The organism is Pseudomonas sp. 13B_3.2_Bac1, from assembly GCF_025466205.1.
In the GTDB taxonomy this organism is placed as follows: Bacteria; Pseudomonadota; Gammaproteobacteria; order Pseudomonadales; family Pseudomonadaceae; genus Aquipseudomonas; species Aquipseudomonas fluorescens_H.
The window spans coordinates 1-57205 of record NZ_JANLOG010000113.1; the positions used below are offsets into that span (position 1 = coordinate 1).

General features: G+C 60.7%; 53 protein-coding genes (1 of these 53 cut by a window edge). 26 read left to right on the forward strand and 27 right to left on the reverse strand.

Going from position 1 to position 57205, the window contains the following annotated elements:
* Positions 1-21: 21 nt before the first annotated feature.
* Positions 22-579: an NADPH-dependent FMN reductase gene (locus tag NTD85_RS18345; RefSeq protein WP_003224170.1), complete on the reverse strand. Its 558-nt coding sequence runs from the start codon at positions 577-579 to the stop codon at positions 22-24.
* A 183-nt stretch (positions 580-762) separates the two neighbouring features.
* On the opposite strand from NTD85_RS18345, the gene NTD85_RS18350 reads away from it, so the two are divergent.
* Entirely contained in the window at positions 763-999 is a 237-nt protein-coding gene (locus tag NTD85_RS18350) for a hypothetical protein (protein ID WP_003224168.1), read from the forward strand.
* Between the two features lie 85 nt (positions 1000-1084).
* Complete coding sequence (locus tag NTD85_RS18355) at positions 1085-1978, forward strand: LysR substrate-binding domain-containing protein (RefSeq protein ID WP_262142851.1); 894 nt, start codon at positions 1085-1087, stop codon at positions 1976-1978.
* Here the strand turns inward: NTD85_RS18355 and NTD85_RS18360 are convergent.
* The 5 genes from NTD85_RS18360 to NTD85_RS18380 form a co-directional block, all read right to left on the reverse strand.
* Positions 1944-2558: a GNAT family N-acetyltransferase gene (locus tag NTD85_RS18360; protein ID WP_003224167.1), complete on the reverse strand. Its 615-nt coding sequence runs from the start codon at positions 2556-2558 to the stop codon at positions 1944-1946. The genes NTD85_RS18355 and NTD85_RS18360 overlap by 35 nt on opposite strands.
* Before the next feature lie 14 nt (positions 2559-2572).
* Positions 2573-4828: an Orn/Lys/Arg decarboxylase N-terminal domain-containing protein gene (locus NTD85_RS18365; RefSeq protein ID WP_003224166.1), complete on the reverse strand. Its 2256-nt coding sequence runs from the start codon at positions 4826-4828 to the stop codon at positions 2573-2575.
* Between the two features lie 244 nt (positions 4829-5072).
* Positions 5073-5831 (reverse strand): DNA polymerase III subunit epsilon, encoded by a 759-nt coding sequence (gene dnaQ / locus NTD85_RS18370; RefSeq protein ID WP_003224164.1) that lies wholly within the window; start codon positions 5829-5831, stop codon positions 5073-5075.
* Between the two features lie 211 nt (positions 5832-6042).
* Positions 6043-6504 carry a ribonuclease HI gene (rnhA, locus tag NTD85_RS18375; protein WP_003224162.1) on the reverse strand — a complete coding sequence of 154 codons (462 nt, stop codon included), beginning with the start codon at positions 6502-6504 and terminating at the stop codon, positions 6043-6045.
* A gap of 91 nt (positions 6505-6595) precedes the next feature.
* Positions 6596-7354 carry a class I SAM-dependent methyltransferase gene (locus NTD85_RS18380; protein ID WP_262142852.1) on the reverse strand — a complete coding sequence of 253 codons (759 nt, stop codon included), beginning with the start codon at positions 7352-7354 and terminating at the stop codon, positions 6596-6598.
* Between the two features lie 66 nt (positions 7355-7420).
* On the opposite strand from NTD85_RS18380, the gene gloB reads away from it, so the two are divergent.
* The 8 genes from gloB (at position 7421) to fabI (ending at position 18191) form a co-directional block, all read left to right on the forward strand.
* Positions 7421-8188 carry a hydroxyacylglutathione hydrolase gene (gloB, locus tag NTD85_RS18385; RefSeq protein WP_201137904.1) on the forward strand — a complete coding sequence of 256 codons (768 nt, stop codon included), beginning with the start codon at positions 7421-7423 and terminating at the stop codon, positions 8186-8188.
* A 99-nt stretch (positions 8189-8287) separates the two neighbouring features.
* A complete protein-coding gene (locus tag NTD85_RS18390) occupies positions 8288-9754 on the forward strand; it encodes a LysM peptidoglycan-binding domain-containing protein (protein ID WP_262142853.1) in 1467 nt (488 codons plus the stop codon).
* Positions 9755-9995: 241 nt separating this feature from the next.
* Positions 9996-11828, forward strand: coding sequence for an extracellular solute-binding protein (locus tag NTD85_RS18395; RefSeq protein WP_262142854.1), 1833 nt, complete (start codon positions 9996-9998; stop codon positions 11826-11828).
* Complete coding sequence (locus NTD85_RS18400; RefSeq protein WP_262142855.1) at positions 11825-13666, forward strand: extracellular solute-binding protein; 1842 nt, start codon at positions 11825-11827, stop codon at positions 13664-13666. Before NTD85_RS18395 ends, NTD85_RS18400 begins: the two co-directional genes overlap by 4 nt.
* 4 nt (positions 13667-13670) lie before the next feature.
* Positions 13671-14744 carry a microcin C ABC transporter permease YejB gene (locus NTD85_RS18405; RefSeq protein ID WP_262142856.1) on the forward strand — a complete coding sequence of 358 codons (1074 nt, stop codon included), beginning with the start codon at positions 13671-13673 and terminating at the stop codon, positions 14742-14744.
* Position 14745: 1 nt separating this feature from the next.
* On the forward strand, positions 14746-15765 hold the full coding sequence (locus tag NTD85_RS18410) for an ABC transporter permease (protein ID WP_003224146.1): 1020 nt from the start codon (positions 14746-14748) through the stop codon (positions 15763-15765).
* Between the two features lies 1 nt (position 15766).
* Positions 15767-17377, forward strand: coding sequence for an ABC transporter ATP-binding protein (locus NTD85_RS18415; protein ID WP_262142857.1), 1611 nt, complete (start codon positions 15767-15769; stop codon positions 17375-17377).
* Positions 17378-17396: 19 nt separating this feature from the next.
* Complete coding sequence (fabI, locus tag NTD85_RS18420; protein ID WP_003202751.1) at positions 17397-18191, forward strand: enoyl-ACP reductase FabI; 795 nt, start codon at positions 17397-17399, stop codon at positions 18189-18191.
* Between the two features lie 166 nt (positions 18192-18357).
* Here the strand turns inward: fabI and NTD85_RS18425 are convergent, their stop codons facing one another.
* Complete coding sequence (locus NTD85_RS18425) at positions 18358-19212, reverse strand: LysR family transcriptional regulator (RefSeq protein WP_262142858.1); 855 nt, start codon at positions 19210-19212, stop codon at positions 18358-18360.
* A 109-nt stretch (positions 19213-19321) separates the two neighbouring features.
* On the opposite strand from NTD85_RS18425, the gene NTD85_RS18430 reads away from it, so the two are divergent.
* A complete protein-coding gene (locus tag NTD85_RS18430) occupies positions 19322-19747 on the forward strand; it encodes a VOC family protein (protein WP_103522343.1) in 426 nt (141 codons plus the stop codon).
* 503 nt (positions 19748-20250) lie between these two features.
* Here the strand turns inward: NTD85_RS18430 and NTD85_RS18435 are convergent.
* The 4 genes from NTD85_RS18435 to NTD85_RS18450 form a co-directional block, all read right to left on the reverse strand.
* The gene (locus NTD85_RS18435; protein ID WP_201137907.1) at positions 20251-21216 is read right to left on the reverse strand and encodes a sensor domain-containing diguanylate cyclase; all 966 of its coding nucleotides are present in this window, start codon (positions 21214-21216) and stop codon (positions 20251-20253) included.
* Between the two features lie 61 nt (positions 21217-21277).
* Positions 21278-21856 carry a hypothetical protein gene (locus NTD85_RS18440; RefSeq protein WP_103485719.1) on the reverse strand — a complete coding sequence of 193 codons (579 nt, stop codon included), beginning with the start codon at positions 21854-21856 and terminating at the stop codon, positions 21278-21280.
* 1 nt (position 21857) lies between these two features.
* On the reverse strand, positions 21858-24020 hold the full coding sequence (locus NTD85_RS18445) for a xanthine dehydrogenase family protein molybdopterin-binding subunit (protein ID WP_262142859.1): 2163 nt from the start codon (positions 24018-24020) through the stop codon (positions 21858-21860).
* A gap of 20 nt (positions 24021-24040) precedes the next feature.
* Entirely contained in the window at positions 24041-24496 is a 456-nt protein-coding gene (locus NTD85_RS18450) for a (2Fe-2S)-binding protein (RefSeq protein ID WP_003224136.1), read from the reverse strand.
* 251 nt (positions 24497-24747) lie between these two features.
* Here NTD85_RS18450 and NTD85_RS18455 point away from each other — a divergent pair, with 251 nt between their 5' ends.
* Positions 24748-25578 (forward strand): alpha/beta fold hydrolase, encoded by an 831-nt coding sequence (locus tag NTD85_RS18455; RefSeq protein ID WP_103485717.1) that lies wholly within the window; start codon positions 24748-24750, stop codon positions 25576-25578.
* 308 nt (positions 25579-25886) lie between these two features.
* Here the strand turns inward: NTD85_RS18455 and NTD85_RS18460 are convergent, their stop codons facing one another.
* Complete coding sequence (locus NTD85_RS18460) at positions 25887-26279, reverse strand: GFA family protein (RefSeq protein ID WP_262142860.1); 393 nt, start codon at positions 26277-26279, stop codon at positions 25887-25889.
* 93 nt (positions 26280-26372) lie between these two features.
* On the opposite strand from NTD85_RS18460, the gene NTD85_RS18465 reads away from it, so the two are divergent.
* The 4 genes from NTD85_RS18465 (at position 26373) to NTD85_RS18480 (ending at position 29430) form a co-directional block, all read left to right on the forward strand.
* Complete coding sequence (locus NTD85_RS18465; protein WP_262142861.1) at positions 26373-27047, forward strand: class I SAM-dependent methyltransferase; 675 nt, start codon at positions 26373-26375, stop codon at positions 27045-27047.
* Between the two features lie 191 nt (positions 27048-27238).
* Positions 27239-27742, forward strand: a complete 504-nt coding sequence (locus NTD85_RS18470) for a VOC family protein (RefSeq protein WP_262142862.1) — start codon at positions 27239-27241, stop codon at positions 27740-27742.
* A 35-nt stretch (positions 27743-27777) separates the two neighbouring features.
* Positions 27778-28611 (forward strand): AraC family transcriptional regulator, encoded by an 834-nt coding sequence (locus tag NTD85_RS18475; protein ID WP_262142863.1) that lies wholly within the window; start codon positions 27778-27780, stop codon positions 28609-28611.
* A 60-nt stretch (positions 28612-28671) separates the two neighbouring features.
* Entirely contained in the window at positions 28672-29430 is a 759-nt protein-coding gene (locus NTD85_RS18480) for a type 1 glutamine amidotransferase domain-containing protein (RefSeq protein ID WP_226501713.1), read from the forward strand.
* A 12-nt stretch (positions 29431-29442) separates the two neighbouring features.
* On the opposite strand, the gene NTD85_RS18485 is transcribed toward NTD85_RS18480, so the two are convergent.
* Positions 29443-30030 carry a LysE family translocator gene (locus tag NTD85_RS18485; RefSeq protein ID WP_262142864.1) on the reverse strand — a complete coding sequence of 196 codons (588 nt, stop codon included), beginning with the start codon at positions 30028-30030 and terminating at the stop codon, positions 29443-29445.
* A gap of 306 nt (positions 30031-30336) precedes the next feature.
* On the opposite strand from NTD85_RS18485, the gene NTD85_RS18490 reads away from it, so the two are divergent.
* A complete protein-coding gene (locus NTD85_RS18490; protein WP_262142865.1) occupies positions 30337-34038 on the forward strand; it encodes a hypothetical protein in 3702 nt (1233 codons plus the stop codon).
* A 50-nt stretch (positions 34039-34088) separates the two neighbouring features.
* On the opposite strand, the gene NTD85_RS18495 is transcribed toward NTD85_RS18490, so the two are convergent.
* Together NTD85_RS18495 and NTD85_RS18500 are read right to left on the reverse strand one after the other, a co-directional pair.
* Positions 34089-36335, reverse strand: a complete 2247-nt coding sequence (locus tag NTD85_RS18495; protein ID WP_262142866.1) for an ATP-binding protein — start codon at positions 36333-36335, stop codon at positions 34089-34091.
* Positions 36332-36946, reverse strand: coding sequence for a biliverdin-producing heme oxygenase (locus NTD85_RS18500; RefSeq protein ID WP_262142867.1), 615 nt, complete (start codon positions 36944-36946; stop codon positions 36332-36334). Before NTD85_RS18500 ends, NTD85_RS18495 begins: the two co-directional genes overlap by 4 nt.
* Positions 36947-37221: 275 nt before the next feature.
* Between NTD85_RS18500 and NTD85_RS18505 the strand changes: the two genes are divergently transcribed.
* Positions 37222-37842, forward strand: coding sequence for a LysE family translocator (locus tag NTD85_RS18505; protein WP_103519744.1), 621 nt, complete (start codon positions 37222-37224; stop codon positions 37840-37842).
* A gap of 3 nt (positions 37843-37845) precedes the next feature.
* Here the strand turns inward: NTD85_RS18505 and NTD85_RS18510 are convergent, their stop codons facing one another.
* Positions 37846-38259, reverse strand: coding sequence for a VOC family protein (locus tag NTD85_RS18510; protein WP_262142868.1), 414 nt, complete (start codon positions 38257-38259; stop codon positions 37846-37848).
* A 108-nt stretch (positions 38260-38367) separates the two neighbouring features.
* Here NTD85_RS18510 and NTD85_RS18515 point away from each other — a divergent pair, with 108 nt between their 5' ends.
* The 3 genes from NTD85_RS18515 to NTD85_RS18525 are packed head-to-tail and all read left to right on the forward strand — an operon-like array spanning position 38368 to position 40910.
* The gene (locus tag NTD85_RS18515) at positions 38368-39450 is read left to right on the forward strand and encodes a bifunctional transcriptional activator/DNA repair enzyme AdaA (protein ID WP_103485705.1); all 1083 of its coding nucleotides are present in this window, start codon (positions 38368-38370) and stop codon (positions 39448-39450) included.
* Between the two features lie 31 nt (positions 39451-39481).
* A complete protein-coding gene (locus NTD85_RS18520; protein ID WP_262142869.1) occupies positions 39482-40279 on the forward strand; it encodes an isocitrate lyase/phosphoenolpyruvate mutase family protein in 798 nt (265 codons plus the stop codon).
* Between the two features lies 1 nt (position 40280).
* Entirely contained in the window at positions 40281-40910 is a 630-nt protein-coding gene (locus tag NTD85_RS18525) for a DNA-3-methyladenine glycosylase family protein (RefSeq protein WP_262142870.1), read from the forward strand.
* Positions 40911-41082: 172 nt separating this feature from the next.
* On the opposite strand, the gene NTD85_RS18530 is transcribed toward NTD85_RS18525, so the two are convergent.
* From NTD85_RS18530 to NTD85_RS18540, 3 genes are all read right to left on the reverse strand, one after another.
* On the reverse strand, positions 41083-42180 hold the full coding sequence (locus NTD85_RS18530; protein ID WP_262142871.1) for an extracellular solute-binding protein: 1098 nt from the start codon (positions 42178-42180) through the stop codon (positions 41083-41085).
* Between the two features lie 2 nt (positions 42181-42182).
* Positions 42183-43304, reverse strand: a complete 1122-nt coding sequence (gene aguA, locus NTD85_RS18535) for an agmatine deiminase (RefSeq protein WP_262142872.1) — start codon at positions 43302-43304, stop codon at positions 42183-42185.
* A gap of 99 nt (positions 43305-43403) precedes the next feature.
* Complete coding sequence (locus NTD85_RS18540) at positions 43404-44288, reverse strand: LysR substrate-binding domain-containing protein (RefSeq protein ID WP_262142873.1); 885 nt, start codon at positions 44286-44288, stop codon at positions 43404-43406.
* A gap of 209 nt (positions 44289-44497) precedes the next feature.
* Here NTD85_RS18540 and NTD85_RS18545 point away from each other — a divergent pair, with 209 nt between their 5' ends.
* Positions 44498-44986, forward strand: a complete 489-nt coding sequence (locus tag NTD85_RS18545) for a GFA family protein (protein WP_103486528.1) — start codon at positions 44498-44500, stop codon at positions 44984-44986.
* Between the two features lie 118 nt (positions 44987-45104).
* Here NTD85_RS18545 and NTD85_RS18550 read toward each other — a convergent pair whose 3' ends face one another.
* The 3 genes from NTD85_RS18550 to NTD85_RS18560 all read right to left on the reverse strand — a co-directional run bounded on the left by NTD85_RS18550 (position 45105) and on the right by NTD85_RS18560 (position 47855).
* Complete coding sequence (locus NTD85_RS18550) at positions 45105-46391, reverse strand: ATP-binding protein (RefSeq protein ID WP_003224101.1); 1287 nt, start codon at positions 46389-46391, stop codon at positions 45105-45107.
* A complete protein-coding gene (locus tag NTD85_RS18555) occupies positions 46392-47099 on the reverse strand; it encodes a response regulator (RefSeq protein WP_045122404.1) in 708 nt (235 codons plus the stop codon).
* Between the two features lie 147 nt (positions 47100-47246).
* Positions 47247-47855 carry a tRNA-(ms[2]io[6]A)-hydroxylase gene (locus NTD85_RS18560; RefSeq protein ID WP_003224098.1) on the reverse strand — a complete coding sequence of 203 codons (609 nt, stop codon included), beginning with the start codon at positions 47853-47855 and terminating at the stop codon, positions 47247-47249.
* A gap of 159 nt (positions 47856-48014) precedes the next feature.
* Between NTD85_RS18560 and NTD85_RS18565 the strand changes: the two genes are divergently transcribed.
* On the forward strand, positions 48015-48878 hold the full coding sequence (locus NTD85_RS18565) for a universal stress protein (RefSeq protein ID WP_103486529.1): 864 nt from the start codon (positions 48015-48017) through the stop codon (positions 48876-48878).
* A gap of 111 nt (positions 48879-48989) precedes the next feature.
* Here NTD85_RS18565 and NTD85_RS18570 read toward each other — a convergent pair whose 3' ends face one another.
* On the reverse strand, positions 48990-49460 hold the full coding sequence (locus NTD85_RS18570; RefSeq protein WP_262142874.1) for a DUF1289 domain-containing protein: 471 nt from the start codon (positions 49458-49460) through the stop codon (positions 48990-48992).
* Positions 49461-49927: 467 nt separating this feature from the next.
* On the opposite strand from NTD85_RS18570, the gene acnB reads away from it, so the two are divergent.
* Positions 49928-52537 carry a bifunctional aconitate hydratase 2/2-methylisocitrate dehydratase gene (gene acnB / locus NTD85_RS18575; protein ID WP_045122402.1) on the forward strand — a complete coding sequence of 870 codons (2610 nt, stop codon included), beginning with the start codon at positions 49928-49930 and terminating at the stop codon, positions 52535-52537.
* 73 nt (positions 52538-52610) lie between these two features.
* On the opposite strand, the gene NTD85_RS18580 is transcribed toward acnB, so the two are convergent.
* From NTD85_RS18580 to NTD85_RS18595, 4 genes are all read right to left on the reverse strand, one after another.
* Positions 52611-54257: a SulP family inorganic anion transporter gene (locus NTD85_RS18580; RefSeq protein WP_112997795.1), complete on the reverse strand. Its 1647-nt coding sequence runs from the start codon at positions 54255-54257 to the stop codon at positions 52611-52613.
* 80 nt (positions 54258-54337) lie between these two features.
* The gene (locus tag NTD85_RS18585) at positions 54338-55618 is read right to left on the reverse strand and encodes an HAAAP family serine/threonine permease (protein ID WP_262142886.1); all 1281 of its coding nucleotides are present in this window, start codon (positions 55616-55618) and stop codon (positions 54338-54340) included.
* A 253-nt stretch (positions 55619-55871) separates the two neighbouring features.
* Positions 55872-56042 (reverse strand): hypothetical protein, encoded by a 171-nt coding sequence (locus NTD85_RS18590; protein WP_003224087.1) that lies wholly within the window; start codon positions 56040-56042, stop codon positions 55872-55874.
* A gap of 49 nt (positions 56043-56091) precedes the next feature.
* Positions 56092-56286 (reverse strand): hypothetical protein, encoded by a 195-nt coding sequence (locus tag NTD85_RS18595; protein ID WP_003224085.1) that lies wholly within the window; start codon positions 56284-56286, stop codon positions 56092-56094.
* A gap of 232 nt (positions 56287-56518) precedes the next feature.
* On the opposite strand from NTD85_RS18595, the gene NTD85_RS18600 reads away from it, so the two are divergent.
* Positions 56519-56902, forward strand: a complete 384-nt coding sequence (locus NTD85_RS18600; protein WP_262142875.1) for a tautomerase family protein — start codon at positions 56519-56521, stop codon at positions 56900-56902.
* A gap of 223 nt (positions 56903-57125) precedes the next feature.
* On the forward strand, positions 57126-57205 hold the 5' end (the start) of the coding sequence (locus NTD85_RS18605; protein ID WP_262142876.1) for a cysteine hydrolase family protein. It continues 445 nt past the right edge of the window; the window shows 80 of its 525 coding nt (coding positions 1-80); it begins with the start codon at positions 57126-57128; its stop codon lies off the right edge, out of view.

Genomic DNA, 57205 nt, shown 5'->3' on the forward strand with positions numbered 1-57205 from the left:
TTTGTCGCAGCGCTGACCAGATTATTTTTTGTGTTGTTCCACAAATTCCCCATACGCATTGATGAAATTCTGCAGGAACGGCTTGACTGACTCGCTCAACTTGCCCGCCTCGTCAAACGCCGAACCCGCCCCACCCAGATACGCCTCGGGCTGCTGCATGCATGGCACATTGAGAAACACGAAGGACTGGCGCAAATGCTGGTTGGCGCCAAACCCGCCAATCGCTCCCGGCGACACGCTGATCACCGCACCCGGCTTGCCGCCCCAGACGCTTTTGCCATAAGGCCGTGAGCCCACGTCAATCGCATTCTTCAAAGGTGCCGGCACGGAGCGGTTATATTCCGGGGTGACAAACAGCACCGCGTCGGAAGAGCCGACTTCCTGGCGAAAAGTGCTGTAGGCTGCGGGCGGTGAATCGCCGTCGATGTCTTCGTTATAAAGTGGCAGATCGCCTATTTCGACAATCTTCAGCTTGAGGTTCGCCGGTGCCAGCTCGGCCAGCGCCAGTGCGACTTTGCGGTTGATCGATGCTTTGCGCAGGCTGCCGACGACTACAGCGACGTTGTAGACATTGCTCATGGAAGACTCTCGACTGTCGGAGGGAAGAGCCAGTAGTTATAGATGATCCGAAGCCGATTCCACCAGTGAGCGAAGGAAATTCCTCCGCGCTGATTATTTTTTTCCTGTAGGAAAACTTACAGGGCTTGATGACGGTCTACCAAGCCGCAAATCAAGTGTTTTATCTCCAGAGGTTCTAAGCAGATGGCAGCAGTACTCGTCGGTCAGTTCCATGCAAGAGATGCGGAAGGCCGCGTTTATTCCGTGCATGAGTTCCAGGAATCCACCCCGTCGGCAGACGGTCTCACCGGCATGGAGCCTGTCACCACCTACAAGCTGGCCATTGGCGATCGCGTCAAAAAGCTCAGTGACAGCGAGTTTTTGCTGGTTCAGTCGGACATCACGCTGATCCGCGAACCTGAGACAACCGCCGCTCAATAACCGCGCGTTATGAGCAGAAGTCATATGCGCAGACTTGGGGTAGGATTCAGCCACTGACCCCACCTGCTGAACATGGACTTCACGCATGCGTTTACGTCATATCGAAGTGATTCAGGCGCTCTTGCAGACCGGTCACCTGGGCACCGCCGCCGAATGGCTGCAACTGCCGGTGGCCGACGTCGAGGAGCGATTGCGCGAAGCCGAGAGTCAGTTGGGGTTCATGCTGTTCGCCAGCGTCCGTGGCCGCCTGCAGTCGACGCCTGAAGCGCGGGCGTTGCAGGTGGAAATCGCTCACGTCTATCAAGCGCTGGAGCCGGTGCAACGCCTGGCCAGCAGCCTCAAGCAATACCTCGCCCCACCCCTGCGCATCATCGGCACCCCGCCGCTGGCGCACCACCTGTTGCCGCAAAGCATCGCGCTGCTGCGCCGGCGCTTGCCCGATGCCCCCTGCCGTTTGCTCAGTTCGCCCACGTGCGACATCGTCCGCAGTCTGCTGCTGCGCGAAAGCGATCTGGGCCTGAGCCTGCACGACCCGGAACATCCCGACATCCATGCGCAGCCGCTGGCCCACTGCAAGCTGCAACTGCTCGCGCCGCATGGCTGGCTGCAACCGAAGCAGAAATACATTTCCCTGCAGGATCTCGCCGGCCAGGCGATGGTCGGCCTCGAAGGCCACGACCCGTTGAGCCCGGCGCTGGAGAACAAACTCCAGGCCCTGCGCCCGGCGCCGAGCATCCAGACCCGGGTGCAAACCCATCAGATGATGCGCAGCATGGTCGAGGCCGGCGAAGGCCTGGCCATCGTCGACCCGTTCACCGCCCTCGGCGCACGGGCCGGCGGACTGGATGTCTGCCCGTTGTCACCGGCGGTGCCGATCAGCCTGTATGCCCTGACCTACCGACACAGCGCCACGCCGGCAGCCATTCAGACGCTGCTGGCGATCATCACGGAACAAGCCGAGGCGATGCTGGCGAGCTGAGCGGGTTTTCCAGCGGGTTATCGAACAGTCGATACCAGAACAGCGCGATTTCCGCAGTGTTCGGGTCTATCCCGCGATAACGCAAATGGTCGATACCGCCAATTTCGTAGCCACAACGCTCATACAAACGACAGGCACCGAGGTTGTTGTTCTGCGTCTCGAGCATGATCCCCGGCAGTTTCTTCTTGCGACTCCAGAACTGCGCGACATCCAGCAACGCCTTGGCCACACCATGCCGGCGCGCCGGGGCGTGCACCGCCAGCTCATCGATGTGGGCAAAGCCGTTCCAGTTGGTGCTGATCACCAGATGGCCGACCGGCTCGTCATCCAGATAAGCCATGAAGATCGCGCTGTCGGCGCCATCGCGATAGCTGCTGAACTCTTCAGGATCGATGCCGTAGCACTTGCGGTATGGCACGATCGGCGTCACCGCCCAGCGCTCGACCGGTTGGCCAATGACTGCCGCGCCGTACGCGGCGACCTCGAAACTGAAGTCGCTACCCCAGATGTACGCCGCGAAACCATCGTCGGCGACGCGCACCGACAGCCCTGGGTATTTCGGATTCATGACCGGTTGCATACTCGGAAAAGTCCTCATTCCTTGACGCAATCGACGGTGTACTGCCGCCCATTGCCCTCGTCTTCATGTTGCAGTCCATGCACATCAGCGACAAAACCGGGGAAGCTGCTATCGAACGTGCGGGCAAACTTCAGGTAGTCAATGATCGAGCGGGTCGCCTCGGTAAAGCGTTCGCCCGGCATGATCAACGGAATCCCCGGCGGATACGGCACCAGCATCACCGCTGCAATCCGCCCTTCCAGCTCATCGATCGGCACCGCCTCGACTTCGCCGCGCACCAGATGATCGTAGGCATGGGCCGGCTTCATGGCGATTTCCGGCAGCACCGTGTACATGCGTTTCAGATGCTTGGCGGTGGCATTGCTGCGGTAACAGGCGTGCAGTTGATCGCACAGGTCACGCAGGCCCATGCCGCGATAGCGCGCGGTGTCTTGCTGCGCCACGCAAGGCAGGCAAGTGGCCAGACTGACGTTGGCGTCGTAACTGCGCTTGAACTCCAGCAACTCGGTGAGCAGCGTGCTCCATTTGCCCTTGGTGATGCCCATGGAGAACAGCACCAGGAACGAATACAGCCCGGTCTTCTCCACCACCAGTCCGCGCTCCCATAGGAATTTGCTGACCACCGCCGCCGGAATGCCCTTCTCGCTCAGCGCGCCGCCGGCATTCAAACCGGGCATCACCAGGGTCACTTTGATCGGGTCGAGCAGCACATAGTCGTCGCTGACTTCACCAAAGCCATGCCAGTCGGCGTCCGGCTGCAATAGCCAGTCTTCGGTCTGCACCCGGTCGATACCTTCGACGCCCGGCGGCTGCCAGATCGAGAACCACCAGTCATCCGCCGCAATGTGCTGGCGCAGATTGGCCAGCGCCCGCCGAAAACTCAGGGCTTCATCAAAGGTTTCCTGCAACAGCGAACGTCCGGCCGGGCCCTCCATCATCGCCGAAGCGACATCCAGCGAAGCGATGATGCTGTACTGCGGCGAGGTCGAGATGTGCATCATGAACGCTTCGTTGAAACGGTCACGGTCCAGTTGCCGCGCACCGCCGTCCTGCACATGAATCATCGAGGCCTGGCTGAACGCAGCAAGCAGCTTATGGGTGGAATGAGTGGTGAACACCAGCGGGCTGTCTTCTGTGCGCGAGGTGGCCATGCCATAACGCCCGGCGAAGAACTCGTGAAACGCCGCGTAGGCGTACCACGCCTCGTCGAAATGCAGGACTTCCACGCTGTTGCCCAGGCTCTGTTTGATCAGCTCGGCGTTGTAGCACAAGCCGTCGTAGGTCGAGTTGGTCACCACCGCCAGTTTGACTTTCGGCGCACGGCCCTTGGTCAACGGGCTGGCGTCGATTTTGGCCTGGATCGATTCGCGGCTGAATTCGCTCAGCGGAATCGGGCCGATGATCCCCAGCTCATTGCGCTCCGGGCACAGGTACAGCGGGATCGCGCCGGTCATGATGATCGCGTGCAGCACTGACTTGTGGCAGTTGCGATCCACCAGCACCAGATCATCGCGACCGACCATCGAATGCCAGACGATCTTGTTGGCGGTCGAGGTGCCATTGATCACGAAAAACGTGTGATCGGCACCGAAGTTGCGCGCCGCACGCTCTTCCGCTTCAGCGAGCGGGCCGGTGTGATCGAGCAGCGAACCCAGCTCCGGCACCGATACCGACAAGTCCGAACGCAGGGTGTTTTCACCAAAGAACTGATGAAAAGCCTGCCCCACCGGGCTCTTGTGATAGGCCACGCCACCGCCATGACCGGGGGTGTGCCAGGAATAGTTGGAATCGGCAGTGTGCTGCACCAGTGCCTTGAAGAACGGCGGCAGCAGACCATCCAGATATTTGCGCGCCGCCCGCGCCACTTGCCGGGCGAGAAACGGCACGGTGTCTTCGAACAGATAGAGAATGCCGCGCAGTTGATTGAGCTCGGCCATGGCATCGGCCGGGGCGTTTTCCAGAGTCACCTGTTCGCCCAAAGCAAAGATCGGCAGATCCGGCGCGCGCACCCGGGCCAACCCGATCAGTTCGGCCATGTTTTGTAAGAGATGGGAATGGGTGCTGGCGTCTTCGGCAGCGATCAGCATGCATGCCAGTCCATGATGGGTCGAGGCCACCAACCGACCTTCGGTATAGTCGATGGCCGAAACGATATTAAAACCTTCCTGCTCCAACTCCCGGGCGATGCCACGGATACGGTCACCGGCGACCGTGTCGGCCTTGATGTCGCGGTGGACGATCAACACCGGAAACTTCAAATCTTTGTACATGAGGCTCAGTGTCCCGAGGCGGCAGATCAAAGTCTGCCAATGCACTCAGGGTAGAGGGTTGCAGCGAAAGTGGCGAGGGTGGCCAGTTGGCTTCACTCAGCCTGACTCGGCTTTTGTGGCGAGGGAGCTTGCTCCCGCTGGGGCGCGAAGCGGCCCCTGGTATTCGTTCAGCAGCAATGTGCATTCAGGTTTTATGACTGCTTCGCAGCCAAGCGGGAGCAAGCTCCCTCGCCACAAAATGTGTTCAGGCCTGAGCATCAGCCTCGGCAATCTGCGTCCACAACGCCGGGCCACCCGCAGATTTGGCGATGATTTCGAGTCGAGCCATATGCGCCGCCAGTTCCTCTTCCGTCGCCCGGATGATCCGCGCAGGCTGACGATCCGCCGGCAGACGACGGATTTCGGTGGCGGAGTTGTCCGCGCCCTCGCCCGTGCCATTGCCGTCGGAAGCGTTGCCGGCCAGCGACAGGCTGGTCTGGCCACCGGTCATGGTCAGGTAGACGTCGGCGAGAATCTCCGAGTCGAGCAAGGCGCCGTGCAATTCACGGCCGGAGTTGTCGACGCCATAACGTTTGCACAACGCGTCGAGGCTGTTGCGCTGCCCCGGGTGACGTTCCCGGGCCATCATCAGGGTGTCGAGGATGGTGCAATGCCGGGTGATGTCAGCGCGATCGTGCTGCCCCATCAAGGCGAATTCGTTGTTGATGAAGCCAACGTCGAACGCCGCGTTATGGATGATCAGCTGCGCGCCGTTGATGAACTCGAAGAACTCGTCGGCGACTTCGGCGAAACGTGGCTTGCCGACGAGGAATTCGTTGGTGATGCCGTGGACGCCGATCGCGCCCTCGTCACTCTCGCGATCCGGTTGCAGATAGACGTGAAAGTGCCGGCCCGTCAGGCGCCGACCGATCAGTTCGACACAGCCGATTTCAATGATCCGGTGACCATCGGTCACCGGCATGCCGGTGGTTTCGGTATCGAGTACAACGGATCTGGTGGCCATCAGTGTTCAATTCTCAACGGGGTCAATCGTGCAAAAGCGGCGATGTTAACACGCTCGGTGGGGGTGTTTCAGTCAGACCGTGTCGCGCCCATTCGCGAGCAAGCCCGCTCCCACTCAGGATCTGCGGTGGTCACAATGTTGATGTACACAGGAGATCCAGTGTGGGAGCGGGCTTACTCGCGAAGGCCACGACTCGGTGCAACGGAGGGAATCAGCTCTGCTTGTACCCGCGAACCTCATCCACCCCACGGTTGGCCAACTGGTCAGCCCGTTCGTTACCGTGGTGACCAATGTGCCCGCGCACCCACTTCCAGGTGACCTTGTGCCGGTTGACCTGCTCGTCCAGCTCTTTCCACAGGTCAGCGTTTTTCACCGGCTCTTTCGCCGCTGTCTTCCAGCCGCGTTTTTTCCAGTTGGCCATCCACTCGTTGATGCCCTTCATCACGTATTGCGAGTCGGTGACCAGCAGCACTTCGCACGGCCGCTTCAAGGCTTCGAGGCCACGGATGGCGCCGAGCAGTTCCATGCGGTTGTTGGTGGTGTTGGCTTCGCCGCCCCACAGTTCCTTTTCGACGCCCTTGCACACCAGCAAGGCGCCCCAGCCGCCCGGGCCGGGGTTGCCCTTGCAGGCACCGTCGGTGAACAGTTCTACGCTATCGACGCTTTCGCTCATGCCACTCTATCCAGAAAAATGCCTGGCCCCGTCAATCGCGGATCGACGATGGCCGCGGCCGGAGCACGTCCGGCCACTATAAAAAGAAGGTTTACGGTTCGATACGACGGCGGTTGACCTTGGCCATCGGCAGCGGAATCAGCTTGCCCATCGGCTCGCGGCGCTCCTGACGCACCGGACGCAGGCCAACCACGATCTTGCGCGCGACCAATAAATAGAAGCCACCGCCCGACAGTTGCCAGTCGCCGGCCTTGCGTTCCCAGCCGGCCAGTCGGGCCTGCCACTTGGGCGACGCGAGCGGCGGACGATAGCACCCGAAGCGGCGTTTCTCCAGCGCAAAGCCCAGCAGATTGAGCCAGTCGGCCACCCGCGATGGCGAGATGCAGCGTGCCTGACGCAACGCATCGTGGGCGAATACATGGCGCAAGCCCCAGGTGCTCCAGGGGTTGACGCCGATGATCAGCAGATGCCCGCCGGGGCGCACGCTGCTTGCGGCTTCGCGCAGCAAACCGTGGGGCGACAGACAGAAATCCAGACCGTGCTGCAACACCACCACGTCGGCAGCGTGCTCACTCAATGGCCAGGCCTGTTCCTCGCAGACGATCTCGACCCCCGGCAATGGCGCGCCGAGCCGCACGTTGCGCTGCACCTGCGGCGCTGATGGCGGGGTCTGGGCCGACGGCCCGTAATGCACCAGATAGCCGCCGAAGAACCGCCCCAACTCGTCTTCGAGCATGCGCCGTTCTTCATCCAGCAGAAATTGCCCGAGCGGGCCGGCCAGCCATTCTCGGGCCGCGCCGATCAACGCCAGCCAGTCGGGATCGGCCTGAGCGAACGCTTTATCGGTCATGTCATTCTCCAACGCCGCTAGAAGCTCTAAGATGCGCCAATGTTTTCCGCTTGGCGAATTCCGACGATGATACAGATCAGTGCCCTGCCCGCGTTCACCGACAACTACATCTGGTTGTTACAGGATCACCGCACCCAGCGCTGCGCCGTGGTCGACCCGGGCGATGCCGCGCCGGTGCAGGCCTGGCTGGCCGCGCACCCGGGCTGGGTGTTGAGCGACATTCTGATCACCCATCACCATCACGATCACGTCGGCGGCGTCGAACGCCTGAAAGCGGCGAGCGGCGCCAAAGTCTACGGCCCGGCCAGCGAAAACATCCCGGGGCGCGACGTGGCGCTCAAGGACAACGACAAGGTCAGCGTCCTCGGCTGGGACTTCGATGTCTATGCGGTGCCCGGTCACACCCTCGGCCACATCGCCTATTACCACCACGGCCTGCTGTTTTGCGGCGACACCCTGTTCGCCGCCGGTTGCGGACGCCTGTTCGAAGGTACGCCAGAACAGATGCACCACTCGCTCAGCCGCCTCGCCAGCTTGCCCGAGGATACGCTGGTGTATTGCACCCATGAATACACCCTGAGCAATCTGAAATTTGCCGCGGCCGTCGAACCGACTAACCCGGACATTGCCGCCCGTCTGGAAAAAGTCACCCAACAACGGGAAAAAGGCGTGATGACCCTGCCCTCGACCCTGGCCCTGGAAAAGCTCACCAATCCGTTTTTGCGTACCACTGAAACATTAGTTACACAAAAAGTGGACGAACGGGCAGGCGCTCAAAACCGGGCGCCGAGTGAGGTTTTTGCGGCTCTGCGGGCGTGGAAAGATACGTTCTAAGTGACTCACCATCTGGTACAAAAATTCTGAATGGTTGACCGCAGGGGGTGCGCTTTCTAGAATCGCCCGACATTTTTGCCCGGAACTTACTTCCAGCCAATGTCGTCATCCATACGTAAGTCCGTCAATTCAGACACGTTGACCCGCCTGGCTCAAGCCATCGCGGTCGCTGTGTCCGCCACGTTGGCGGGCTGCTCCAGCCATGCTCCGCAGTCCGAGGCGAGCCATACGCCGAACATTGCTGCGCGAGCCAAGCAGAAGCCGATCTGGCTGAGCGAAAAGCCAAGTCCGCAGGTGCCTCAGGACATCTGGGAGCGCATGCGCGGTGGTTTCCAGCTGCAGGACGGCCTGGGCGTCAACCCGCGCATCGAGCAGCAGCGCCTGTGGTTTGCCAGTAACCCGTCCTTTCTGGAAAACGCCGGTGAACGCGGCAGTCTCTACATTCATTACATCGTCGAGCGTCTCGAAGAGCGCAACATGCCGCTGGAACTGGCCCTGCTGCCAGTGATCGAGAGCGCCTACAACCCGATGGCCTATTCACGGGCCGACGCTTCGGGCCTGTGGCAATTCATTCCGTCCACCGGTCGTTACTACAACCTGCGCCAGACCCGCTTCTATGATGGCCGTCGCGATATCACCGCCTCGACCACCGCCGCGATGGACTACCTGACTCGTCTGCACGACATGTTCAATGGTGACTGGCTGCTGGCCCTGGCGGCCTATAACGCCGGTGAAGGCACGGTCAGCCGCGCCATCGAGCGTAATGAGAAGCTTGGCCTGCCGACCGACTACTGGAACCTGTCGTCGTTGCCGGCGGAAACCCAGGCCTACGTGCCGAAACTGCTGGCCCTGTCGCAAGTGGTGCTGGCCCCGGAAGCCTACGGGGTGAACCTCAACCCGATCGCCAACGAACCGTATTTCCAGGTCGTCGAAATCAACCAGCGCATGGACCTGTCCAAGGTTGCGGCGGTGGCCAACATCGACGAAGACGAGCTGTTCCAGCTCAACCCGGCCTTCAAGCAGCGCACCACCATCGACGGCCCTCAGCATCTGCTGGTGCCGACGTCGAAGGCGCAATTGCTGACCGCCAGCCTGCAGACCATGCGACCTGAAGAACTGATCAGCCCGCGCTCGCTGAAACCGGTGTTCGACGGTGCTGATCCGACCGAGGTGGCGAAGCTCAAGCGCGCCTATCGGGTCAAACGCGGCGACAATCTCGGTTCCATCGCCAAGGCCAACAAGGTCGAAGTCAAGGATCTGCAACGCTGGAACAAACTGACCGGCAAGAACCTCAAGGTCGGCCAGACCCTGGTGATGCAAGACACCACCAAGCGCGCCCCGGCTCGCAACAGTGGCCGGGTCAACACCGTGATCGCGGCGAACAGCAAGACCAAAGGCAAGGCTGACAGCCAGCAGCAGACCCAGTACAAGGTCAAGCGTGGCGACACCTTGTATGTGGTGGCCAAGCGTTTCAACGTCGAGATGCAGCATCTCAAGCGCTGGAACCCGGGTGCGGGCAAGGCCCTCAAGCCTGGGCAGATGCTCACGGTTTACCAGCCGCATTGACAGAAGAGCCCCTGAATTCAGGGGCTTTTTTGCTTTTGTGGGAGCGAGCTTGCTCGCGAATGCGGCGTATCAGTGACCTTCATATGCGGCTGACAGGCCGCATTCGCGAGCAAGCCCGCTCCCACCAAAAGCAAACGCAATCGAAGGCGATTAAGCCCGCATTAACCCGCATCTTTTTCCTGTCCAGACAAGCTGTTACTGTACGGCCCACAAAGCCCAAGCCGCCTGGATCGGATCTGACTTGAAGCGTCCCCTCCTCCTGCTCCTGATCAGCCTGGCCTTGAGCTCACCCGCAAGCGCGACGATTACCGAGAGTCACGGTTATGCGCAGTTCGGCACGCTCAAGTACCCGGCCAGATTTACCCACTTCGACTGGGTCAACCCGCAAGCGCCCAAGGGCGGTACGTTGCGGGTGATGGCGTTCGGCACCTTCGATACGGTCAATCCGTACACCTTCAAGGGCACCAGCCCGGTGACCACGCCGAATTTCCTGCAGTACGGCATCAATGAACTGAACGAACCGCTGATGATCGGCACCGGCCAGTATTCGCCCTCCGGTGACGAACCGGCGTCGAGCTATGGCTTGATCGCGCAATCGGTGGAGTACAGCGAAGATCGCAGCTGGGTGGTGTTCAATCTGCGCCCGGAAGCACGCTTTCACGATGGCACGCCGATCACCGCGTACGACGTGGCGTTCTCCTATCGCTTGCTGCTCAAGGAAGGTCATCCGCTGTACCGCACCGCGTTGCAGGAAGTCTCACGCGTGGACATCCTCAACCCGCAGCGCATCCGCTTCGTGATGAAGCGCGCCGGCAATCCGCTGCTGATCCTGCGCCTCGGTGAGTTGCCAGTGTTGCCGCAGCATTACTGGAAGGATCGCGACTTCAAGGCCACTACCTTCGAGCCACCACTGGGCAGCGGCCCGTACCGCATCACCTCGGTGACGCCGGGGCGGCAGCTGATTTTCGAGCGGGTCAAGGATTACTGGGGCAAGGATCTGCCGGTCAATCGCGGCAAGTACAACTTCGATCGCATGGAAGTCGAGTTCTACCGCGACAGCGATGTGGCGTTCGAAGCGTTCAAGGCCGGCGAATTCGACATCTACATCGAGCACCAGGCGAAGAACTGGGCCAACGGCTACAACTTCCCGGCGGTGCGCCGTGGCGAGGTAATCAAGGCGCAGATCCCGCACCAGATCCCGACGCAGAGCCAGGGGCTGTTCATGAACACCCGGCGCCCGACCTTTGCCGACTTCAAAGTCCGCGAAGCCATGGGCCTGATGTTCGACTTCGAGTGGACCAACCGGGCACTCTTCAGCGACGCCTACCAACGCTCCACCAGCTACTACCCCAACAGCGAGTTCAGCGCCAGCGGCCTGCCGGTCGGCCATGAATGGCTGATGCTCAAGCCGTACAAGGATCAATTGCCGGCGAAGCTGCTCACTGAACCGTTCAGCCTGCCGCAGACCGATGGCCGCGGCATCCCCCGGGAAACCATGCGCAAGGCCCTGGCGCTGCTCGCCGAGGCAGGCTGGAAACTCAATGGCCAGCGCCTGCAAAACACCAAGGGCCAGCCACTGAGCTTCGAACTGCTGCTGGTCAACCCGAACCTTGAGCGGATCCTCCAGCCGTACATCGAGAACCTCAACAGCATCGGCATCGACGCGCGCCTGCGCACAGTGGATCGCGCGCAGTACAAACAGCGTCTGGACCAGTTCGATTTCGACATGATCCTGATGACGCTCAACCAGACCCTCAGCCCGGGCCTGGAGCAATGGCAGTATTTCCATTCCAGTCAGGTCGGGGTCAAGGGCAGCAAGAATTACGCGGGCATCGCCAACCCGGTGGTCGATCACCTGCTCGAACAGTTGCTCGCCGCGCAAACCCGCGACGAACAAGTTGCCGCCGGCAAGGCGCTGGACCGCGTGCTGTTGTGGCAGCACTACAGCATTCCCAACTGGTACCTCAATTATCACCGACTGGCCTACCGCAACCGGTTGGCCTTCGTCACCACGCCGCCCTACACCCTGGGTCTGAACACGTGGTGGCTGAAATCTTCGGAGAAAGCTCAATGAACGCCATCCGCGCCCTGCTTGTGCAGGCCAGCGGTCTGCTGTTCGCCGGGCTGGCCTGCGCCGCCCCGCAACACGCCGTGACCCTGTACAACGAGCCGCCGAAGTACCCGGCCGACTTCAAGAACTTCGACTACGTGAACCCCGACGCGCCCAAGGGCGGGATCTTCCGCCAGGCCGGATTTGGCGGCTTCGACAGCCTCAACCCGTTCATCAGCAAAGGCGTGCCGGCCGATGACGTCGGTCAGATCTACGACACCCTGACCAAGCACAGTCTCGACGAACCGTTCACCGAATACGGCCTGATTGCCGCCAAAATCGAAAAAGCCCCGGACAACAGTTGGGTGCGTTTCTACCTGCGCCCGGAAGCCCGCTTCAACGACGGCCACCCGGTGCGCGCCGAAGACGTGGTGTTCAGCTTCCAGACCCTGACCAAGGACGGCTCGCCGCTGTTTCGTGGCTACTACAGCGATGTCGACGAAGCCATCGCCGAAGACCCGCTCAAGGTGCTGTTCAAGTTCAAGCACAACAACAATCGCGAGTTACCGCTGATTCTCGGCCAGCTCCCGGTACTGCCGAAACACTGGTGGGCCAATCGCGATTTCACCAAAGGCAATCTGGAGATTCCGCTGGGCAGCGGCCCGTACAAGGTCGCCGAAGTGAAGGCCGGGCGCTCGGTGCGCTATGAACGGGTCAAGGACTACTGGGGCAAGGACCTGCCGGTCAATCGCGGGTTCTACAACTTCGATGTGATGACCACCGATTACTACCGCGACAACACCGTCGCCGTCGAAGCGCTGAAGGCCGGCCAGTTCGATTACTGGCTGGAAATGACCGCGAAGAACTGGGCCAACGCTTACAACATCCCGGCGGTCACCGAAGGTCGCTTGATCAAGGAACAGATCGCCAACAGCAACCCGACCGGCATGCAGGGCTTCGTTTACAACCTGCGCCGTCCGGTGTTTCAGGATCTGCGGGTGCGTCAGGCGCTCGGCCTGCTGTTTGATTTCGAATGGACCAATAAACAGCTGTTCAACGGTGCCTACTTCCGCACCCGCAGTTATTTCGAGAACTCGGAAATGGCCGCCACCGGCCTGCCCGACGCCGAGCAACGGGCGATCCTCGAACCGTTTCGCAGCAAGCTCCCGGCCCAGGTGTTCAGCGAAGCCTTCGAAAACCCCAAGACCGACGCCAGCGGCATGATCCGCGCCCAGCAGCGCGAGGCCTATCAGCTGTTGCAAGAGGCGGGCTGGAAGATCGTCGACGACAAAATGGTCGATGCCACCGGCAAACCGGTGGTCATCGAATTCCTCCTCGCGCAGACCGAATTCGAACGCGTGCTGCTGCCGTTCAAACGCAACCTGGCCGACCTCGGCATCGATCTGGTGATCCGCCGTGTCGATGTTTCGCAGTACATCAACCGTGTGCGCTCGCGGGACTTCGACATGATGGTCGGCAGCTTCCCGCAGTCCAACTCGCCGGGTAACGAGCAACGCGAATTCTGGATGAGCGCCGCCGCCAACAAACCGAGCAGCCGCAATACCATGGGCCTGAAGGACCCGATCGTCGATCACCTGGTGGAAAACCTGATCAACGCCGACTCGCGCAGCAGCCTCGTGGCTCACGCCCGGGCGCTGGATCGGGTGCTGCAATGGGGCTATTACGTGATCCCCAACTGGCACATCAAGACCTGGCGCGTGGCCTACTGGAATCACATCGGCCACCCGAAAGTCTCGCCCAAATACGACATCGGGATTAACACCTGGTGGGTCAAGCCTGACGCGAAACCCGCCATAGAAGTCGAAACCAAACTGCAAGCCGACCCTGTGGGCACGGAGTAATCAGATGCTGGCGTATATTTTTCGGCGACTGCTGCTGATCATCCCTACCCTGTTCGGGATTCTGCTGATCAACTTCGTGATCATCCAGGCCGCGCCCGGCGGCCCGGTGGAGCAGATGATCGCCAAGCTCGAAGGCTTCGAAGGCGCCACCAGCCGCATCGCCGGTGGCGGTGCCGAAGTCTCGGTGGCCGGCTCCGCCTATCGCGGCGCGCAAGGTCTGGACCCGGCACTGATCAAGGAAATCGAGCACATGTACGGGTTCGACAAGTCGGCCCCGGAACGCCTGTGGGTCATGGTCAAGAACTACGCGAAGCTGGATTTCGGCGACAGTTTTTTCCGCGACGCCAAGGTTATCGACCTGATCAAGGAAAAGATGCCGGTATCGATCTCGCTCGGGCTGTGGAGCACGCTGATCATGTACCTGGTGTCGATCCCGCTGGGGATCGCCAAGGCCACGCGGCACGGCAGCCACTTCGACGTGTGGACCAGTTCGGCGATCATCATCGGCTATGCGATTCCGGCGTTCCTGTTTGCGATTCTGCTGATCGTGGTGTTTGCCGGCGGCAGTTATCTGGACTGGTTCCCGCTACGCGGGCTGACCTCGAACAACTTCGATGAACTGAGCCTGGGCGGCAAGATCCTCGACTACTTCTGGCACCTCGCGCTGCCGGTGACGGCGCTGGTGATCGGCAACTTCGCGACCATGACCCTGCTGACCAAAAACAGTTTCCTCGACGAGATCAACAAGCAGTACGTGGTCACCGCCAAGGCCAAGGGCCTGACGCGCAATCGCGTGCTCTACGGCCACGTGTTCCGCAACGCCATGCTGCTGGTGATTGCCGGGTTCCCGTCAGCGTTCATCGGCATCTTCTTCACCGGCTCGTTGCTGGTGGAAGTGATCTTCTCCCTCGACGGCCTCGGCCTGATGAGTTTCGAAGCGGCGATCAACCGCGATTACCCGGTGGTGTTCGGCACCCTGTTCATCTTCACCCTGCTCGGCCTGGTGGTGAAACTGATCGGCGACCTCACCTACACCCTGGTCGATCCGCGCATCGACTTCGCCAGCCGGGAGCATTGAGATGAACCTGTCCCCTCTCAACCGCCGCCGGTTCGAACTGTTCAAGGCCAACAAGCGCGGCTGGTGGTCGCTGTGGCTGTTCCTGATCCTGTTCGGCCTGAGCCTCGGTGCCGAACTGATCGCCAACGACAAGCCGCTGGTGGTGCATTACGACAACCACTGGTACTTCCCGGCGATCAAGCGCTACCCGGAAACCACCTTCGGCGGCGAATTCCCGCTGGAAGCCAACTACAAGAGCCCGTACATCCGCGAACTGCTCAAGGCCAAGGATGCGTGGGTGTTGTGGGCGCCGATCCCCTACAGCTACCAAAGCATCAACTACGACCTGAAAGTCCCGGCCCCGGCCCCGCCGTCGGCGGACAACCTGCTGGGCACTGACGATCAGGGCCGCGATGTGCTGGCACGGGTGATCTACGGCTTCCGCATTTCCGTACTGTTTGCCCTGACGCTGACCGTGCTCAGCTCGATCATCGGCGTGATTGCCGGCGCGCTGCAGGGTTTCTACGGCGGCTGGGTCGATCTGGCCGGGCAACGCTTTCTGGAGATCTGGTCGGGATTACCAGTGCTGTACCTGCTGATCATCCTCGCCAGTTTCGTCCAGCCGAATTTCTGGTGGCTGCTGGGGATCATGCTGTTGTTCTCGTGGATGAGCCTGGTCGACGTGGTGCGCGCCGAGTTCCTGCGCGGGCGCAACCTCGAATACGTGCGCGCCGCGCGGGCGCTGGGCATGCAGAACGGTGCAATCATGTTCCGCCACATCCTGCCCAACGCGATGGTCTCGACCATGACCTTCATGCCGTTCATCCTTACCGGCGCCATCGGCACCCTGACTGCGCTGGATTTCCTCGGCTTCGGCTTGCCGGCCGGCAGCCCGTCGCTGGGTGAACTGGTGGCCCAGGGCAAATCCAACCTCCAGGCACCGTGGCTGGGCATTAGCGCGTTCGCCGTGCTCGCGTTGATGTTGAGTCTGCTGGTGTTTATCGGCGAGTCCGCTCGCGATGCCTTCGACCCGAGGAAGTGAAATGAATCAGGACAATCTGATCGAAGTGCGCGACCTCGCCGTCGAGTTCGGCTTGAACGAGCGGCGGCACCGGGTGGTCGAGGGCGTGAGTTTCGACATCAAGCGCGGTGAAACCCTGGCGCTGGTCGGCGAGTCCGGCTCGGGCAAATCAGTGACGGCGCACTCGATCCTGCGCCTGCTGCCCTACCCGCTGGCCCGACATCCGGCCGGCAGCATCAACTATGCGGGGCAGAATCTGCTCGGCCTGAGCGAAAAAACCATCCGCCACATCCGCGGTAACCGCATCGCGATGATCTTTCAGGAGCCGATGACCTCGCTCAACCCGCTGCATTCGATCGAGAAGCAGATCAACGAGGTGCTGGGCATCCACAAGGGCCTGACCGGTAAAGTCGCAACCAAGCGCACGCTGGAGCTGCTGGAGATGGTCGGCATCCCCGAGCCGCATAAGCGCCTCAAGGCCCTGCCCCACGAATTGTCCGGCGGCCAGCGCCAGCGAGTGATGATCGCCATGGCCCTGGCCAACGAGCCAGAGTTGCTGATCGCCGACGAACCGACCACCGCACTGGACGTGACCGTTCAGCTGAAAATCCTCGATTTGCTCAAGGAACTTCAGGCTCGATTGGGCATGTCGCTGCTACTGATCAGTCACGATTTGAACCTGGTGCGAAGAATTGCGCATCGCGTATGTGTCATGCAGCGCGGTTGCATCGTCGAACAGGCATCGTGCGCAGAGCTGTTCCGTTCGCCGCAGCATCCGTACACTCGGGAATTGCTCGGCGCGGAGCCCAGCGGAGGCCCGGCGACCAATAAAATCGGGGCGCCACTGCTCGAAGTCGAGAACCTGAAAGTCTGGTTCCCGATCAAGAAAGGCCTGCTCAAGCGCACGGTGGATTACGTCAAGGCAGTGGACGGCATCAATTTCAGCCTGCCTCAGGGACAGACTCTGGGGATCGTGGGGGAAAGCGGTTCCGGCAAATCCACGCTGGGTCTGGCAATTTTGCGGCTGATCGGCAGCAAAGGCGCCATTCGCTTTGAGGGCAAACAGCTAGACTGCCTGACGCAGAACGAGGTTCGCCCGTTGCGTCGGGAGATGCAGGTGGTGTTTCAGGATCCGTTCGGCAGCCTGAGCCCGCGGATGTGCGTGAGCGACATCGTTGGCGAAGGCCTGCGGATTCACCAGATGGGCACCGCCGCCGAGCAGGAAGCGGCGATTATTGCGGCATTGAAGGAGGTAGGTCTGGATCCGGAAACCCGGCACCGCTACCCCCACGAATTTTCCGGTGGGCAACGGCAACGTATCGCCATTGCCCGGGCTTTGGTGCTGAAACCGGCGCTGATTCTGCTGGACGAGCCGACGTCGGCGCTCGACCGCACGGTGCAGCGGCAAGTGGTGGAGCTGTTGCGTTCACTGCAAGCCAAGTACAACCTGACGTATTTGTTCATCAGCCATGACCTGGCTGTCGTCAAAGCGCTGAGCCACCAGTTGATGGTGGTCAAGCATGGCCAAGTGGTCGAACAGGGAGCTGCGCAAGATATTTTTGCCGCCCCCAAACATCCGTATACACAGCAGTTGCTGGAAGCCGCTTTTTTGGCACCAGCCACTGCGCAATAACCTGAAAGAGGAGCAACACATGGGTTTTCTCGCCGGTAAGCGCGTACTGATCGTCGGTGTCGCCAGCAAGCTGTCCATCGCATCCGGCATCGCTGCCGCCATGCATCGCGAGGGCGCTGAGCTTGCCTTCACTTATCAGAACGACAAACTCAAGGGTCGCGTTGAAGAGTTCGCACAGGGCTGGGGTTCGAGCCCTGAGCTGTGCTTCCCGTGCGACGTGGCCAGCGATGAAGAAATCGCCAAGGTCTTCGAAGAGTTGAGCAAGAAGTGGGACGGCCTGGACTGCATCGTGCACTCCGTCGGCTTCGCCCCGGGCGACCAACTGGACGGCGACTTCACCGAAGCCACCACCCGTGAAGGTTTCCGCATCGCTCACGACATCAGCGCCTACAGCTTCGTGGCCCTGGCCAAGGCTGGCCGCGAAATGATGAAAGGCCGCAACGGCAGCCTGCTGACCCTGTCGTACCTGGGCGCCGAGCGCACCATGCCGAACTACAACGTGATGGGCATGGCCAAGGCTTCGCTGGAAGCTGGCGTGCGTTACCTGGCCGGCTCCCTGGGCCCGGACGGCACCCGCGTCAACTGCGTATCGGCTGGCCCGATCCGTACCCTGGCAGCCTCGGGCATCAAGAACTTCCGCAAGATGCTGGCCGCCAACGAAGCGCAAACTCCACTGCGCCGCAACGTCACCATCGAAGAAGTCGGCAACGCCGGCGCCTTCCTGTGCTCCGACCTGGCGTCGGGCATCAGCGGTGAAATCATGTACGTCGACGGCGGCTTCAACACCACCGCGATGGGCAATATCGAAGAGTAATCTTCGGCCTGCCAATAAAAAACCCGCCAATCGGCGGGTTTTTTGTGCCTGGAACACTGTCCCCCTGTGGGAGCGGGCTTGCTCGCGAAGGCATTCCTTCAGGCAATTACTCATGGCCTGACACACCGCTTTCGCGAGCAAGCTCACTCCTACAGGGGATTGGGGATTACTCGAGGCACTGCGCAAACAGTTTTTGAATCGGCTGATTACGCTGGCTATAGCGCTGCAACAGGACCATCTCGCGGTAGAACGTCAGCTCACCCAACTCGATCACCCTGACCTTGAGCGGATGCTCCAGCCACAATCCGGCCTTGGGCAACAGCGAAACGCCCAGCCCGGACTCGACCATCTTCACGATCGCTTCCAGCTCATCCAGCTCCAGCGCCACGTCAACCTCGATCCGCTGCTCGCGCAGAAACCGCGTCACCAACCGCCCGCCGAATGAATTGCGGTCATATCGCACCTGCGGCTGTTCGGCGAGCAGGCGCAGCGGATCGTCGCCCTCGACTTGCAGCGGCACGATCAGCACAAACGGCTCGCGACGAATCACCTGCGCCGACAACTCCTTGGGCAGCTCGAACGGCGGTTTGATCATGATTGCCAGATCCACCTCACCGGCATCAACCTGACTCAACAGATTCAGCGACACCCCCGGCACCAGTTTCGGCTCAAGCCCCGGAGCCTGCTGACGCAAGCGCAACAGCGCCTGGGGCAACAACCCGGTCTGCGCGGTGGCCACTGCGCCGATTTTCAACTCACCCCGAAACTCGCTGACATCCTCGCTCTCGCCCATACGGCTGAAGATCGCGAGCATCTCCTGCGCCATCGGCAAGGCGCGCTGCCCGGCCGGATTGAGCGTCGCCTGGCGGCCGGTGCGGTCGAACAGGCGAATGCCCAGGGCCTGTTCAAGATTGCGGATCTGCGCGCTGACTGCCGATTGCGTAAGACCGATGTGCAAACCGGCGGCGGCAAACGTGCCGTGGCGCGCCACCGCGAGAAAGGTCTTGAGTTCACGCAGCATGCACACCTCGACTGATCGAAATAATTTGAGCTCGGCGCAAAAACTATCGTCTTTCAATCACATTTCACAGCACTAAACTCAATCCACTTCCCCTGATCGAGAATTCCCCATGCAGCTAAGCCCTTTTCATCTGGCCATCCCCGTCTATGACCTGGCCGCCGCACGGCACTTTTACCGCGAAGTCTTCGGGCTGGAGGAAGGTCGTTCCAGCGAGCATTGGGTCGACTTCAATTTCTTCGGCCATCAACTGGTGATTCATCTGGCGCCAAAAAACGCTTCCCAGGAAGCCGCACACACCAATGCGGTGGACGGGCATGACGTGCCGGTGCCGCATTTCGGGGTGGTGCTGGGGATGGCGCAGTGGCAGGCGCTGGCCGAACGCCTGACGTCACTGGGCACGCGGTTCGTGATTGAACCGGGGATCCGCTTTCAGGGATTGGTGGGTGAACAGGCGACGATGTTTCTGTACGACCCGTGCGGCAATGCTCTGGAATTCAAGGCGTTCAAGGACATCGGACAGTTGTTTGCCAAATAGAGCATCGCTGGCAAGCCAGCTCCCACAGGGGCCCGCACACTACCAAGATTTCCTGAACACCCGAGAAACCTGTGGGAGTGGGCTTGCTCACGAAGAGGCCGGCACATTCAACATGGATCCCACCTGACCGGACGCTTTCGCGAGCAAGCCCGCTCCCACAGGGTCCTGCGCAGCACCGGGATTTCGTGAACACCCGAGAAACTTGTGGGAGTGGGCTTGCTCACGAAGAGGCCGGCACATTCAACATCGATATCGCCTGACCAGACGCTTTCGCGAGCAAGCCCGCTCCCACAGGGTCCTGCGCAGTACCGGGATTTCGTGAACACCCGAGAAACTTGTGGGAGTGGGCTTGCTCACGAAGAGGCCGGCACATTCAACATCGATATCGCCTGACCAGACGCTTTCGCGAGCAAGCCCGCTCCCACAGGGTTGCGCGCAGCACCGGGATTTCGTGAACACCCGAGAAACTTGTGGGAGTGGGCTTGCCAGCGATGAGGCCCGAATCAGCGCCGCTTCAACGCCTGCTTGTGCGCATACATGGCCTCGTCGGCATCGGCCAGCAGCCGATCCACCGTGTCATGCCGTCGGGAATCGTATTCGATCTGGCCGACGCTGAAGCGAATGTCGTAGCCGCGCTGCAACATTGCATTGCGCTCGTCGAGGATTTCCTTGAGCCGCGCCATGATTGCCGTGGTTTCGACGTGACTGGAACCGGTCAGCAGCGCCACGAACTCATCGCCGCCCAGGCGCCCGATCACATCGCTTTCGCGAAAAGCGATGCGCAGCACGTCGGCGAAGGTCTTCAGCGCACTGTCGCCCTCGGCATGGCCGTAGCGATCGTTGATCTGCTTGAAATCATTGAGATCGAAAAACAGCAGCGTCGCCGGTTTGTCCCGGTGTTTGCAGGCGTCCAACGCATGCTGAGCCAGGGTCTTGAAGCCACGGCGGTTGGACAGCAGCGTCAGCTCATCCATGCTCGCCATCTGCACCGCCATCAATTCCTGCTCGGCCATGCCGGCGAGGTCGCGCAACAGGGCGCGCTCCTCGTCGTCGAGTTCCCGCGGTCTGGTGTCGATCAGGCACAGCGTGCCCATTTTGTTGCCATTGGGCACCGTCAGCGGGTAACCCGCGTAGAAACGAATCTTCGGCTCGCCGGTGACCAGCGGATTGTCGTGAAAGCGCTCGTCCTCCTTGGCATCAGCCACCAACAGCAGTTCGTTCTGAAGGATCGCATGACCGCAGAATGACACATCCCTCGGCGTTTCACTGACGCCCAGCCCGACGCAAGACTTGAACCACTGGCGATCGCTATCCACCAACGTCACCAAGGCAATCGGCACGTTGAACAGGCGCTTGGCCAGCCGCGTAAGCCGGTCGAAACGCTCCTCCGGCGCGGAATCAAGGACATTCAAGCCGTGCAGCGCTTGAATTCGGGTTGCTTCATTGGCGGGTTTGATCGGGGCCAGCATCACGCACTCCATCAGGGTCAACGACCGTTAGAGTAGCTTGATTCGCCAGCGACTCACACACTCAACCGCCCGCCACCGGACACGGGCCACCCGCGTCGGCCCAAAGCTTGAACTGAGCCACAAAAATGTCATGCGGCACCGGCACCGGCGTGCGCCCTGCTCCCGGGTTCCAGCCCCACAGCACCAACTTGTCATCGCTGACATGTTTTATCAGCGCGGCGAAATCCCGGTCGCCGTTGCTCGAACGATCCTTGATCATTGCGCACAACTTGTCCGGTGGCAGGCCGATCCACGCCATTTTGTGCGCCGCCGGCGGCAGGCTCCAGTGCGGCGCCCCCGGTGGCGCATGCGGGCCATAACTGTCGGGCGGGTTGCTCTCGGCATGGCAGGTGGCGCAGGGCAAACCGGCGGCGCCCTTGCCGTCCATGCCGCGCACCACGTTCATCGCGTGCGGTTTGCCCGCATCGAACTGCAGCGGCGAGTCGCCGGGGATGTGACAGTTTTGGCAGCGCGGGCTCTGGAACACCTTCTGCACCGTGCCGAACGCCTTGAGCGCCTCCTGATCATCGGCAAACAGGTCCGAGGCGTAGCCGCCCAGCCCCAGCAACATCACCGTGCCCAACAGCAGATGTCGTTTCATCTCACACCCCCGCCAGTTGCAGCGGCAGCTCACGCAACCGTTGCCCGGTCAGCGCATACACCGCGTTAGCCACCGCCGGCGCGGTGGGCGGCACCCCGGCCTCGCCGATGCCGCCGGGTTTGTCGCTGCTGGGCACGATATGCACCTCGACCAGCGGCATCTCGTTGAGCCGCAGCACCTGATAGTCGTGATAGTTGGATTGCACCACCGCGCCGTCCTTGACCGTCAGTTTGCTGTGCAGCGTCATGCCCAGGCCAAAGGTGATGCACGATTCCATCTGCGCCGCGATGCTCTGCGGATTGACCGCGATCCCGCAATCCACCGCACACACCACGCGGTGCACGCGGATCGCCAGATTGTCCTGCGAGACCTCGGCCACCTGCGCCACATAACTGCCGAACGACTCATGCACCGCCACGCCCAACGCATGCCCGTCCGGCAATGGCGCTTGCCAGTTGGCCTTCTCCACCGCCAGATTCAGCACCCCGAGATGGCGCGCATGGTCCTTGAGCAAGGTGCGTCGATATTCGACCGGGTCCTTGCCCGCCGCCGTGGCCATCTCATCGATCAGCGACTCCATGACGAACGCGGTGTGGCTGTGCCCCACCGAACGCAGCCACAGCACATTGATCCCGGTCTGCGACGAATGCAGCTCGACCTGTTGATGGGCCAGGCCCTTGATATACGGGCTGTCGGCCACGCCTTCGACCGAAGTCGCGTCGATGCCGTTCTTGACCATGGTCTGTTCGAGCATGGTGCCGGCCATGATCGACTGGCCGACCAGCACATGCTGCCAGCTCAGCGGCATGCCCTGCCCGTCCAGGCCTATGCGTGCCTGATGCAGGAACATCGAGCGGTAATACCCGCCGCGAATGTCGTCCTCGCGGGACCACACGGTTTTCACCGGCATCCCGGCAGCCTTCGCCACTTGCACCGCTTCGGCGACGAAGTCCGAGGTCGGATTGGCCCGGCGCCCGAAACCGCCGCCAAGAAACTCGGTGTGAATCTCCACTTGCTCGGGTTTGAGTCCGGTGATCTTGCCGGCGACCATTTGATCGAGGGTCTGGAATTGCGTGCCGGTCCAGATCTCGCACTTTTCGGCGCTGATTTTCACTGTGCAGTTCAGCGGCTCCATTGGCGCATGTGCCAGATACGGCACGCTGTATTCGACGTCGATTTTCTTCGCTGCCTTGTCGAAGTTGCCTTTCGGATCCCCAGCCTGGCTGGCGGAACTGCCTGGTGTCGCCGCCAGTTTGCGGAAGCTGTCGAGCAAGCCCTGGCTGCTCAGATCCGTATGCGGCCCCAGATCCCAATCGACTTTTAATGCATCACGACCGAGTTTCGCCGCCCAGTAATGATCGGCAATCACCGCTACGCCGGTCGGCACTTGCACCACTTTGTGCACACCCGGCACCGCCAGCGCCTCGGCGCCTTCGAAGGATTTGACCGTCGCGCCGAACACCGGTGCACGGGCGACCATCGCGGTCATCAAGCCCTCGAATTGCACGTCCATGCCGAACTTGGCGCGCCCGGTGATTTTCTCCGGGGTATCGAGGCGTTTGGTCGGCTTGCCGATGACCTTCCAGTCCTTGGCCTCCTTGAAGGTGATCGACTTGGGATCCGGCACAGGCAGTTGCCCGGCGGCGTCCGCCAGTTCGCCATACGTCGCGCGTTTATCGCCGGCGATCACCACGCCCGATTCAGTACGAATGGCTGAAGGCGCGACATCGAAACGCTTGGCCGCCGCCTCCACCAGCATCTGTCGCGCCGTGGCCCCGGCGAGCCGGTAACGGTCGAACTCCATCCAGGTCGAGGTCGAGCCGCCGGTAATCTGCATCCCGCCAAACGCCGGCATGCCGTAATCGGCCGCCGAGGCCGGCGAGTGTTCGACGCGGATCGTCGACCAGTCGGCGTCCAGCTCTTCGGCGATCAGCATGGTCAGGCCGGTCCAGATGCCCTGGCCCATTTCCGAATGCCCGAGCAACACCGTCACGCTGTTGTCGGCGGCGATGCGCAAAAACGCATTCGGCGCGAAGACCTTGCCTTCATTCTCCGCCGCCATGGCAAAGCGATGGGCACCGGGGACCACGAACGCCACCACCAGACCGCCACCCAGCACGGCACTGCCCTTGAGAAATCCGCGACGCGATACAGGACTGTTCATCACCCTTCTCCCAACATGCATCAGCCGATTTCGGACGCGCGCTTAACCGCCGCACGGATCCGTGGATAGGTGCCGCAGCGGCAAATGTTGCCGGAGAGCGCCTGATCGATATCGCTGTCGGTGGGTTTGGGGATTTTCGCCAGCAGCGCGGCGGCAGACATGATCTGCCCCGACTGGCAGTAGCCGCACTGCACCACATCGAGTTCGGCCCAGGCCTGCTGCACCGGGTGCGAGCCGTCGGTCGACAGGCCTTCGATGGTGAGAATTTTCTGGCCGTGGGCCACGGCGGTGGCGGGCGTGATACAGGCACGCAACGGAGCGCCATCGACGTGTACGGTGCAGGCGCCGCACTGGGCCATGCCACAGCCGAATTTGGTACCGGTCAGGTGCGCAACGTCACGCAGAACCCAGAGCAACGGCATGTCGGCCGGCACATCGAGTTCCTGATCCTTGCCATTGATATTCAAGGTCAGCATCGGGGATTTTCCTCAGACTCACGGTGTTCTGAAGGGGCGTCGCTACGGCCATCGAAGCCTGTGCGCGCCTCGGCTTATCCCTTTCAGCAAAGCCTAATTTGCGCGTGAAGCCAGACGTTGCGACCACCGGTCATGCCTGCCCCCGAAAATGTCGACTTTAATCCTGTGGCTGATAACGGCGCTCATCCGAACCATCACGACCGGTCTGCGACGAGCGCGGTAACCCATCACAATGGTCAGGAGTCGCGAACATGGGATTTGTCACCACCCAAGACGGCGTCGATATTTTCTACAAGGACTGGGGGCCGAAAGACGCCCCGGTGATCCACTTCCACCACGGCTGGCCGCTCAGTTCGGATGACTGGGACGCGCAGATGCTGTTCTTTCTGGCACAGGGCTTTCGGGTGATTGCCCATGACCGTCGCGGGCACGGACGCTCGAGCCAGGTCTGGGACGGCCACGACATGGACCATTACGCCGACGATGCGCTGGCGGTGGTTCAGCATCTGGGGGTGAAGAACGTGGTGCATGTCGGCCACTCCACCGGCGGCGGCGAGGTCATCCACTACATTGCCCGGCATGGTCAGGACAACGTCGCCAAAGGCGTGCTGATCAGCGCGGTACCGCCGCTGATGGTCAAGACCGAAAGCAATCCCGGTGGCTTGCCGAAATCGGTGTTCGATGACTTGCAAGCGCAGTTGGCGGCCAATCGCGCGCAGTTCTATCGCGATGTTCCCAGCGGGCCGTTCTACGGCTACAACCGCCCGGGCGCCAAGCCCTCCGAGGGGATCATCGGCAACTGGTGGCGTCAGGGCATGATCGGCGGCGCCAAGGCGCATTACGACGGGATCGTCGCGTTCTCGCAGACCGATTTCACCGAAGACCTGAAGAAGGTCACCGTGCCGGTGCTGGTGATGCATGGAGAGGATGATCAGATTGTGCCGTATGCGAACTCGGGGCCTTTGTCGGCGAAATTGCTGCCAAATGGTACGTTGAAGTCGTACCCGGGGTTTCCGCACGGGATGCCGACGACTGAGGCAGCGACGATCAATGCCGATTTGCTGGCGTTTATTCGCGGCTGAAACTCAAGCGTTTCATGCTCCCGCGGAGGTGATCAGAGATCTGTAGGGACCACACATCATTGTGGGAGCTGGCTTGCCAGCGATGGCGGTGGGTCAGGCAACATCAACTGTGGATGTGCCGGCCCCATCGCTGGCAAGCCAGCTCCCACAGGTTTTCAGGTGCCTGCTGGAATACTCGGTCACACCAGGGACCGTGTGGGAGCCAGCCTGCTGGCGAAGGCAATCGGTCAGTCAATGATGGGTTGGCTGACCCACCGCATTCGCGAGCAGGCTCACTCCTACAAGGGACTTGATTGGCCTGAAGTGCACTACTCCTCGGAACGACTCGTACGCTCTCGATCACGTTCGTAGTGGTGAGCCAATGGCAGCGCCGGCAACCAGGCCTCACGACGGATAGTCCACAACTCATAAGTCGGCGTGAACTGGTTCGGCGCGTCCAGCGAGCCGACATTGACTTCAATTTCATCCCCCGAACGCGCAAGTACCGGTGAACCACAGCGCGGGCAGAACACTCGCCCTTGATACGTGCCAGTCTTGCCGCTGACGGTCACCGCATTCTCGGGAAATATCGCCGAGGCATGGAACAAAGCGCCGTGGTGTTTGCGGCAATCGAGGCAGTGGCAGATGCCGACGCGGTAAGGTTGGCCCGATGCTTTGAAACGCACATCACCGCACAGGCAACCGCCAGTTAATGGGGTCATGGTGTCTATCCTCTGCCAGACTCTGTTCAGCCTTTGAACATAGCAGGCGCACCAGCGAACGCTCACAATCTGCCTTTTACCGGAGACAGCGCCATGCCTTCACCCGAATCCACCCTTCTGCAGAGCTGGCACGACAACGCCGATGCCTGGATCGAAGTGATCCGCAGCGGTGCCATCGAAAGCCGTCAGCAGGTCACCGATCAGGCGATCCTGCTGGCGATCATGAGCCGTCAACCCGAGCGAGTGCTGGATCTGGGATGCGGTGAAGGCTGGTTGTTGCGGGCGCTGGCGGACCGGGGCATCGATGCGGCGGGTGTCGATGGCGATGCAACGCTGATCGAGGCAGCACGTGAGGCTGGTTCGGCCAAGCTGCATGTTGCCAGTTACGAGGCGCTGGTCGACGCCCGGGTCGATGTCGGCAGTGATTACGATTTGGTCTGCGCTAATTTCTCGCTGCTGCATCAGGACATCATTGCGCTGCTCGCCGCGATGAATGCGTTGCTGGTTCCCGGCGGCTCCTTGATCATCCAGACCCTGCATCCTTGGGCCGTGGCGGCCGGCGATTATCAGGATGGCTGGCGTGAAGAATCCTTCGCCGGGTTCAAGGGCCGGTGGCAGCCGATGCCGTGGTATTTCCGCACGCTGTCGAGTTGGCTGAATGCCTTGGACATGGCGGGGTTCAGACTGGTCGGCCTGCACGAACCGCAGCATCCGCAAAGTGCGGTGCCGCAGTCCCTGTTGATGATTGCCGAGCAGCGCCCCTTGTAGGAGTGAGCCTGCTCGCGATGGCGTAGGCTCAGGCAACACCAACGCCTGTACCGACGCCATCGCGAGCAGGCTCACTCCTACAGGGGTTTGTGTTCGCCCGCGAAGCACTTGTCGATCTACGGCACCGCCACTCGACCAAGGACTGACTACGCTGATTATCCTGCGTGTCTAACCTGCCGAGGATGACTGCCATGCAACGCTTTCAAAAACTCACACCGTGCCTGTGGTTCGATGATCAGGCCGAAGCTGCTGCGAAGTTCTATTGCTCGGTTTTCGATCATTCGAAAATCACCGGCCTGACCCACTACAGCAAGGTCGGCCAGGAATTTCACGGCAAGCCGGAAGGTGCGGTGATGACTGTCAGTTTCGAACTCGACGGCCAGACCTTCACCGGGCTCAACGGCGGGCCGATGTTCAAGTTCAGTGAAGCCATATCGTTTCAGGTCAATTGCCAGAATCAGGAAGAAGTCGACCACTTCTGGGGCAACCTGTCGGCCGGGGGCCCGGTTGAGGCCCAGCAATGCGGTTGGCTCAAGGACAAGTTCGGGGTGTCGTGGCAAATTGTACCGGTGGCCTTCATGCACATGATGCAAGACCCCGACACCACTAAGTCGCAAAGGGCGATGCAGGCCATGTTCAAGATGAAAAAACTCGACATCGCCGAACTTGAGCGGGCCTTTGCCGGCCGGAGCTAATACACTCCGGTTCTGGCCTGCCGGGAACAATAACGATGAAACACGCCGCCGCCAAAAGCCCTGAAAAAGCGCCACACTTCTGGCGTGACGACGCCCTGCCCTTCATCGAAGCGCGGGCTATCGCCGATGGCCGTGAGGTCTGCTACTCGCGCCATTCCCATGCGCATTTTTCCATCGGTGCGATTACCGCCGGGCGCAGCATTTACGTGCATGAGCAATCGCGCTTCGACGTCGCCGCCGGCACCGTGGTGCTGATGAATCCGGGCGATGTGCACGCCTGCAATCCGATCGATGATCAGCCGTGGTCGTATCTGATGTTGTACGTGGAAACGCCGTGGCTGACGGACTTGCAGCATCAGCTGGGGTTCAGTACCGAGCTTGAGTTCCGCCGATTTTCCACCACGCATTTGAATGACGCTCGGCTGTTCCGGGCGCTGCAAGGGTTGTACGCCACACTGGTCGATGAGCAGCAGGATGTACTGCGTAAACAGAGCGCAGCGGTGGAGTTTTTCAGCGACCTGCAACTGCGCCTGAACCCGGCGGAACAACCGTTGCGCGAGCCGAATTTCAAGCTCGAACGCGCCGCCGATTTCATCCGTGAACACTGCACCGATCTGCTCAGCCTGGAGGACATCTGCACGGCGGCGCAGCTGTCGCCCTCGTACCTGATCCGCGCCTTCAAGCAGCATTACGGCATGACCCCGCACGCGTTCGTGGTCAACCAGCGCATCCAGTTCGCCCGCGAACGCCTGCGCAGCGGCCAGTTGATTGCCGATGTCGCCCTTGAAGCAGGGTTTGCCGATCAAGCGCACTTCCAGCGCGCGTTCAAACAGCATCTGGCCGCGACACCCGGCCAATATCGCGGCTGACAGCCAAAATCGACTACGCTCCAGATCAGCGGCCAATCCCGGCCCGGGAGTTTGCTCTGGATGATTCTGATTCTGTTGCCGTCCGCCGATTACGACCCGACTGAAAGCAGCGTGCCGTGGCAGGCGCTGCACAACGCGGGCATCGAAGCCCGTTTTGCCACGCCGCAAGGCCTGCCTGCCTACGCCGATTCACGGTTGGTGAGCGTTGGGTTCGGGCCGCTGAACCCGATGCTGATGACGCGCAAGGCCGACCTGGACAGTTACGCCCAGATGATCGACAGCGCAGCATTTCTTCAACCGCTGGCGTATGCCGATGTCGACCCGTCTCAGTTCGACGGCCTGCTGATTCCCGGCGGTCATGCCAAAGGCATGCGCAGCCTGCTGGAGTCCGGACAGGCACGGCAAATCGCCCTGCAGTTTTTCAAGGCACAAAAACCCGTGGCGGCGGTGTGTCATGGCGTGCTGTTACTGGCCCGCACCCTTGACCCTGACACCGGACGTTCGGTGTTGTTCGGGCGCAAGGTCACAGCGTTACTGGCGACCACCATGGAGTTACCGGCCTGGCTGATGACCTGCGCCTGGCTGGGGCGTTACTTCCGTACTTACCCGCAGACCGTCGAGGCAGAAGTGACTGCCGCACTGTCGCGCCAATCCGACTTTGTACGCGGTCCCCTCATCGCCAGGCGTGATAGCGCAAAAGCGCCGCAAACAGGATTCGTGGTGCGCGACGGCAATCTGCTGACGGCGCGCTGGCCCGGTGATTGCCATCGCTTCGCCAAAGAATGGGTCGCCATGCTGCAAGCACGATCGGCTGGGTGAATGACACGAGACTTATGGCAACAACAGATAAATCGCACTCGCCGCCAGCAACAAAGCCATGATCCGATTGAACAGGCGCATCCCCGCCGGATTGCCCAGATACCCACGTAAAAACGTCCCGGCATACACCCAGCAACCCACTGACAAATAGCAGATCACCAGATACACCGCCGCAAACTGCCAGACCAGCCGCGCCTCGCCATCGGCGACAAACGCGCCCATCCCTGCCACGCAAGCCAGCCAGGCTTTCGGGTTGAGCCATTGCATCACCGCGCCGTACAACATCGACGGCGCACGCGCTGCCTCGCCGGCATTCAACTGACCGTCATCAGCCGCCAGTTTCCAGGCCATGAACAACAGAAACGCCACCCCGGCCAGTTGCACCACCCGGGTCAGGGCCGGCCACAACGTCAGCACTTCATGCAGCCCCAGGCCCATCAGGACCAGCAGCAACACAAACCCCAACGTCGCCCCCGCTACATGCCGCTGACTGGCCCGGAAGCCGAATTGCGCGCCGGAACTCAACGCCACGATATTCACCGGTCCCGGGGTAATGGACGCCACCAATGCAAACGCCGCCATCGACACAATCAGACTCATCGCACACCTGTTTCAATTCAAGGAACAAGATCGCAACACTAACCAGCGCCAACCTTGGGTGTATTGAACAAAATTACCCCGATTAATCTACAGCACCCTGGAACGGAATATCACCCACCCATCCCCAACCAACTCTTAACGTTAATCCAACTAACAAATATCCAGATACTTTTGAAAACAGCCTGAAACTCAAAACAGATAAATCACGACGGGCAATGTTTTATATTCCCCGGCAACTTCACAAACAGCCACCCCACCGGTGACTGATCGCTGTATTACATCAACCTGGAAACAGAAGAGTTCTATATGGATATTACCCGCAACCTGTTCAGCGCCGCCCCCGCTTCCGCCGATGAGCAAGAGCGCCTGAACATTGCCAAAGCCCTGGAAAACAGACACTTCCTTCTGCAAAACTCCAGCACCAGCGATGATGCCCTGCAACTCGTCACCGAGGTGATTGCAGGTAGCGATTTCGACCATGCACATCACGCCGGCAAACTATTGCTACGCACGGTAATCCACCATCCGGAATTCGTCAGCTTCACTGACAAACTGAGCATCGACAAGAACCATTGGTTCATGGTGTTGAGCAATGGCGAAGTTTATGTCGCCCATGAAGAAACAGGTTCTACCGGTACTTACATTCATTACAGCATCATTACCGATCAACTTTATGAAGTCGAAGCGCTGCGCGCCGATGTTGAACTTCTGGCTAATGGCGCCCGGCGTACTGGCGGCATCATTTCTTCCGGCAACAAAGTTCCCTTGCGCAACTGGTTGATCTTTCAGGATATCGACCGACCTGAAGACGAAGCCGCCATCGCCAACCTGATCGACTGCCTGAAATTCACCCTGCCGCCCGCGCCGAAGTTCGGCAACTACTGGGGCATCAGCGAAGAAGCCGACGACGCTGCGCTGATTGTCGAACCCGAGCAATACCCGCTGGTCCTGCAGCAGGTGCGCAAGCGCATGGCCGATGCTGGCCGGGATGCCGAACCGTTGATCAACTATCTGACAGATGCGCTGCTGGTGAAGAAAAGTGGCGCGCTGGTGATGGAGGATCCGCGCCTGGCGTGGAAACACCTGCTGGAAACGCGTGAAGCCCGGGAGTTTGCGCAAACCTGTCTCGAAGCCCTGCATGGCCCGGACCCGGCACCGGCAATGACCGAAATCACGCGCAGTCGGTTGCTGCTCGCCGCTGTCGTGCTGGATCTGGACATGGGTTCGGAAGAACGGGTCGCGACGCATCGTGGCTTGCGTTACGCGCCGTTGCACGTGCACGAAACCTCGGCCCAGGCCCGTGCTCGCCTGAAACAGCAGTTCGAGCAAATCAACCGTGCCGATCCGTTCGCCGCGCACCTGGCGGTGGAGCTGGTGCTGGCGGGCCAGTCCCCGGAGTTCCTGGTGCTGACCCCGCAGACGCTGTTGATCGGTTCGCCCGGTTGGGTATTGTTGCGCAAAGCGGTGCTGCTGACGGAACGCATCGCGCCCGGGCTGTCCCTGACACTGTCCTACGCCCAACTGATCAAATTCGCCGCGCTTGCACCGCTCAGCGACGCTCAAAGGACCGTGCATCAAGTCCTCAATCTGCAATGCGTGATGGACTGGGCAGCCATCAACGAAATGCTTCCCGATGAAAACGCGGCACTGACGCCAGAAGGCGTTGCAACAGCAGCGATGAATCACTACAGCGCTTATGCCAAGGAACTGGAAGACGCACTGCACGCCATTACGGCGGCCCCGGTCAGCCGCCGCAAACTGGCAAGACAAACGCTGCTGGACGCCGGCATTGCTAATCAGGGAGAAATGTTCGCTTCACCGCACAACAAGGGTGGTTTGATCCGCGACACGGTGATCAATCTTTACCTCGCCAACCAGCTGCATCGGAAGAACCTCACCAGCAAATCGAGCAAGCGCAATCTGCACGATGTGCATCCCGGCCTGGCGGATCTTGCGCCCGTCAACGGGTTGTACGCCGAGCAGCTCAAACCGCAGCACGAACGCTTCAAGGCGGGTATCAGCACGATGATCCGGCTGGCGTTTTCCAACCTGAGCCTGAGTGAACGGCAAGCGCTGACCCAGGGCGCGTCAACCGTGTACCTGGTGCGCGGCAACCGCAACATTCCCGGTCACAGCGCCGACCACTTCTCCCCGCACGGCGTGGTCATCCTGTGTCGTCACAAGTCGAAGCACCACTGCTTCGAGCTGTTCCCGCTACAGGGGCTGTGCCGTACCAGCGAACGTCTGGCCGAGGCTTACTTCAAGGCGTCAGCGTTCAACGAAGACACCGGCAGCTTCGACGAAGCGACCAATGAGGAAACAGGAGTTTTCCCGCGTCTCACCTACCTCGAAAACATCGTGAGCGAGCACAAGGCTTACTTCGAGGGCGCAACGCCTCGGCCAACCGAACAGGCGGACATCAACCGGTTACTGCCGCGCCACCATTGGCAACTTGAAGAGTATGCGCAGATTCGCGAGTTCGGCATGCTGCTTGATCGGCTGGGGGAATTTGCCGAGCACAACGAACCTTCCGCCTGGCATGTCTCGCCGATGGACAGCTTTCGCTCCGTCAGGCTCAAGGACCTGGCCGACTTCATTGCACACAAGAACCCGGCCATCACCTATGACGAGTATTACCGGATGGGCTATGACCAGACTGAATACGAAGAGCAGCAGGAGGAGTACGAACGCGTTGCCAACATCATTCTGAATATCTTCATTCCGTTCCGGGGCTGTATTCAGCAACTGACGTCGGATGATCCGGATCAACGCAGCGGGGCGGCCTTCAGCTGTGTCATCGACGCCCTCGCCGTGGCCTTTGTGTTTATCGGGGCGGCCGGGGCCCTGGCCAAAGCCGCGGCCAGCAGCACGCGGCTGTTAAGCCTCAGCCGCGTGGCCGGCAATGTTCTGGTATCGCTGTTCAACCCGCTGGACGGCGTTCCACAACTGCTGGTCGGCACCGGCAAACTGCTGGGTAAAAGTGCGCTGAAGCTCACTCATTACGGCAACACCGTCAGCCGTATCAGTGCTCGTCAACTCCGGCGGCTGACCAGCACCAGCAGCGGTTCTTATGACCTGGTCAAAGCGCTGGGCAAGTCCGGGGCGGCGGCGGAGATTCGCATGACATTACCGACGGTCGCGCACGGGCGAGCGCTGTTTCAGGATGACACCATTGAAACCGCCAGCCAGGTCCTCAAGCGCCTGCTGGACCAGAACACTGCGCTACCCAAAGGTGCCAGCTACGCGGAGCTGGACCAGCTGTACAAAAATGCACTGGTGAGTACCACACGCAAACTGCAAAAGACTCAGGAGCTGGAGGCCCTGATCGGCCAGACGGCACTCGATGATCTGTTGACAACGTTCATGACAAAGAACCGCCACGAATACAGCGCCGCGCGTTCAGCCGGCAGCGAATATTCTGATTTGCTGGAGTCGTTCAGCGAGTTGGAGGCGCGCAAGGTTATCTACATGAAAAACCATCAGCAGAATGTGCTGAAACAGAATCTGGGAGCAGCGCCTTACAACGGCGTGGTGCCCGAGTCACGTTACAACCCTAAAGGCTTTACCGATAACGCCCAGCGAGCCGGGGCGTGGATCGTTCATGCTTCGAACTCACCGGGCAACGACCTCGACAGTATCGTAGCCATACTGCGAGAGTACGCCAACAGCAACAAGCCCCTCACTGACCCGGATCTGATCCGCCAGTTACACGTCAGTATCGCGCCGGCGACCGCTGACATCATTCGTGTAGGCACGCACCCTACAAAATATGGCAGCAACATCAGTGGCTTTTCCTTGATGCAGGATCATCTGAAGCTTCTCGACCCCGCCCATGAACACTTCGGCAAGCAAATGTTCGCTACGGTCGCGGGCTTTCATGTGTTCGGTGACGGCAACGGCCGCACGGGTCGCGCCCTGTATGCGATCCACGAGCTGCGACACAACCGTTTCAGTCCGCTGTCAAAAGAATCGATCAGCGCGCTCCATGGCCTCGACGGCGATTTGTAATCCCGAGTAGAACTGTGGCCCGGCCGGCATCAACCGACCGGGCTATTTCTTCATTCGCCCGCAAGCATCACCGGCACCGTAAACCGAAACTCCGTGCCCTGCCCCGGCTCACTGCTGGCCTCGATCCGCCCGCCATGGGCTTCAACAATTCCTTGGGTGATGTACAAGCCCAGGCCGGTTCCGGTCGGATTGCCTTCCTTCACCGTCCAGTAACGATCAAACACCCGGGCCAGGTTTTCCTTGGGAATGCCTTCGCCAGTGTCACGCACAGTAAACACGATCTCTTTACCGTCAGACTTGGCCAGCACGCCCACCGAGCCTTTGCGCGGGGTGAACTTGATCGCGTTGCCGATCAGGTTCGACAACACCTGAAACAGGCGTTCCGGGTCGGCATGGATTTTCAGGTCGGGATCGGCTTCGAACGAGATGCTGATGTCCTTGTCCAGCGCCAGTGGCCCGAGCAGTGACTGGGTTTCTTCGAACATCTGCCCGACATCCAGGGTCTGCGGCGCAATGGTGTAGCGCCCGGCATCGATCTTCGAGGTATCGAGCAAGTCTTCCAGCAGCGTGTTCATCCGCCCGGCTGCCTGCTGCATGGTGTCGATGGCCGTGGAGATGCGCCGCGAAGTGTGCGGCCCATCGGAGCTGAAGGCCTTGTGCAGCATGCCGCAGAGCATCGAAATCACCGTCATCGGATTGCGCAGATCATGCGAGACCACCGCCACCAGTTCATCACGGGCGCGCACCGCTTCCTGCTCGCGGCACACTTGGCGGGCCAGGTCATTTTCCAGTGCCGAACGGCGCAGATCGTTGGCGGCAAACAGATCGCCATGGCTCCATTTGGTGGAGATCCCGGCCATCTCGACTTTCCAGATTTCGAACGAGGTGCGCGGGCGCAGACGCAGGCCGGCGTCGGAGTTTTCCAGATCCAGCGGCTTGCGCGGGTCACCGCTCCAGTTGATGTTCTCCTTGACCTCGGGGCGGAACCACAACACGCCGTTGTCCACCGGTTTGGGCAGGCTCATGGCGAGCACGCCGCTGGCCACTGGCTGAAACTGCGCGGCCGGCGGATAGACGCTCGCCAAGTGATGGCTGGCGAACACCGGTTCGCCGGTTTCCTGCAACCATTTGTGCAGCGCGCGAATCTCTTCCGGCTCCGGGCAGTTGCCGTAACGGTGCAGCTGTTTGTCTTCGATAATCGCAATGCCCCCGGCCCCGGCCAGCGCCATCAGCACTTGCGGCTGCTGCGCCAGACCATCGAAGACATTTTCCGGCGAGTCGATCATTGCTTGATTGAGCAGCGCCAACGCCTCGACTTTTTCTTCGCGCTGGCGGCTGATTTCCAGCGACTCCATCGCACTGATCTGCAGCGACAGCACCTGGCCGATGGTCTGACACGCGCTGCGCAGTTCGTGCGGCACATGCAGCGGCTGACGGTTGCCGCAACTGATCAGGCCCCAGAGCTTGTCGCCCTTGAGCAGGGAAATACTCATCGACGAGAGCACGCCCATGTTCTTCATGTACTGGCAGTGAATCGGCGACACGCTGCGCAGGGTGGCGAAACTCAGGTCCAGCGGGGTCTGGGTGTCCGGGCGCAGCTTGGGCACCAGCGGCACTGGCTGGTAATCGGCATTCGGAATGATCCGCAGCCAGTTGGTGCGGTACAGCTCGCGCGCCTGCTCGGGGATGTCGGAGGCCGGGAAGAACAGGCCATTGAACACTTCCATCGACGGATCGGACGCCTCGGCGATCACCTGACCGTGGCCCTCCTCCTCGAAGCGATAGATCAGCACCCGGTCGTACCCGGTCATCGCCTGGATTTCCTTGACGCTGATTTCATACAGCGCCTGCAACGTGGTGGCCGCTTGCAGACGCTGGAGCATACGTCCCAGATTGGTTGGATTGCTGGCGACGTTACGCGGCTGGAAATTCTCGACGTGGATTTCCAGTTCCAGAATCAATACGCCCTGATGACGGTGCAGCAGCCCTTCAAACGCGGTGCCGTTGAGGCGAAAATGCAGCGGTCCGGCATCGGCAAACACCGGATGCAGCAACGCGTCGCTAACGGTCGCTGCATGAGCCTCACCCAGCAACTTGTGCAGCGGCTGGCCGATCAGTTCCTGCGCCGGACGTGCCAGCAGGGTCTCGACGTTGGCGCTGATCTGAATGATCTCCAGCGCCGGCTCGCTCAGAGTCAGCAGCAAACCGTGGGGCTGGATCGCCCCGGGAAAGCGGATCGGCTCGTCGGCACAGTTGGCCAGCAGTTCTTCAAAGGCTTCTTTGTCTTGCGGAGTCATGCCAGTACCTCCCGGCTTTCGAGCCAACGCTCGAAACAGCTGAATGTGGTTTGGGCTGCCGCAACCACGGCCTCACGTTCGCCCGCATCCAGCGACCGACTGCCCAGGTATTCAATGAAATCGCGCCAGCGGCGACCGGTGGCGGCACCATAAATATCGAGGAATGCCGCGCCATTGTCGGCATTCAGGCGCAACCTCGAGGCGATTTCGCGGCGCAGGATCTGCCCGCCAAGGGTTGCCCCTTCCAGCACATACAACACCCCCAGGCAGGTCGCGCTGGAGTCGATCACTGGCAACGACTGACACAGCGGCAGACGCGCGATGGTCTCGGCCGTCAGGCCCAGAGCCTGCAGATCATTTAACAGGGTCTGCGACTTGAGACGTGGCGTGAGATCGAAATCGGCAGGGATCGAGCCGCTGTCGAGCAATTCGCTTTCCAGCGGTCGATAAAAGCCGTAGTAGGCCTGCATCAGCCGCAAAAAAGCGTTGGAATCGAGGGTATCGGAGAAAAAAGGAAGACGTTTTTCCAGTGCGATATGCAACTCGGCAGTACCGGCTCGCAGATCTTGCAGCACCAGTGGCACATAAACTTCACGGGCCTTTGCTTGCATGTAAATCGCTCTTGGTGGGGCCGCTTCGGGGCCATGCGGGGTGCTTGCAACGTTGGACGGATACTACACGGCAAATGCCTTTTCTGACCTGGCGCACAGTTTTTTTCGGACGAAACCATCGGCTTCTGACCTTTCAGAGTTCCGCAAAATCGGAAAAGTTCGACTCGATTAAAGAGGTTATCGAAGCTGTACCGCGACAGCACCGCGTGACTGTACGGGTCAGCGCGCCCGCAGCCTGTGATAAAAAAGCGTCATCGCTTCTGGAGCCCAAGCCCATGGACCTCGCCACGCTGTCGCTGTTTCTCCCGGCCTGTTTCGCCCTGAACATGGCCCCCGGCCCGAACAACCTGCTGTCGGTCAGCAATGCCACCCGCTATGGCTATCGCCGGGCCTGCGCGGCCGGCGTCGGGCGGATTATCGCGTTCGCCGGGATGATCGCCCTCGCCGGCGCCGGGTTGTCGGTGGTGCTGCAGACCTCGGAATGGCTGTTCCATGCGATCAAGATCATTGGCGCGGCGTACCTGCTGTACCTCGCCTGGCAACTGTGGCGCGCCAACCCCGAGGCCGAGCAGCAGGTGGCGGGAGCGTCGGTGGGGTTCTGGCGGTTGGCGCGTCAGGAGTTCCTGGTGGCGGCGGGCAATCCGAAAGCAATCCTGCTGTTCACGGCATTCCTGCCGCAATTCGTTGACCCGAGCCGTCCGGTACCGGCGCAATTCGCCGTGCTCGGCGCGCTGTTCCTGCTGCTGGAATGGATCGCCATCGGCGCCTACGCCTGGATGGGCCTGCACATGCGCCGCTGGTTCGCCGAGCCGCGCGGCAAGCGGATCTTCAACCGTTGCTGCGCGGGGCTGTTGTCGGCGGCGGCTTCGGTGCTGTTGATGGCCAAACGGGCGTGAGGCCTAGGCCTCTGACGGCCCTTTGAGTTCGACCTGATTGCCGTCCGGGTCGAAACAATACAGCGACAGACCGTAGCCCTCGGCGCCGAAGCGTCTGGCGGCTTTTTCCACGCTCAGGCCGTGTGCCTGCAAGTGTTGGGTCAGCGCCGGTTCGTCGAAGGGTTCGATACGCAGGCAGAAGTGATCGACGTTGCGTCGCTCAGTGCCGGCCGCCCCGCCGCCCTTCTTGCCCAGTTCGCCCTGCAAGTCGACAAGATCGATCATCGAGGTCCCGGCGCGCAAATGCACCAGGCCCAGTTGCTCGTTGTGCTTGACCGCCTCGGCACCAAATACCTGACCGTAGAAATCGATACTGCGTTGCAGATCGGCGACCCGCAGGACGATGTGATCGAGGTGTTGAATGATGAACGGCTGCATGGGTTGGCTCCATCGAATCGGCGACTCGCTGATTGTGGTGCAGAATCGGAAAAATTCACTGTCGATTTTTCGGTGGAGCCATCGAAATCCTGGATTTAAGCTCAGGCCATGAACATACAAACCGCACTGCTGCCGCCGCACGCCGAGATGGTTCGCGCCATGCTCGAACGCGACACTGCCTACGAAGGAGTGTTCTTCACGGCCGTGAAAACCACCGGGATCTTCTGCCGCCCCAGTTGCACGGCGCGCAAGCCGAAACCGGAGAACGTCGAGTTCTTCGCCCATGCCGATGAGTGCCTGTCCGCCGGTTATCGCGCCTGCCTGCGCTGCAAACCGCTGGACGCCGCCGCCATCGCCCCCGACTGGGTGCAGCGCCTGCTGAAAGCCGTCGATGCCGACCCGGAGGTGCGCTGGAGTGATGCACAGTTGCTGGCCGAAGGTATTGAACCGCTGAAATTGCGGCGCTGGTTCAAGCAGCATTTCGGCATGACCTTCCATGCGTGGCTGCGCACCCGCCGACTCGGCATGGCGCTGGGCGGGATTCGCCAGGGCACCTCGATTGACCATGCGGCGTTCGACTCAGGCTACGAATCGCTCAGTGGTTTTCGCGATGCGTTCCAAAAGTCGTTCCACATCACCCCGGGGCGCGCGGCCAACAGCGAGCCGCTGCTGTTCACCCGCCTGACCACGCCGCTGGGGCCGATGATCGCCATGGCCGAACGTCGCGGACTGGTGTTGCTGGAGTTTCTCGATCGCCCGGCGCTGACCCGCGAAGTCGAAGCGTTACAGACCCGCCATGGCTACGTGGTCGCACCGGGACACAACGCGCATCTGCAGCAGATCGAAGAACAACTAAACGAATATTTTGCCGGGACGCGCACTCTGTTCAGCGTGCCGCTGCACCTGCCCGGCAGCGCGTTCGACCGGCAAGTCTGGGAGCAACTGCTGCACATTCCTTATGGACACACCAGCACCTACGGCACCCTCGCCGCACGTTTGGGCAAACCCGGCGCCAGTCGCGCGGTGGGGCTGGCCAACGGGCACAATCGGCTGGCGATCGTGGTGCCGTGCCATCGAGTGATCGGTGCGGACGGCTCGCTGACCGGCTATGGTGGTGGGCAGCCGCGCAAGGCGTTTCTGCTGCGGCTGGAAAACGCTGCGGTGCAGCTCACGCAACCACTGGCTTTCTGAAGATTTGCACCACTCACTAGAAGGGATTTCGATGAACGCGCTCGACACTCGGTTTCACCAGTTACACCAGGATGGCCTGCTGATCCTGACCAACGTCGCTGACGCCACCGGTGCGCGGCTGGTCGAGCAAGCGGGCGGCAAGGCTGTCGCTACCAGCAGCGCGGCGGTCGCGTGGGCGCACGGCTATGCGGATGGCAACACCCTGCCCCTCGAACGGCTGATTTCAACCGTGGAATCCATCGCCCGGGTGATCAAGGTGCCGTTGAGCGTGGACATCGAGGCCGGTTATTCCGATGACCTCGGGCGTGTGGCCGAAGTCATCGACGCGGTGCTCGCTGCCGGTGCGGTCGGGATCAATATCGAGGACGGCAGCGGCGCCCCGGGACTGTTGGTGCGCAAGATCGAAGTGGCACGCGAAGTCGCCCGCAAGCGCGAGGTGAAGCTGTTCATCAACGCGCGCACCGACGTCTACCTCAAGAGTCTGGTACCGGCCGAGGATCGCGTCGCCGAAACCCTGCGCCGTTCGGCGTTGTACCAGGCGGCCGGGGCCGATGGCTTGTTTGCTGCCGGCGTGACTGCCGCGTATGAAATCGAAGCAATCTGCAAGGGCACGTCACTGCCGGTGAACGTGCTCGGCTTCGCCTGCCTGCCCTCGCCGACTGAGCTGCAAGCCCTGGGCGTGCGCCGCTTGAGTGCCGGTTCCGGTATCGCCGAATTCCTTTATGGCGCGATGGGTTCGCTGGTGAAGAGCTTCCTCGCCAGCGGCAAGCTCGACACCCACGACCTCAAGGCGCTGACCTACGGCGAAGTCAACGGCCTGCTGAAATAGTATGCTGGATCGTTATCAGGCGGCCAGCGAGTTTCTGGCCGCGCTCGACGAGGACTGGCAGCGACACATTGCAGCCATCGGCCCTTGCCTGCATCAACCGCACCCGACGCGTGATCCTTACGAATCGCTGGTGCGGGCGATTGCCTATCAGCAGCTGCACGCCAAGGCTGGGGATGCGATTGTCGGGCGCCTGGTGGCGTTGTTTCCTGGGCAGACGTTTCCCCGGCCTGAGCAGATTCTCGCGACCGACTTCGATCAGTTGCGCGGCTGCGGCTTTTCGGCGGGCAAGATTGCGACTATTCAGGGCATCGCCCAGGCGACGCTGGACGGCGTGGTGCCGGATTATCCCACCGCGCTGGCGATGGACGACGAGGCGCTGATCGAACGCTTGGGCAGCCTGCACGGGGTTGGCCGCTGGACGGTGGAGATGCTGTTGATCTACAGCCTCGAACGCATGGATATTTTGCCGGCGGATGACTTTGGCGTGCGCGAGGGCTATCGGCGCTTGAAGGGGCTGGAGGTGCAGCCGACGCGCAAGCAGATGATCGAGATCGGCTCGGCGTGGAGTCCGTATCGGACGGTGGCGGCCTGGTACCTGTGGCGCATGCCAAAACCGCTGCCCTCACCCTAGCCCTCTCCCGGAGGGAGAGGGAACTGACTGGGGGAGATTTGAGATATCCGCCGACCTGAAATAGCGGCTGTGAATCCATAGTCGCCCCGGATTTTCAGGTCGATGTATTACGCAAGACTCCTCGGTCGGCTCCCTCTCCCTCCGGGAGAGGGCTGGGGTGAGGGTTGGCTTTTCAGAGGCCAGACTTCAACTTGCTGAACGCCCGAATCAAAGCCCGATTGAACGCCTTGCCATTGTCATTCTTGCTGTACAGCGAAGCCCGCACCGCCTCCGACGGATACGTCCCCGGATCATTTCGGATAGAGGCATCGACCAAAGCATCCGCCGCCGTGATCGCATTGGCGTAATGGATGGTGTCCGTGATCGGCGCGATCACTTCGGGAGTCATCAGGTAATCCATCAACGCCAGCCCGGCCTGCGGATGCGGCGCGTCCTTGGGAATGACCATGGCGTCGAACCAGATCAGCGTGCCCTCCTTCGGGATGCGGTAACTGAGCTGGAACGGCTTGCTCGCCGCTTGCGCCTGCCCTGCTGCAATCGCCACGTTGCCATTCCACGACATCGCCACGCAGGTGTTGCCGTTAGCCAGGTCGCTGATGTTCAGGTCGTTGTCGAAGTAGCGAATGTACGGACGGATCTTCGCCAGTTGCTGCTCGGCGAGCTTCAGGTCATCAAGGTTCTGCCGGTTGATGTCCAGGCCCAGGTACTTCATGACTGCGGCGAACACTTCGTTTGGATCGTTGAGCAGACTCACCCCGCAATCGGCAAATTTAGAGACCACGGCCGGGTCGAACAGCATCGCCCAACTGTCCGTCGGCGCCTCCGGCAGACGCTGCTTGATCGCCTGCTCCTGATAACCGACGCCGGTCGTGCCCCAAGCGTAGATTCCAGCAAAGCGGTTGCCCGGATCGAACACCGCCATGTGCTGACGGAACTCTTCACCGACGCCGGAAAAATGCGGCACCCGCGCCTTGTCCAGCGGCTGGATCGCACCGCTCTCGATGGCCCGCGACAGGTGCTGACCGGCGGTCAGCACCAGGTCATAACCGCTGCGCCCGGTGAGCAGTTTGGTCTCCACGGTTTCCAGCGAATCAAAGTGATCGGCGACCACATGAATGCCGGTCTGCGCCTCGAAATTCTTCAGCGTATCCGCGGCCAGATACTCGCCCCAGATGTACAGGTTGACCACCGGTCTGGCGGTGTCGGCGGCCTGCACACACAGGGGTGCAAGCACCAGCAGTAACGCTTGAGTCAGTTTGTGCAGGCCCATCATCACACCCCCTTCTTGTGAGGCGTGCCGGCGTATTGCGGCATGGTGATGCACGCAACGTTACCGCCACCGAGGAGGATTTCCCGGGAGTTTTCGATGCCGACGATCTTGTGCTGCGGGAACAGTTCGGCGAGGGTCGCCAATGCCACTTGGTCGTTGCGATCACCGAACAGCGGCACCACGATCGAGCTGTTACCGGCGTAGTAATTGATGTACGACGCGCAAATTTGGGTGCCGGCCTGACGGGTGTGCGTGCTGTCCTGCTGATCGAGGCCTTCGGCTTCTTCGGCAGTCCACTCCAGCACGTCCGGTTGCGGCAGTTTATGCACGATCAACTCGCGACCACGGCTGTCGCGGGTGCTGCGCAGGATGTCGTAGGCCTCCTGATAGATTTCCCACTGCGGATCATCGCGGTTGTCGGTCCATTGCAGCACCACTTCGCCCGGGCGTACGAAGCACGCCAGATCATCGACATGGCCATCGGTCTCGTCGAACTTGCAACCGCGTGGCAGCCAGATCACCTGCTCGGCGCCGAGGTAATCGGTCAGGCGTCGAGTGACCTCGTCTTTGCCCAGATGCTGGTTGCGATTGCGGTTGAGCAGGCACTGTTCGGTGGTGAGGATGCTGCCCTGGCCGTCACTCTGGATGCCGCCGAGTTCGGCAATCAGCGGTGCGCGGTAACGGTCGAAACGTTCGATTTCGAGGATCTTGCTGGCGATCTGGTCGTCCTTGTCCCACGGGTAATACAGGCCGCCGTCGAGGCCGCCATAAGCATTGAATTCGAAGTCGACGCCACGCACTTCGCCGCTCTGGTCGTTGACCACGAAACACGGACCGCTGTCGCGGAACCAGGTGTCGTTGCAGGTCATCTCGACCACGCGCACCTGCGGCGGCAACTGGCGGCGCGCAGTGGCGAATTGCGCAGCGGAGGCGCACACGGTGACCGGTTCGCTCTGCGCGATGGCGCTGACAATCTGTACCCACACTTTCTGCGCCGGTTTCGCACCGTTGCGCCACACGTCGGTGCGCTCCGGCCAGCCGAGCCAGCAACCGGATTTGGCTTCGAATTCGCCGGGCAGACGAAAGCCGTCGTGTTTGGGGGTGGAGTCAAGCAAACGTGCCATGGTCAAACCTCGTCTTGGGGTTGGGAATGACCACAGGCTACGGTCGCTGACGGCTGGCCCGCCAACGATGATTATTGCGGAACAGTTGAATTCAACTCATCAATCGGCCAGTTGATCGTTGAACCATTCGAGCATCTGCGCCACCGCCGGACGTTCCAGGCGCAGTCGCTCGCAGACCAGCGCGTATTGGCCAAGCGCGGTCATGCTTGACGCGAACGGCCGCACCAGGCGCCCGCTCAGCAAGTCCTCCTGCGCGGTGAGGTTGTCGCCCATCGCCACGCCCTGCCCCTGCGCCGCCGCTTCCAGCGCCAGACCGGCGTGGGCGAAATACAACTGGCGCTGCGGACGCAGATCGCCGGCATGACTGGTGAGCCAGGCGGTCCAGGTCTTGCCGTCCTGATCGTCGTGCAGCAAGCAATGACGGGCCAGGTCCTTCGGGGCTTTCAGAGAGCCCTGGTTGAACAGTCCGGGGCTGCACACCGGGAAGAATTGCAGCGCCGGCAACGGCCGCACGAAGTAGGCGCTGCTGTCCACTGGGCCGGTGCCGTAGGTGATCGCCAGATCGATGTCTTCGCCGGGGGCACTGGCGTCAATCGGCTGCTCGTAGAGGTGCAGAGTGATGTGCGGATAGCGTGCGTAAAAATCGGTGAGGCGGTTCATCAGCCACTTCTGCGCCAGTTCGGCGGTGACCGCCAGGCGCAACACCGCCAACGAAGACGGATCGCGGAGCTCATCGCAGGCCTCGCCGATCAGTTCGAAGGCCTGTTGCAGGCTCTGCATCAGGCGTCCGGCGGCGATGGTCGGGCGGATCTGCCGGCCTTCGCGGATGAACAGCGGGACGCCGAGTTGTTCTTCGAGTTGCCGGATCTGGTGACTGACCGCGCTGTCGGTGACGCACAACTCGGCGGCGGCCCGACCGAAATGCGCGTGGCGGGCGGCGCATTCGAAGGTTCGCAGGGCGGCCAGTGAGGGGAGTCTTCGCATGGGTTGGGGTGCCTTTTTTTTGGACATGCTGACCGGGCTGGCGGTGGGCGTCCAGTGCGACCGCGTCATCGTTCATCGCGAGCAGGCTCACTCCTACATTTGAAATGCATTCCAATTGTAGGAGTGAGCCTGCTCGCGATGGCACCAGAACAAACACTGCAAAACCTTCTAGGCTCAACCGCACCCCTTCAGCCAACCGGAGGCCCCTCATGCACCTCGAAGGCTCCTGCCATTGCGGCGCCGTCACCTTCAGTCTGACCAGCGCCCACCCCTACCCTTATCAACGCTGCTACTGCTCGATCTGCCGCAAGACCCAGGGCGGTGGCGGTTACGCGATCAACCTCGGCGGCGATGCGGCCAGTCTGAAAGTCCAGGGTCGCAAGCACATCTCGATCTACCACGCGAAGATGAAGGAAGAAGGCGAAAAACGTGCCCATCGCAGCACAGCCGAGCGGCATTTCTGTTCTCAGTGCGGCAGTGGTTTGTGGCTGTTCAGCCCGGAATGGCCGGAACTGATTCACCCGTTCGCTTCGGCCATCGATACGCCGCTGCCGGTGCCGCCGGAGCACACGCATTTGATGCTCGGGTCGAAGGCGCCCTGGGTCGAGGTGGATGCGAAACCCAAGGACAAGCAGTTTGCGGTGTACCCCGAGGAGTCGATTGCGCAGTGGCATGAGCGGTTGGGGTTGGTCAAATGAGCATAGTTTCGCGCTGTGATTGATGGCCCCATCGCGAGCAGGCTCACGCCTACATTTGGAATCCATTCCTTTGTAGGAGTGAGCCTGCTCGCGATGGGGCCCAACCTGCCAACCCAAATCAGTCCAGATGCGCCCAGGTCATCCGAAACGACGCCCCACCCCAAGCCGATTCCCCGACCTCGACCTGCCCGCCATGGGACTGCGACACCCGCCGCACCAGCGCCAGCCCCAGGCCAAAACCACCGGTTCGCCGATCGCGACTGGCATCCAGCCGCGAGAACGGTTCGAAGATTTTCTCCCGACCTTCCACCGGCACACCCGGACCGTCGTCGTTGACCCGCACTTCGTAGTAATCGCCGCTGCGCACCAGCGTCACTTCGACTCGCTGCTCGGCATAACGAATGGCGTTGCGCAGCAGATTGATCACCGCCCGCGCCATGAACCGCGGCTCGATGCGCACGGTGTCGAGCCGGCAGTCACCGATCAGCAACTGCACCCCCGCCGCTTCCGCCTCCAGCGCGACGCTGCCGACCACGCTGTCGAGCCAGTTGGCGGCCTGGATGTTTTCACGCTTGATCACCGTCGCGCCACGTTCGAGGCTGGCGTAGGTCAGCAGCTCGGAGACCATTTCTTCCAGCTCGCCAAGGTCGGCGTACATGTCGGCAATGAGTTCACGATTCTGACTGGCGTCCGGCTGTTGCTTGAGTTGGTCGAGTTCGAACGACAATCGCGCAATCGGCGTACGCAGTTCGTGGGACACCGCGTTGGTCAGCTCGCGCTGATTGGCGATCAGGCTTTCGATCCGTGCCGCCATCAGGTTGAAGTGTTCGGCCAGATCGCGAATGTTCGAGCGTTTCGACAGTTGAATGCGCACCGACAGGTCGTTGTCGCCAAAGCGTTCGGCGGCCAGACGCAGTTTTTCCAGATCACGCCAGTGCGGGCGCACCCAGAAGAACAGGACGATACCGATCAGCACTGCGAGCATCGCGTAAGCCACCGCGATGTAGAACGGCATCAGGCTCGGCTCGGGCGGCAGCTTGATGCTGAGCAGTTGCGAGCCACCGTCGATGTTGCTGATGAACTGGGTGTAGTTGTCGCGAATCACCAGCAGGTTCTGCGCCAGTTCGGCCTTTTCCTCAGCGCTGAGCGCCAGTTGATCGGCCTCGACCAGTTTCAGCGACAGACCGTAGTGCGGACGCAACGCTTCCAGTTGTTGCTCACGCGCCGCTCCCTGCTGATCGCGCATGTGTTCGACCAGTGACCACGCCTGACCGCGCACCGCTTCACGGTTGTAGGCCTGCATCTGATTGTCGAGCAACGCGTTAAAGGTGTGCTCGACGGTTTGCAGGGCCAGAACCAGCCCTACTGTCATCACCAGAAACAGCCCGAGGAATAACCGCAGCATTTACAGCTCCCACGCGAACGGATTGAACAGGTAACCCTTGCCCCACACGGTCTTGATGCACACCGGTTCGCGGGGATTGTCTTTGAGTTTGTTGCGCAATTTGCTGATGTACACGTCGACGCTGCGGTTGAGCCCGTCAAAAGCGATACCGCGCATGCGATTGAGGATGTCATCGCGGGACAGGGTCTTGCCGGCGGCGCTGGCCAGCAGCCACAGCAGCTCGAATTCCATGGTGGTCATTTCGATGATCTCGCCGGCCAGACGCACTTCGCGGCAGCTGCGATCGATGCTCAACCGTCCGAATTCCAGCGAGCTGACCACGCCGCTGTCCGGCACCTGTCGCCGCTGCAAGGCGCGCAGCCGAGCGAGCAATACCGGCGGTTTGATCGGTTTGATCACGTAGTCATCGGCGCCGGATTCCAGACCGAGAATGTGGTCGAGATCGTCTTCCTTGGCGGTGAGGATGACAATCGGCGTGTCCGCCACACTGCGAATTTCCCGGCACACGTGCAAGCCGCTCTGCCCCGGCAGCATCAGGTCGAGCACCACCACTTTGGGCTGGAACTCGAGAAACGCGGCCACCGCCAGATCGCCGCGATGCACCGCGCGCACTTCGTAGCCATGCTGTTCGAGAAAGTGCGCAATCAGCGTGGCCAGACGCTCGTCGTCTTCGACCAGCAGGACTTTGCCAAAACCCAGGTTATCCATAACGACCGTCTGCCAACCCATGTGTGAAGTGGGCGACAGTATGGCGGCAATCGCCGCCGAGGCGTTGTTTCGGGCAGCAAAAACCGGCCGCAGGGGCCGGTTTTCGGTGATATTTCATACTCTTAAGAGTTTTTAACAGTTTGTGTCTCAGGCCGCAGCCGGCACACCACTGTGAAAGCGGAACTCTTCATCAGGCGACTCGATCAGCTCCTGCTCGGCAGCACGGACCTTGTCGATCACCTGAGCGATGTCCTTCGCGTCGCCGTACTGGTAAGCCAGTTTCAGATAACCCTGAAAGTGCCGCGCCTCGCTTTTCAACAGGCCGAAATAGAACTTGCCGAGTTCTTCGTCGAGATGCGGTACCAGCGCTTCGAAACGCTCACAACTGCGCGCTTCGATAAATGCGCCGACCACCAGCGTATCCACCAGTTTCACCGGTTCATGGCTGCGCACCACTTTGCGCAGACTCGACGCGTACCGCCCGGCGTGCAGCTGGCGCAGCTCGATCTTGCGGCGCTTCATGATGCGCATGACTTGTTCGTGGTGCACCAGTTCTTCCCGGGCCAGACGCGACATCATGTTGATCAGGTCGACGTGGGAATGGTACTTGGCAATCAGGCTCAGCGCGGTACTGGCGGCCTTGAACTCGCAGTTCTTGTGGTCGATCAGCAGGGTTTCCTGATCGGCCAGTGCCGCCTGGACCCAGGCGTCGGGCGTGCGGCAGCCAAGGAATTCGTGGATTTCGGGAAGGATCATGGGGCTCACGGTAAAAGGTGTACGAGCAAAGGCCGCCGATTATACCGGCCTGCCCGCAGACCACCAGTCGCAGGTGTTGATATGCATCAAGTCGCAGGCACAGGAGCAGCAACTATAGTTGTGCTACGCCGTGCCTTTTCTTTGCTGGAGACTCCGCTCATGCAAGCCATTCGCAGCATTCTGGTGGTCATCGACCCCGAACATTCGGAAAGCCTGGCGCTCAAGCGCGCCAAGTTGATCGCCGGTGTGACGCAGGCCCATCTGCACCTGCTGGTGTGCGACCGCAAGCACGACCACGCTGCCATGCTCGGTGTACTCAAAGCCGCGCTGATCGCCGATGGCTACAGCGTGACCACCGAACAGGCGTGGAACGAGAGCCTGCACGAAACCATCATCGATGTGCAGCAGGCCGAAGGCTGCGGGCTGGTGGTCAAACAGCACTTCCCCGACAGCGCCCTGAAAAAAGCCCTGCTGACCCCGGCCGACTGGAAACTGCTGCGGCACTGCCCGACTCCGGTACTGCTGGTGAAAACCAGCACACCGTGGAAAGACCGGGTGATTCTGGCGGCCGTCGATGTCGGCAATGCCGATGGCGAGCACCGGCACTTGCACACCACGATCATCGATCACGGCTACGACATCGCGAGCCTCGCCAAGGGGCATCTGCATGTCATCACGGCCCATCCGTCGCCGATGCTGTCCTCGGCGGATCCGGTGTTCCAGCTCAAGTCGACGATCGAGGCGAAATATCGCGAGCAGTGCAAGGCGTTTCAGGCTGAATTCGATGTGGATGACGAGCATCTGCACATCGAGGAAGGCCCGGCGGACGTGCTGATTCCGTTCATGGCGCACAAGCTGCAGGCGGCGGTGACGGTGATCGGCACCGTGGCGCGAACCGGGTTGTCAGGCGCATTGATCGGCAATACCGCCGAAGTGGTGCTGGATGCGCTGGAAAGCGATGTGCTGGTACTCAAGCCGCAGGAGGTTGAGGATCATCTGGTGGAGTTGGCGGTGAAGCATTAAGCGTTGCGGTACCTGAAACGGCCCCTTCGCGAGCAAGCCCGCTCCCACAGTGGATTGATGTCGAACACAAAATCCCTGTGGGAGCGGGCTTGCTCGCGAAGCTTTTGATCTTCAGGCGCCGAAGGCGTCCTTGAGGAAACCGGGGGCGATGTAGCGCTGATAATGCGCTTCCGACAGCAGGAAGAATTCCCGATCAATGGCATCGCGCAATTCCGGCAGGTTCCATTCGCGGAACTCCGGCAGCAACACCATCCCGTAGGCTTCCAGATTAATGATCACCCGCGCCCCGCGAGCAATCAGCTGATACGCCCAGCAATATTCCGACTGATGCGGCACGAAGCGGATCTTGCGCTGTTCCAGCTGTTGGCGCAGGCGCGCCGGATCGAAGATCTCGACCTTGCTGGCCATCACTTGTGACAGCAATTGCTCCAGCCGCAACCACACCGCACGCTTTTCCTCCTCGCCGTAACCATTCCAGTGGATCACTTCGTGGTGGAAACGCTTGCAGCCACGGCACACCAGATCTCCGTAAACAGTGGAGCAGAGGCCGACGCAGGGGGTCTTGATGGTCTGATTGGGCATAAATTGGCAAAACACTGAAACGCGGAACAGGCCGGCATGTTAGCCCTTTGTCGGGCATTGATCACCCCTCAAACGTCAGGGGCAAGCGCTGGCTCGCGGTTTGACTCACCTGCGCACAACGCCACCAAAGTCCAATAGAGCGCGACTTACCTTTAAATTTTTTTTGCCGTAGAATCAGCCAGCCTTTTAAGGCGCCAATGTCCGTTAGAAGCTGTTTTCAAAGCGTCACGAGCACAGTCGTTCCTTCAGAGCGGTGTTGGCGAAGGGTTTTTCCAGCGGGGAAAAGCCCAACGCCAACCCTCATCAGCTCCCCGTTCTGCAGGCGTAAAACTTTGAAAGCAGCTTCTGTAAGGAATGGTCGGTAATTCTGGCTAAGCGGCCCACAACGCCGCGCAGCGCATGAGTACGAGCATTTCGCGACGAGCGTCCCGGACACCCATTTGGGACCACTGATGAGGGTAATAACTGTGCTTGAAGCCTACCGCAAACATATCGAAGAGCGTGCAGCCCTGGGTATCGTTCCCCAGCCGCTTAACGCCGAACAAACTGCAGGCCTGGTCGAGCTGCTGAAGAATCCTCCGGCTGGCGAAGAAGCTTTCCTCGTTGACCTGATCACCAATCGCGTACCACCAGGAGTGGACGAAGCCGCTTACGTCAAAGCCGGTTTCCTGTCGGCCCTGGCCAAAGGCGAAGTCTCCTCCCCTCTGCTGGACAAGAAGCGCGCTGTAGAACTGCTAGGCACCATGCAGGGCGGCTACAACATCGTGACCCTGGTTGAACTGCTGGACAACGCCGAGCTGGCGCCAGTGGCTGCCGAAGAACTCAAGCACACCCTGCTGATGTTCGATGCCTTCCACGACGTGGCTGAAAAAGCCAAGAACGGCAACGTTCACGCCAAAGCCGTGCTGCAATCCTGGGCTGACGGCGAGTGGTTCAAGAAGCGCCCGGTACTGGCCGACAAGATCAGCCTGCGCGTGTTCAAGGTCACCGGCGAAACCAACACCGACGACCTGTCCCCTGCGCCAGACGCCTGGTCGCGTCCTGACATCCCGCTGCACGCCCTGGCCATGCTGAAAATGGCTCGTGACGGCATCGTTCCGGACGAGCAAGGCAAGACCGGCCCGATGAAGCAGATCGAAGAGATGCGCGGCCAAGGCTTCCCGATCGCCTACGTCGGTGACGTGGTCGGTACCGGTTCCTCGCGTAAATCGGCGACCAACTCGGTCCTGTGGTTCTTCGGCGACGACATCCCTTACGTGCCGAACAAGCGCGCTGGCGGTTTCTGCTTCGGCAGCAAAATCGCCCCGATCTTCTACAACACCATGGAAGATGCCGGCGCACTGCCAATCGAGTTCGACGTGTCGAACATGAACATGGGCGACGTGATCGACCTGTACCCGCACGCAGGCAAAGTCTGCAAGCACGGTACCGACGAAGTCATCACCACCTTCGAAATGAAGACCCCTGTGCTGCTGGACGAAGTCCGTGCCGGCGGTCGTATTCCGCTGATCATCGGCCGTGGCCTGACCGAGAAGGCTCGCGCCGAACTGGGTCTGCCAGCATTCGATCTGTTCAAGAAGCCTGAAGCACCGGCTGAAAGCACCAAGGGCTTCACCCTGGCGCAGAAAATGGTCGGCAAGGCTTGCGGTCTGGCAGAAGGCCAAGGCGTTCGTCCTGGCACCTACTGCGAACCGAAGATGACCACCGTGGGTTCTCAGGACACCACCGGTCCAATGACCCGTGACGAACTGAAAGACCTGGCGTGCCTGGGCTTCTCCGCTGACCTGGTGATGCAGTCTTTCTGCCACACCGCGGCGTATCCGAAGCCGATCGACGTGACCACCCACCACACCCTGCCTGACTTCATCATGACCCGCGGCGGCGTTTCCCTGCGTCCGGGCGACGGCATCATCCACTCGTGGCTGAACCGCATGCTGCTGCCGGACACCGTGGGTACCGGTGGTGACTCGCACACCCGTTTCCCGATGGGCATCTCGTTCCCGGCCGGTTCCGGTCTGGTCGCGTTCGCCGCTGCCACCGGCGTCATGCCGCTGGACATGCCGGAATCGATCCTGGTGCGCTTCAAAGGCAAAATGAAACCTGGCATCACCCTGCGTGACCTGGTTCATGCCATTCCTTACTTCGCCATCCAGAACGGTCTGCTGACCGTCGAGAAGAAAGGCAAGAAAAACGCCTTCTCCGGCCGCATCCTGGAAATCGAAGGCCTGGAAGGTCTGACCCTGGAGCAGGCGTTCGAACTGTCCGACGCCTCGGCCGAACGTTCGGCTGCCGGTTGCACCATCAAGCTGTCGAAAGAGTCGATCACCGAGTACCTGCAGTCCAACATCACCCTGCTGCGCTGGATGATCGGCGAAGGCTACGGCGATGCACGTACCCTGGAACGTCGCGCGCAAGCGATGGAAGCCTGGATCGCCAACCCTGAGCTGATGGAAGCCGATGCCGACGCCGAATACGCCGAAGTCATCGAAATCGATCTGGCCGACATCAACGAGCCGGTACTGTGCGCACCGAACGATCCGGACGACGCCCGTCTGCTGTCCAGCGTTGCTGGCGAGAAGATCGACGAAGTGTTCATCGGTTCGTGCATGACCAACATCGGTCACTTCCGCGCTGCCGGTAAACTGCTGGATCAGGTCAAGGGTCAGCTGCCTACCCGTCTGTGGCTGTCGCCGCCGACCAAGATGGACGCTCACCAACTGACCGAAGAAGGCTACTACGGCATCTACGGCAAAGCAGGCGCGCGCATGGAAATGCCAGGCTGCTCGCTGTGCATGGGTAACCAGGCACGCGTTGAGCCGAACAGCACCGTGGTCTCGACTTCGACCCGTAACTTCCCGAACCGTCTGGGCGACGGCGCGAATGTCTACCTGGCTTCGGCCGAGCTGGCGTCCGTGGCTTCGATCCTGGGTCGCCTGCCGACCGTCGAGGAGTACATGGAATACGCTGGCAAGATCGACAGCATGGCGGCCGATGTCTACCGCTATCTGTCCTTCGACCAGATCGCCGAGTTCCGTGAAGCAGCTGCGAACGCCAAGATCCCGGTCGTTCAAGCCTAACGTTACAAAGCAATAGAAAACGCCGCCCATCGTGAGATGCGCGGCGTTTTTTTATACCTTGGAATACCGGAGGTTAAGTGTTGAGTTTGAGGGCTTGCCGGACCGCGCCATCAACGCTCAGCCCGCTAAGCGTCACGCCATTTGCTTGCACTTCGGGCAACGCCTCCAGCACCGCCAGTGCCTCATGCTTGAGCCGCGCCAGAATCAACCGCTTGCCTTCCTGATGCACCCGCAGGAAAAACTCCTGCATCGCCTCGATGCTGGTGCCGTCCAGGTCCGGGGTTTCCTCCAGACTCAGGATCACCGTGTGCACCGGGGCCTCCGAATGGCGAATCAGGCGCAACGCTGCACCGAGAATCCGCTCGACGTTGGCAAAGAACAACGCCTCACTGGGCCGCACAATCAACACTCCCGGCTCGGTTGTGGCCGTTGGATGACGTTGCAGATCGACAAAATCATGCCCGCCGTCGATCCGTCCGAGCACCTGAATGTCCGCCGCCGACATCTGTTTGAGCATCAGCAGCACGCTGATGGCCACCGACACCAGCAACCCGTCGAGAATGCCCAGTACCAGCACCGCCCCCACCGCGCACAACACCAGCACCCGATCCCGGCGCCAGACGAAATAGCGCCCCAGCGGCTGCAGACTCAAGCCCCGCGCCAGCGCATGAATCACGATGGCGGCCAGGATCGGCTCCGGCGTCAGAGCGATCCACGGCAGTACCGTCAGCACGATCACCAGTACCACCAGCGCCGCCACCCCACCGGCCCAGCGGGAAGTCGCCCCTGCAGCCTCGTTCGCCGACGTCGCCGAATACCCGGCCCCCGCCGGCATGCCATGGAACAATCCCGACAACAGATTCGAGGCACCCAGCGCCAGCAGATCACGGTTGGAGGTCACACGGTCACCGTGCTTAAGCGCGTAAGAGCTGATCGAACCGTAAGACTCGGCGTACAGAATCATTACCAGCGCGAACCCGACCTCACCCAGCCGCAGCCAGTCGGCAAACGGCAACACCGGCAGGCTCGGCACTTCAAGGCTCAGGTCGATTAAACCGATCATGCTCACGCCATGAGCCGGCAGGTTCAGCCATTGCCCGGCGACAATGCCGATCACCACCACCAGCAAACCACCGGGGACCCGTGGAAAGCGCGAAAACAGTCCCAACAGCAGCAACGCCACCGCTGCAACCGCCGCCGCCGGCCAGTTCCATTGCGGCAGTTGTTCGAGTAATTGCGGGGCGAAGCGCACCAGATTGGCGTCGGTCAGATGCACGCCGACCACGCTGGCGACCTGCTTGAGGATGATGGTCAGGGCCAGGCCGAAGGCAAACCCACGCAGCACCGGCTTGGCGATAAACGACGTGACAGTGCCCAAGCGGAATACTCCGGCCAGCAAGAACAACCCACCGCTGACCAGTACCAGCCCGATGGCCAGCGTAGAACGCAGCTGCGGATCGCCATTGGCCAGGGTTGCAGTCGCCGCCGCCAACACCGCCGCCGAGGAAGAAGTGGCCGAAACAATCGCAAAACGGCTGGTGCCAAACAGCCCATAACAGAGTAACCCGGCAAACAAGGCGATCACCCCGGCCTGGGGCGCCAGCGCGGCGATGGTGGAATAAGCGACTGCTTCGGGCAACAACAGACCGGCAATCGACAGACCGGCGAGGATGTCCTGCCAGCGATTGGGTGGTTCTACAGGTTGGGGCGCGCTCGACAATCCACTGTCTCCAGACGAAAAAAAGCCGCTGTGCGCATCACGCACAGCGGCCACTGTAGCTGAGTATCTGGAGCTTTGGCTTACGCCGTCAGCGAATAAATCAACGCCGAAATCGCCACCAGACCTACGGCGGTGACAAACACGTTCGACGCCTGACCGCGATAGCGTGCCATCGCCGGGACTTTACGGATGGCGTACATCGGCATCAGGAACAGAATCGCGGCGATCACCGGGCCACCGATGGTCTCGATCATGCCGAGGATGCTCGGGTTCAGGGTCGCGACGATCCAGCACACCACCAGCATGAACGCCGCCACGATGCGGTCCAGCGCCTTGGCGCCCGGACGCTTGCCGCTCTTGACGATCAGGCCCTTGAGGCCTTCGCTGGCACCGATGTAGTGGCCGAGGAACGACTTGGAGATTGCCACGAACGCAATCAACGGCGCCGCGAAAGCGATGGTCGGATTGCTGAAGTGGTTGGCCAGGTACGACAGGATCGACAGGTTCTGCGCCTTGGCTTCGGCCAGTTGTTCCGGCGACAGGGTCAGCACGCAACTGAAGACGAAGAACAGCACCATCACCACCATCAGCAGGTGGGCGCGGCAGAGGATCTGCGAGCTGCGCTGGTCAGCGTTGACCCCGTAACGACGCTTCTGGTCCACCGCAAACGCCGAGATGATCGGCGAGTGGTTGAACGAGAACACCATCACCGGAATCGCCAGCCACAGCGTGTGCAGCAGCGCCGACGGCGCCGGTACTTGCGAAGCGGTGGTGAGAATGCCGCCATTCCAGTGCGGAATCAGGTACACCGCGAGGAACAGCAACGCAACGATGAACGGGTACACCATCAGGCTCATCGCCTTGACGATCACCTGCTCGCCGCAACGCACCACGGCCAGCAGGCCGAGGATCAGCACGAACGACAGCAGCGCGCGCGGTGGCGGCGTGATGTGCAGTTGATGTTCGAGGAAACTGGCGACCGTGTTGGTCAGACCGACGCTGTAGATCAGCAGGATCGGGAAAATGGCGAAGAAGTACAGCAGGGTGATCAGCGCGCCGGCCTTGATGCCGAAATGCTGCTCGACCACGTCGGTAATGTCCGCGCCTTCGCGACCAGAAAGTACGAAGCGGGTCAGGCCTCGGTGGGCGAAGAACGTCATCGGGAAGGCCAGCAGCGCGAGGATCACCAGCGGCCAGAAGCCACCCAGACCGGCGTTGATCGGCAAAAACAGGGTACCGGCGCCAATGGCCGTCCCGAACAGTCCCAACATCCACGTGGTGTCATGGCGATTCCAGCTCGACAGTTCAGCTGGTGCTGCCGCTTCATAGCGTTCGTTGACGCTATTGGCCTGATCATTCATCCGGTCGGATCTCCGCATTCCGGTCACTTGCCACTCGGTCAGGACGCGTCGGAAAAAACCGACAGACATGCTCCGGCCGAAACAGGGGCGCGATTCTCCGCGATAAATGAGCAGAAGCAAAGACTTAGCTGAGGAATGGTTGTACGGAGCAGATCAGCAGGTTGTCGTTTTCGGGAAAAATCCTGTCGGCTACGGATACGCAAGATGTCGTTTTCCGGCAAGTTTCAGCGCCAATTCGAACGACAGGACTTGATCAGATCGATCGAGCCAGGAGAAATCCGAGTGACATGCAAAACAGGCCGAACGCCAACAATCCCCAGATTGGGTACATATCGCCCTTGTTTTTAATACGCATTCTTTCTTCCCACTCATCGTGCTCACGTTCCAGCTCTTCCATTCTGGCTTTGCGGTCATAGGTACTCATGTGGATTTTCCTTTTTGGATCATTGGTCGGACGGTTGTGGAACGAACAATCAAAACTTGAAGAAAACACCTGCTACTGCGGTGATTGCTGTCACCACCCCAGCTGTTACCGCAAGCGGATATAAATTTGTCTCTCTATTAAGCTTTTTTTCCTCCGCCAAGAGCTTTTTCCTCTCGGCCACAAGCTTTCTTGACTCATTCTCCAGCCTGTCGAGTTCCAGATTTTCAAGATCGTTCTTGAGCATTCGCCTTCCTTGGCTTCTGGCAGTCCCTGTGCCCGGGCTGCTTTGTACCCACATGATTTCGCGTTCATCACCATTCCGATAGCAGATGCATCTGCCAAATTCGTAGGCAAAATCCGCGAAAATTGTAGGCGGCCTCATACAAAAACAGCGGCGAATTCATCACTCCACACTTTCAATTTGGCCGACATGCTCTAGCGTGAGAGGAGTCCCCTGCCCCACGGAGTCTGTGCCCATGCCCCTCGTCCGCGTCGAAATCAAAAAACACGCCGATCCCACCTTCGCCAAACGCATCGGCGAACAGATCTACGCCGCCATGCGCAGCGCCATCAACGTCCCGGAGCACGATAACTTCCAGATCCTCAACGAACACGACGGCGAGCATTTCATCTTCGACCCGCAATACCTGGGCATCCAACGCACCGATCAGCTGGTGATCATCCAGATCACCCTCAATGAAGGCCGGACCCTGGAGCAGAAAAAAGCGCTGTACCAGACCATCGCCCAGAACCTGAACACCCATCTGGGCATTCGTCTGGAGGACGTGTTCATCAATCTGGTTGAGGTCAAAAAAGAGAACTGGTCGTTCGGCAACGGCATCGCCCAATACGCCAGTTGACAGCCCGCCACGGGCCCCCGCATCATCGGCCACATGAACGTTTGCGCGCTGCACCTCACCCGTACCACCACCACGACCGCCACCGGCGGGTCGTGGTGTTTGTGCATGAGGTAAAACCCGCGCAGCAAACCCAAGGCCCCGCCAGCAATGGACGGGGCCTTTTTGTTTCTCCCGTCCGTGCGGCTGCTGTTGCAAACCAGTGAGTCACTCAAGGAGAAACACCATGTCCGCAGCACTATTGATCATCGATATGCAGGTCGGTCTGTTCCATGGCCCGGAACAACCCCATGACGGCGAACGCCT

Excerpts from the sequence above, each read along its gene's own strand:
- NTD85_RS18350 (WP_003224168.1), top strand. The coding sequence starts at position 763 with ATGGCAGCAGTACTCGTCGGTCAGTTCCATGCAAGAGATGCGGAAGGC.
- NTD85_RS18365 (WP_003224166.1), bottom strand. The coding sequence starts at position 4,828 with ATGTACAAAGATTTGAAGTTTCCGGTGTTGATCGTCCACCGCGACATC.
- NTD85_RS18560 (WP_003224098.1), bottom strand. The coding sequence starts at position 47,855 with ATGATCCTTCCCGAAATCCACGAATTCCTTGGCTGCCGCACGCCCGAC.
- NTD85_RS18440 (WP_103485719.1), bottom strand. The coding sequence starts at position 21,856 with ATGAAACGACATCTGCTGTTGGGCACGGTGATGTTGCTGGGGCTGGGC.
- NTD85_RS18540 (WP_262142873.1), bottom strand. The coding sequence starts at position 44,288 with ATGCGAAGACTCCCCTCACTGGCCGCCCTGCGAACCTTCGAATGCGCC.
- NTD85_RS18500 (WP_262142867.1), bottom strand. The coding sequence starts at position 36,946 with ATGCAAGCAAAGGCCCGTGAAGTTTATGTGCCACTGGTGCTGCAAGAT.
- NTD85_RS18450 (WP_003224136.1), bottom strand. The coding sequence starts at position 24,496 with ATGCTGACCTTGAATATCAATGGCAAGGATCAGGAACTCGATGTGCCG.
- NTD85_RS18400 (WP_262142855.1), top strand. The coding sequence starts at position 11,825 with ATGAACGCCATCCGCGCCCTGCTTGTGCAGGCCAGCGGTCTGCTGTTC.
- NTD85_RS18565 (WP_103486529.1), top strand. The coding sequence starts at position 48,015 with ATGCAAGCCATTCGCAGCATTCTGGTGGTCATCGACCCCGAACATTCG.
- NTD85_RS18525 (WP_262142870.1), top strand. The coding sequence starts at position 40,281 with ATGCTGGATCGTTATCAGGCGGCCAGCGAGTTTCTGGCCGCGCTCGAC.
- NTD85_RS18465 (WP_262142861.1), top strand. The coding sequence starts at position 26,373 with ATGCCTTCACCCGAATCCACCCTTCTGCAGAGCTGGCACGACAACGCC.
- NTD85_RS18550 (WP_003224101.1), bottom strand. The coding sequence starts at position 46,391 with ATGCTGCGGTTATTCCTCGGGCTGTTTCTGGTGATGACAGTAGGGCTG.
- NTD85_RS18520 (WP_262142869.1), top strand. The coding sequence starts at position 39,482 with ATGAACGCGCTCGACACTCGGTTTCACCAGTTACACCAGGATGGCCTG.
- NTD85_RS18600 (WP_262142875.1), top strand. The coding sequence starts at position 56,519 with ATGCCCCTCGTCCGCGTCGAAATCAAAAAACACGCCGATCCCACCTTC.
- NTD85_RS18355 (WP_262142851.1), top strand. The coding sequence starts at position 1,085 with ATGCGTTTACGTCATATCGAAGTGATTCAGGCGCTCTTGCAGACCGGT.
- NTD85_RS18415 (WP_262142857.1), top strand. The coding sequence starts at position 15,767 with ATGAATCAGGACAATCTGATCGAAGTGCGCGACCTCGCCGTCGAGTTC.
- NTD85_RS18360 (WP_003224167.1), bottom strand. The coding sequence starts at position 2,558 with ATGCAACCGGTCATGAATCCGAAATACCCAGGGCTGTCGGTGCGCGTC.
- NTD85_RS18475 (WP_262142863.1), top strand. The coding sequence starts at position 27,778 with ATGAAACACGCCGCCGCCAAAAGCCCTGAAAAAGCGCCACACTTCTGG.
- NTD85_RS18430 (WP_103522343.1), top strand. The coding sequence starts at position 19,322 with ATGCAGCTAAGCCCTTTTCATCTGGCCATCCCCGTCTATGACCTGGCC.
- fabI (WP_003202751.1), top strand. The coding sequence starts at position 17,397 with ATGGGTTTTCTCGCCGGTAAGCGCGTACTGATCGTCGGTGTCGCCAGC.
- NTD85_RS18555 (WP_045122404.1), bottom strand. The coding sequence starts at position 47,099 with ATGGATAACCTGGGTTTTGGCAAAGTCCTGCTGGTCGAAGACGACGAG.
- NTD85_RS18490 (WP_262142865.1), top strand. The coding sequence starts at position 30,337 with ATGGATATTACCCGCAACCTGTTCAGCGCCGCCCCCGCTTCCGCCGAT.
- NTD85_RS18495 (WP_262142866.1), bottom strand. The coding sequence starts at position 36,335 with ATGACTCCGCAAGACAAAGAAGCCTTTGAAGAACTGCTGGCCAACTGT.
- NTD85_RS18380 (WP_262142852.1), bottom strand. The coding sequence starts at position 7,354 with ATGACCGATAAAGCGTTCGCTCAGGCCGATCCCGACTGGCTGGCGTTG.
- aguA (WP_262142872.1), bottom strand. The coding sequence starts at position 43,304 with ATGGCACGTTTGCTTGACTCCACCCCCAAACACGACGGCTTTCGTCTG.
- NTD85_RS18590 (WP_003224087.1), bottom strand. The coding sequence starts at position 56,042 with ATGAGTACCTATGACCGCAAAGCCAGAATGGAAGAGCTGGAACGTGAG.
- NTD85_RS18425 (WP_262142858.1), bottom strand. The coding sequence starts at position 19,212 with ATGCTGCGTGAACTCAAGACCTTTCTCGCGGTGGCGCGCCACGGCACG.
- NTD85_RS18445 (WP_262142859.1), bottom strand. The coding sequence starts at position 24,020 with ATGAACAGTCCTGTATCGCGTCGCGGATTTCTCAAGGGCAGTGCCGTG.
- NTD85_RS18345 (WP_003224170.1), bottom strand. The coding sequence starts at position 579 with ATGAGCAATGTCTACAACGTCGCTGTAGTCGTCGGCAGCCTGCGCAAA.
- rnhA (WP_003224162.1), bottom strand. The coding sequence starts at position 6,504 with ATGAGCGAAAGCGTCGATAGCGTAGAACTGTTCACCGACGGTGCCTGC.
- NTD85_RS18410 (WP_003224146.1), top strand. The coding sequence starts at position 14,746 with ATGAACCTGTCCCCTCTCAACCGCCGCCGGTTCGAACTGTTCAAGGCC.
- NTD85_RS18480 (WP_226501713.1), top strand. The coding sequence starts at position 28,672 with ATGATTCTGATTCTGTTGCCGTCCGCCGATTACGACCCGACTGAAAGC.
- NTD85_RS18570 (WP_262142874.1), bottom strand. The coding sequence starts at position 49,460 with ATGCCCAATCAGACCATCAAGACCCCCTGCGTCGGCCTCTGCTCCACT.
- gloB (WP_201137904.1), top strand. The coding sequence starts at position 7,421 with ATGATACAGATCAGTGCCCTGCCCGCGTTCACCGACAACTACATCTGG.
- NTD85_RS18545 (WP_103486528.1), top strand. The coding sequence starts at position 44,498 with ATGCACCTCGAAGGCTCCTGCCATTGCGGCGCCGTCACCTTCAGTCTG.
- NTD85_RS18505 (WP_103519744.1), top strand. The coding sequence starts at position 37,222 with ATGGACCTCGCCACGCTGTCGCTGTTTCTCCCGGCCTGTTTCGCCCTG.
- NTD85_RS18390 (WP_262142853.1), top strand. The coding sequence starts at position 8,288 with ATGTCGTCATCCATACGTAAGTCCGTCAATTCAGACACGTTGACCCGC.
- NTD85_RS18460 (WP_262142860.1), bottom strand. The coding sequence starts at position 26,279 with ATGACCCCATTAACTGGCGGTTGCCTGTGCGGTGATGTGCGTTTCAAA.
- NTD85_RS18510 (WP_262142868.1), bottom strand. The coding sequence starts at position 38,259 with ATGCAGCCGTTCATCATTCAACACCTCGATCACATCGTCCTGCGGGTC.
- NTD85_RS18595 (WP_003224085.1), bottom strand. The coding sequence starts at position 56,286 with ATGCTCAAGAACGATCTTGAAAATCTGGAACTCGACAGGCTGGAGAAT.
- NTD85_RS18455 (WP_103485717.1), top strand. The coding sequence starts at position 24,748 with ATGGGATTTGTCACCACCCAAGACGGCGTCGATATTTTCTACAAGGAC.
- NTD85_RS18530 (WP_262142871.1), bottom strand. The coding sequence starts at position 42,180 with ATGGGCCTGCACAAACTGACTCAAGCGTTACTGCTGGTGCTTGCACCC.
- NTD85_RS18485 (WP_262142864.1), bottom strand. The coding sequence starts at position 30,030 with ATGAGTCTGATTGTGTCGATGGCGGCGTTTGCATTGGTGGCGTCCATT.
- NTD85_RS18435 (WP_201137907.1), bottom strand. The coding sequence starts at position 21,216 with ATGCTGGCCCCGATCAAACCCGCCAATGAAGCAACCCGAATTCAAGCG.
- dnaQ (WP_003224164.1), bottom strand. The coding sequence starts at position 5,831 with ATGGCCACCAGATCCGTTGTACTCGATACCGAAACCACCGGCATGCCG.
- NTD85_RS18470 (WP_262142862.1), top strand. The coding sequence starts at position 27,239 with ATGCAACGCTTTCAAAAACTCACACCGTGCCTGTGGTTCGATGATCAG.
- NTD85_RS18585 (WP_262142886.1), bottom strand. The coding sequence starts at position 55,618 with ATGAATGATCAGGCCAATAGCGTCAACGAACGCTATGAAGCGGCAGCA.
- NTD85_RS18515 (WP_103485705.1), top strand. The coding sequence starts at position 38,368 with ATGAACATACAAACCGCACTGCTGCCGCCGCACGCCGAGATGGTTCGC.
- NTD85_RS18405 (WP_262142856.1), top strand. The coding sequence starts at position 13,671 with ATGCTGGCGTATATTTTTCGGCGACTGCTGCTGATCATCCCTACCCTG.